Below are 57,671 nucleotides of genomic sequence, written 5' to 3' on the forward strand. Positions count from 1 at the left end.
ATGATGGCAGAGAGGTCACACCCGTTCCCATACCGAACACGGAAGTTAAGCTCTCTAGCGCCGATGGTAGTTGGGACCTTGTCCCTGTGAGAGTAGGACGTCGCCAAGCAAAAACCTAAGTCGTTTCGACTTAGGTTTTTTTGTGTTTATTTTTATATATCAAATGTCGTAATTCGTAAATTTAGTAATCTTAATGAGAGAAAAGAATGAAAATGAGGCTATTGAGGGTAATAGTAATGATTTTTTGCTTTTCAGGCTTTCTAAGTGCTCCAAAACAACCCTTATGATAGGAACTGTTATTTCTTTTACTACAAGTATATATTTTACATAATGAGAGTAAGAAAAGCGGGATGATATAAGAATGAAAATAAGTATTCAATCCTTACAGTAATGAATGCGATACAAAGGAATAGAAACGATATGCTTTATTCCGCATTAACGGGCAGTAAGACCCCCACCTCAAATTTCAGCGGAAGCAAAGAAGCTAGGTGGGGATCAACTGCCCGTAAAAGCCCGATTGGTGAGGGTTGATTAAAGTTTCACTTTATATAAAAGCATATGGAATTAATATACAAACCATTTTGTGTATGGTAGATCTCTAGAAATATATATTCTAATTGCTTATCCTTCTTGCATATAGTTACAATTATTCTTTTGAATATAACTAAAACACGAACGTTATTGATGAGTAATAAAAAAACATTCGATTATTTGTTGACATTGTTTATGAAATATTGTTAATATAGCCATAGAAAGAATAATATATAAGACCTCATATAATCGCGGGGATATGGCCTGCAAGTCTCTACCTAACGACCGTTATTCGTTAGACTATGAGGGAAAGTCACTCGGTATTTTTCTATTCACAAGGGATACGTATGCCTGAGTAGAGCGCTTTCTCTCATAGTAAAAGAGAAACTGTTCTATTTCAGGCTTTTTTTATTTGAATCGGGGGGATTCTAATATGAAATCACTAGTTGGAGTCATAATGGGAAGCACGTCAGACTGGGAAACAATGAAATATGCTTGTGACATTTTAGATGAATTAAATATACCGTATGAGAAAAAAGTTGTATCCGCTCATCGGACTCCGGATTATATGTTTGAATATGCAGAGACGGCTCGTGAACGTGGATTGAAAGTTATTATTGCTGGAGCTGGTGGAGCAGCACATTTACCAGGAATGGTTGCAGCGAAGACGAATCTTCCTGTAATCGGAGTTCCAGTTCAATCAAAAGCGTTAAACGGCTTAGATTCATTATTATCCATCGTCCAAATGCCAGGAGGGGTTCCAGTTGCAACTGTTGCAATTGGTAAGGCTGGTTCAACAAATGCTGGTTTACTTGCTGCACAAATACTTGGATCATTCCATGATGACATATATGATGCATTAGAATTGAGAAGAGAAGCAATTGAAAAAGATGTGCGCGAAGGTAGTGAGCTAGTATGACGAGAATCATTTTACCTGGAAAAACAATCGGTATTATTGGAGGCGGCCAGCTAGGAAGAATGATGGCATTGGCGGCTAAGGAGATGGGATATAAAATTGCTGTTTTAGATCCTACAAAAAACTCACCATGTGCACAAGTTGCTGATATTGAAATTGTTGCATCATATGACGATTTAAAAGCGATTCAGCATTTAGCAGAGATTAGTGATGTTGTCACATATGAATTTGAGAATATTGATTATAGATGTTTACAATGGCTTGAAAAGCATGCTTACTTACCGCAAGGCAGTCAGTTGTTAAGTAAAACGCAAAATCGTTTTACTGAAAAGAATGCGATTGAGAAAGCAGGATTACCAGTAGCAACGTATAGATTAGTCCAAAATCAAGGTCAGTTTACTGAAGCAATCGCTGAGTTATCATATCCTTCTGTCTTAAAAACGACGACAGGTGGATATGATGGGAAAGGGCAAGTTGTTTTAAGAAGCGAAGCTGACGTTGTTACAGCGCGAGAGCTTGCGAATGCAGCAGAGTGTATTTTAGAGAAATGGGTGCCTTTTGAAAAAGAAGTATCAGTTATTGTCATTCGTAGTGTAAGTGGTGAAACGAAAGTATTTCCGGTAGCGGAAAATATTCATGTAAATAACATTTTGCATGAATCCATCGTTCCAGCTCGCATTACAGAAGAACTTTCTCAAAAAGCAATTGCTTATGCAAAAGTGCTTGCGGATGAACTAGAACTTGTGGGAACACTAGCGGTAGAGATGTTTGTTACAGCTGATGGTGAGATTTACATTAATGAATTAGCACCAAGACCTCACAATTCAGGACACTATACACAGGATGCATGTGAAACGAGTCAATTCGGCCAACATATTCGAGCAATCTGTAATTTACCTCTTGGAGAAACAAATTTGTTAAAACCAGTTGTCATGGTAAACATTTTAGGCGAACATATAGAAGGGGTCCTAAGACAAGTGAATAGATTAACCGGGTGCTATTTACACTTGTATGGAAAAGAAGAAGCAAAAGCGCAGCGAAAAATGGGGCATGTTAATATTTTAAATGATAATATTGAAGTCGCTCTAGAAAAAGCGAAGAGTTTGCATATTTGGGACCATCAAGAACAACTGTTGGAGGGAAAAAGATGATTAGTCGTTATACACGCCCAGAAATGGGTGCAATTTGGACGGAAGAGAACAAATTTAAAGCGTGGTTAGAAGTTGAGATTTTAGCTTGTGAAGCATGGGCTGAGCTTGGCGATATTCCGAAAGAAGATGTTAAAAAAATTCGTGAGCATGCATCATTTGATATTGATCGTATTTATGAAATTGAAAAAGAGACACGTCATGACGTAGTTGCATTCACTCGTGCTGTATCAGAAACACCAGCATTAGGCGAGGAACGTAAATGGGTTCATTACGGTTTAACATCTACAGACGTAGTAGATACAGCGTTATCTTACATCTTAAAACAAGCGAATGAAATCATATTAAAAGACTTAGAAAACTTTGTAAGTATTTTAGCTAACAAAGCGAAAGAGCATAAATACACGATCATGATGGGAAGAACACATGGTGTTCATGCAGAACCAACAACATTCGGTTTAAAACTTGGTCTTTGGTATGAAGAAATGAAACGTAACGTAGAGCGTTTCAAACAAGCTGCTAATACAGTTCGTGTTGGTAAATTATCTGGTGCGGTTGGTACATATGCAAATATTGATCCATTCGTAGAAAAGTATGTTTGTGAAAACTTAGGATTAGAAGCAGCACCAATTTCAACACAAACATTGCAACGTGATCGTCATGCTCATTACATGTCAACACTTGCATTAATCGCAACGTCTATCGAAAAGATGGCAGTTGAGATTCGTGGTTTACAAAAGAGTGAAACACGTGAAGTTGAAGAAGCTTTCGCAAAAGGTCAAAAAGGTTCTTCTGCAATGCCGCATAAGCGTAATCCAATTGGATCTGAAAATATGACTGGTTTAGCTCGTGTTATCCGCGGTTATATGATGACAGCTTATGAGAATGTTCCATTATGGCATGAGCGTGACATTTCTCACTCTTCAGCAGAACGCGTAATTTTACCAGATGCTACAATCGCGTTAAATTACATGCTAAACCGCTTTGGTAATATTGTTAAAAACTTAACTGTATACCCAGAGAATATGAAACGTAATATGACAAGAACATACGGCTTAATTTATTCTCAGCGCGTAATGCTTACATTAATCGATAAAGGTATGGTACGTGAGGAAGCTTACGATATCGTACAACCTAAAGCGATGGAAGCTTGGGAAACACAAGTACAATTTAAAGAGCTTGTAGAAGCTGATGAGCGTATTACGAGCAAGTTAACACAAGAAGAAATTAATGAATGCTTCAACTATGAGCATCATATGCAACACGTTGATACAATCTTTGAACGCCTTGGATTAAACGAAGCGTAAAATTTCATATGGCACAGAATAGAGTCATTCTGTGCCATTCTTTATAAAAACATTATTCACATTTTTCAAACTACAGGGGGCTTGCGAAATGCAAAAGCTAGAATTGCTGTATGAAGGTAAGGCAAAAAGAATTTATCGTACAGAATCAGCAGATATGGTTTGGGTAGAGTACAAAGATAGTGCGACTGCTTTCAATGGGGAGAAAAAAGAGACGATTACAGGAAAAGGTCGTTTGAACAATGAGATTACAACTTTATTGTTCAGAAAGTTACAAGAAGTAGGAATTAAAACACACTTTGTTGAGAAGCTATCTGAAACAGAACAACTTGTTAAAAAAGTGAGTATTATTCCTTTAGAAGTTGTCACAAGAAATGTAATTGCAGGAAGTCTTTCAAAACGATTAGGAATGGAAGAGGGAACTGTACTTGCAGAACCAATCGTAGAATTTTACTTCAAAGATGATGATTTAGGAGATCCGCTTGTAACGGAAGATCATATTCGTGTATTAAACGTTGCATCGCCAGAGCAAGTAAGCGTATTACGAGATATGGCTCTACAAATCAATCAAGTGTTGATTGATCATTTCGCAAGCTGTCGTGTAAGATTAGTAGATTTCAAATTAGAGTTTGGTGTAACGGATGAAGGAGAAATTATTTTAGCAGATGAAATTTCACCAGATACTTGCCGTTTATGGGATGAAACGAGCAATGAGAAGTTTGATAAAGACGTATTCCGTCGTGATCTTGGAAATTTAACAGATGCTTATGAAGAGATTTTAAAACGTTTAGGGGGAATTTCACATGTATAAAGTTAAGGTATATGTAACATTAAGAGAAAGCGTATTAGATCCACAAGGAACAGCAGTAAAAGGAGCACTTCATAGCCTTTCATTCACAGAAGTACAGGATGTTCGAATTGGAAAGTACATGGAACTAACAATTGATAAATCGGTAACTGACTTAGATAGCAAGGTAAAGGAAATGTGTGAAAAACTATTAGCAAACGTTGTAATGGAAGACTTCCGTTATGAAGTTGAGGAGGTTGTCGCACAGTGAAATTTGCCGTAATAGTATTTCCAGGTTCGAACTGTGATGTCGATATGTTCCATGCAATTAAAGATGAGCTTGGCGAAGAAGTAGATTACGTTTGGCACGATACAGAGAATTTAGATGAATATGATGCAATTCTACTACCAGGTGGTTTCTCTTACGGTGACTACTTACGCTGCGGTGCTATTTCTCGCTTTGCGAATGCAATGAAAGCAGTACAGAAAGCTGCTGAGCAAGGAAAGCCAATTTTAGGTGTATGTAATGGATTCCAGATTCTTGTTGAATCAGGATTATTACCAGGAGCATTAATGAGAAATGAAAACTTAAAATTTATGTGTCGAACAGTTCAGTTACGTGTTGAAAATAATGAAACAATGTTTACATCACAATATGAAAAAGATGAAGTAATCAATATTCCAATTGCACATGGTGAGGGGAATTACTATTGTGATGAAGAGACTCTTAAACAATTAGAAGAGAATAATCAAATCGCATTCCGTTACGTAGAAAACCCGAACGGAAGCGTTTCAGATATTGCGGGTATTGTAAACGAAAAAGGAAATGTACTTGGTATGATGCCACACCCAGAGCGTGCTGTAGATGAATTACTTGGCGGTGCTGAAGGATTAAAAGTCTTTCAATCTATCTTAAAACAGTGGAGGGAAACATATGTCGTTAATGCTTGAACCAAATCCAACACAAATTAAAGAAGAGCGCATATATGCGGAAATGGGGCTAACAGACGAAGAGTTCGCCATGGTTGAAAAGATTTTAGGCCGTCTGCCAAATTATACAGAAACAGGATTATTCTCTGTTATGTGGTCTGAACATTGTAGTTATAAAAATTCAAAACCAGTACTTCGAAAATTCCCAACAACAGGTGAGCGCGTCTTGCAGGGGCCTGGGGAAGGTGCTGGAATTGTAGACATCGGTGATAATCAAGCGGTTGTATTTAAAATGGAAAGTCATAACCACCCTTCTGCTATTGAACCATATCAAGGAGCGGCAACAGGTGTTGGTGGTATTATTCGTGACGTATTCTCTATGGGAGCACGTCCAGTAGCTCTATTAAACTCACTTCGATTTGGAGAATTACAATCACCACGTGTGAAATACTTATTCGAAGAAGTAGTAGCAGGAATTGCAGGATACGGTAACTGTATCGGTATTCCGACTGTTGGCGGCGAAGTACAGTTTGATCCATGTTATGAAGGAAATCCACTTGTAAATGCAATGTGCGTAGGCTTAATTAACCACGAAGACATTAAAAAAGGGCAAGCGCACGGTGCTGGAAATACAGTAATGTACGTAGGAGCATCAACTGGTCGTGATGGTATCCACGGTGCTACATTTGCATCTGAAGAGTTATCTGAAAGCTCAGAAGCGAAGCGTCCAGCAGTTCAAGTAGGAGATCCATTTATGGAGAAACTTCTTATTGAAGCTTGTTTAGAACTTATTCAATCGGATGCACTTGTTGGAATTCAAGATATGGGTGCAGCTGGTTTAACATCATCTTCTGCAGAAATGGCAAGTAAAGCAGGAATGGGTATTGAAATGTACTTAGATGATGTACCACAACGAGAAACAGGAATGACACCATATGAAATGATGCTCTCTGAATCACAAGAGCGTATGTTAATTGTTGTGAAAAAAGGTAGAGAGCAAGAAATAGTAGACTTATTTGAGAAGTATGGTCTTGCAGCCGTTACGATGGGGAAAGTAACGGAAGACAAAATGCTTCGTTTATTCCATAAAGGTGAAATGGTAGCTGAAGTACCAGCGGATGCTCTTGCAGAAGAAGCGCCAATTTATCATAAACCATCACAAGAAGCAGCATACTTTGCTGAATTCCAACAGATGAAAATGGAAACACCAAAAGTAGAAAATTATAAAGAAACGTTATTCGCTCTATTACAACAACCGACGATTGCAAGTAAAGAGTGGGTTTATGATCAATATGATTATCAAGTTCGCACAAGCACAGTTGTTACACCGGGTTCAGATGCAGCAGTTGTACGTGTACGCGGTACAGAAAAAGGATTAGCAATGACGACAGATTGTAACTCTCGCTACATTTATTTAGATCCAGAAGTGGGCGGTAAAATTGCAGTAGCAGAGGCAGCACGTAATATCGTATGTTCTGGAGGAGAGCCACTTGCAATTACAGATTGCTTAAACTTCGGTAATCCAGAGAAACCAGAAATCTTCTGGCAAATTGAGAAATCAGTAGATGGTATGAGTGAAGCTTGTCGCACATTACAAACACCAGTTATCGGCGGAAACGTATCAATGTATAACGAACGTAGTGGTGAAGCGGTATATCCAACACCGACAGTTGGGATGGTCGGACTAGTACATGACTTAAAACATGTAACAACACAAGAGTTTAAGCAAGCTGGCGATTTAGTTTATGTTATCGGAGAGACGAAAGCTGAGTTTGGTGGAAGTGAATTACAGAAAATGCTTCACGGCAAAATTTTCGGCCAATCACCAAGTATCGATCTAGACGTAGAATTAAAACGTCAAAAACAAGTATTAGCAGCAATTCAAGCTGGCCTTGTTCAATCTGCACATGACGTTGCTGAAGGTGGTTTAGCAGTTGCAATTTCAGAAAGTGCAATTGGTGCTAACGGCTTAGGTGCTACTGTGAAATTAGACGGGGAAGCAACAGCGGCATTATTTGCGGAATCACAATCTCGCTTCGTGATAACTGTAAAACGTGAAAATAAAGAAGTGTTCGAGAAAGCGGTAGAAGCAATTCAAGTTGGAGAAGTAACAAATACAAATGAAGTGACAATTCATAATGAAGAAAATGAAGTGTTACTTACAGCAAATGTAGATGAAATGAGAAAGGCTTGGAAAGGGGCAATCCCATGCTTGCTGAAATAAAGGGGTTAAACGAAGAATGTGGCGTTTTCGGAATTTGGGGGCATGAAAATGCGGCACAAGTTTCATACTACGGATTGCACAGTTTACAGCACCGTGGGCAAGAAGGCGCAGGCATTGTCGTAAATAATGGAGAAAAAATCGTCGGTCACAAGGGGTTAGGTTTAATATCGGAAGTGTTTTCAAGAGGAGAGCTAGAAGGATTGAACGGGAAATCAGCAATCGGACACGTACGATACGCGACGGCTGGTGGAAGTGAAGTGGCTAACGTTCAACCACTACTGTTCCGTTTTTCCGATCATAGTATGGCATTAGCTCATAACGGGAATTTAATTAATGCAAAAATGCTTCGCCGTGAATTAGAGGCAGAGGGAAGTATTTTTCAAACAAGTTCAGATACAGAAGTACTTTTACATCTTATTAAACGTAGTACGAAAGATTCGTTAATTGAAAGTGTAAAAGAAGCTCTAAATAAGGTGAAAGGTGCGTTTGCATATCTTTTACTAACTGGAAATGAAATGATTGTTGCGCTAGATCCAAATGGATTCCGTCCCCTTTCAATTGGAAAGATGGGAAATGCTTACGTTGTAGCATCTGAAACATGTGCTTTTGATGTAGTAGGTGCAACATACATTCGTGATGTAGAACCGGGTGAATTACTTATCATTAATGATGAAGGAATTCACGTAGATCGTTTCACAAATGATGTAGAACATGCAATTTGCAGTATGGAATACATTTACTTCGCACGCCCAGATTCAAATATCGCTGGTGTTAATGTCCATGCAGCACGTAAAAACATGGGGAAACGTTTGGCGGCAGAAGCTCCTATTGAAGCTGATGTTGTTACTGGTGTACCAGACTCTAGCATTTCAGCAGCAATTGGTTATGCGGAGGCGACAGGCATTCCATATGAGTTGGGATTAATTAAAAATCGTTACGTTGGACGTACGTTTATTCAACCTTCTCAGGAACTGCGAGAGCAAGGGGTTAAGATGAAGCTTTCAGCAGTAAGAGGTGTAGTTGAAGGAAAACGAGTTGTTATGATTGATGATTCTATCGTACGAGGAACAACGAGTAAACGAATTGTTCGTATGCTTCGCGAGGCTGGAGCGACAGAAGTTCACGTAAGAATAGCTTCACCACCTTTGAAATATCCATGTTTCTATGGCATTGATATTCAAACGAGAAAAGAATTAATTGCAGCAAATCATACGGTAGAAGAAATTCGTGAAATGATCGGTGCAGACTCATTAACATTTTTAAGTGAAGATGGATTAGTAGATGCAATTGGACGTCCATATGAGGGGAAATACGGTGGCCTATGTATGGCGTACTTCAATGGAGATTATCCAACAGCTCTTTATGATTATGAGCAAGAGCTGTTAGAAAGTATAAAATAAGAAGAAAAAAGCTTCTACTTCTTTTTGATGTAGAAGCTAGCTTCTTTCTTAAAACGGCCCGCACAGGATAGGGAGAAATTAAAAGACGAGGTGTAGATAACGATGGCGAATGCATATAAGCAAGCAGGAGTAGATATTGAAGCTGGATATGAAGCGGTATCTCGCATGAAAAAACACGTACAAACAACAATGAGAAAAGAAGTACTAGGCAGTTTAGGCGGTTTTGGAGGTATGTTTGACCTATCAAAATTTGCATTAGAAGAACCTGTATTAGTATCTGGAACAGATGGCGTGGGAACGAAATTGATGCTCGCTTTTATGGCAGATAAACATGACACAATTGGTATTGATGCGGTTGCAATGTGTGTAAATGATATTGTTGTCCAAGGAGCAGAGCCGCTTTTCTTTCTTGATTATATTGCTTGTGGTAAAGCTGAACCTAGTAAAATTGAAAACATCGTCAAAGGTATATCAGAGGGCTGTCGCCAAGCAGGCTGTGCTTTAATTGGTGGAGAAACAGCTGAAATGCCAGGAATGTATTCTACAGAAGAATACGATTTAGCTGGTTTTACAGTTGGGATCGTTGATAAAAAGAAAATTGTAACAGGTGAAAAAATTGAAGCTGGTCACGTATTAATTGGCTTAGCATCTAGCGGTATTCATAGTAACGGTTATTCTTTAGTACGAAAAGTATTACTAGAAGATGGAGAACTATCTTTAGCTCGCATTTACGGACGCTTAGAGCTACCTCTTGGTGAAGAATTATTAAAACCAACGAAAATTTATGTCAAACCTATTTTAGAACTATTGAAGAAATATGAAGTATACGGTATGGCACATATTACAGGTGGCGGATTCATTGAAAATATTCCACGTATGTTACCAGAAGGAATCGGTGCAGAAATTGAATTAGGATCTTGGGAAATTCAGCCGATCTTTAGTTTACTTCAAGAAGTTGGCAAGTTGGAAGAGAAAGAAATGTTCAATATTTTTAACATGGGTATTGGTATGGTAGTAGCGGTGAAGGAAGAAGATGCAAAAGGTGTTGTTCGTCTTCTTGAAGAGCAAGGAGAAACTGCTCGTATTATTGGACGCACTGTACAAGGAGCTGGCGTTACTTTTAATGGAGGCACAGCGCTATGAGTAGATTAGCAGTTTTTGCTTCTGGAAGCGGATCTAACTTTCAATCTCTCGTTAATGCAGTAGAAGAAAAAAGATTGGATGCAGAAATTAGTTTATTAGTATGTGATAAACCAGAAGCACGCGCTGTTGGGCGAGCACATTATCATCATATCCCGTGTTTCGCTTTTTCAGCGAAAGCATATGAGTCAAAAGAAGCGTTTGAAAAAGAGATATTAAAGAAGCTAGAAGAGTATGAAATTGATTATGTTATTTTAGCTGGATATATGCGTTTAATTGGACCAACTTTACTAGAAGCTTACGGCGGAAGGATTATTAATATTCATCCATCACTATTACCGAGTTTTCCAGGGAAAGATGCTGTTGGTCAAGCGTTAGAAGCAGGTGTGAAAGTAACTGGAGTAACGATTCATTATGTAGACGCAGGTATGGATACAGGGCCAATTATTGCACAAGAAGCAGTAGTTGTTTCTGAAGGGGATACGAGAGAAAGCTTACAAACGAAAATTCAACAAGTTGAACATAAGTTATACGTAAATACAGTGAATCAAATTGTTCAATCTACGAAAGAACCAACTGTTAACTAACATACAACCAGGGGTGAAGGGTAAATGAAAAAGCGTGCATTAGTAAGTGTTTCAGATAAAACAGGAGTAGTAGAATTTGTTAAAGGTTTACTAGAACAAGGGATCGAAGTTATATCAACAGGCGGTACAAAAAAATTACTAGAAGAAAACGGCTTACAAGTAATCGGTATTTCTGAAGTAACTGGTTTCCCAGAAATTATGGATGGTCGTGTGAAAACATTACATCCAAATATTCATGGTGGTCTATTAGCAGTTCGCGATAATGAAACGCATGTAGCACAAATGAATGAGTTAGGTATAGAGCCAATTGATTTTGTTGTCGTTAACTTATACCCATTCAAAGAAACAATCGCTAAGCCTGATGTAACATTTGCTGATGCAATTGAAAATATTGATATTGGTGGCCCAACAATGATTCGCTCTGCTGCGAAAAATCACAAATTTGTATCGGTAATTGTAGATCCAGTAGATTACGATGTTGTATTAGCAGAACTGAAAGAGAACGGTGAAGTAAAAGAAGAAACGAAACGTAAATTAGCAGCGAAAGTATTCCGTCATACAGCAGCATATGATGCGTTAATCTCTAACTACTTAACAGAGCAAATGGGTGAAGAAAGCCCAGAAACATTAACTGTGACATTTGAGAAAAAGCAAGACTTACGTTATGGCGAGAATCCACATCAAAAGGCAACTTTCTATAAAGCGCTATTCGCAGCAACTTCTTCTGTTGCATACGCAGAACAATTACACGGTAAAGAATTATCATATAACAATATTAATGATGCAGACGCAGCACTTAGCATCGTAAAAGAATTTACAGAACCAGCAGTAGTAGCAGTAAAACATATGAATCCATGTGGTGTTGGAGTAGGAACTGATATTCATGAAGCATACACACGTGCTTATGAAGCGGATCCAGTATCAATCTTTGGAGGGATTATTGCAGCAAATCGTGAGATCGACAAATCTACAGCTGAAAAGTTACATGAAATTTTCTTAGAAATTATTATTGCACCTTCTTTCTCAAAAGAAGCTTTAGAAGTGTTGCAAAGTAAGAAAAACTTACGTTTACTAACTGTAAATATTGAAAAATCGACAAGTGCGAGCAAAAAACTAACTTCTGTACAAGGCGGACTTCTTGTTCAAGAGGAAGATACGTTATCATTAGATGAAAGTACAATTTCAATTCCAACAAAACGTGAACCTTCAGAGCAAGAATGGAAAGATTTAAAACTAGCTTGGAAAGTTGTAAAACATGTGAAGTCAAATGCAATTGTTTTAGCGAAAGATGATATGACAATTGGTGTCGGTGCGGGACAGATGAACCGTGTAGGTTCTGCAAAAATCGCAATTACACAAGCTGGTGAAAAAGCACAAGGTAGCGCGCTTGCATCTGATGCTTTCTTCCCAATGCCAGATACATTAGAAGAAGCAGCAAAAGCAGGAATTACAGCAATCATTCAACCAGGCGGATCAATCCGTGATGAAGATTCTATTAAAGTGGCGGATACGTATGGGATTGCGATGGTGTTCACTGGCGTACGTCATTTCAAACACTAATAGAGGGTGTTTAAAAAGTCCGGTTAAGATAACCTTCGCCTGTCGTCGTTGCGTTGCCAGTGCGGTACTCATGTAGGAAAACTACACTCCGTGTCCTCCTGGCAAATGCGCCTCGACCTGCTCGGTTCTCTTGATCCGCCTTTTTAAACTTACAGTGATATGAAAACAAACTAGGAGCATAGCTTCTAGTTTGTACTTATTTAAGTATTGGGGGATGAAATATGAACGTTTTAGTAATTGGCCGCGGTGGGCGTGAGCATGCTTTAGCTTGGAAGTTTGCACAATCGACAAAAGTGAAAAAGGTGTATGTAGCACCGGGCAATGAAGGCATGCGCGATATTGCAATACCAGTTGATATTGATGAAAATGATTTTGATGCATTAGTTTTATTTGCTAAAGAGAATAGGGTTGAATTAACTTTCGTTGGACCAGAAATTCCGCTTATGAATGGAATTGTTGATCGTTTTACAGAAGAGGGGCTTCGTGTATTTGGCCCAAATAAAGCAGCTGCTGTTATTGAAGGTAGTAAGGCTTTTACGAAAGAATTGATGAAAAAATATGATATTCCAACTGCGGCATATGAAACTTTTACAGACTATGAAGAAGCAGTACAGTACATTCAAAAAGTTGGTGCACCAATTGTTATTAAGGCAGATGGATTAGCTGCTGGTAAAGGTGTAACAGTAGCGATGACGCTTGAAGAAGCATTACAGGCTGTGAAAGAAATGCTACAAGATGTAAAGTTCGGTGAAGCGAGTAAGAAGGTTGTTATTGAAGAGTTTTTAGATGGACAAGAATTTTCATTAATGGCATTTGTGAATGGAACAAATGTGCATCCGATGGTAATCGCGCAAGATCATAAACGAGCTTTTGATGGAGATAAAGGTCCAAATACAGGTGGAATGGGTGCATATTCTCCAGTACCACAAATTCCGGAATCAGCAGTTCAAGAGGCGATAAAAAACGTATTGCATCCAACTGCTAAAGCGATGATTGCAGAAAATCGATCGTTTACAGGGATTTTATATGCGGGACTTATTTTAACAAATGATGGTCCAAAGGTAATTGAGTTTAATGCTCGCTTTGGTGATCCTGAAACGGAAGTTGTATTACCACGCCTAGAAAATGATTTAGTTGATGTATGTAACGCTGTATTAGATGAGAGTGAACTAACGTTACAATGGTCAGAAGAAGCAGTTATTGGCGTTGTACTTGCTTCGAAAGGATATCCAGAAGTATATAAAAAAGGTGATATTATTAACGGGTTAGATGCATTGCAAGATGTAATTGTGTTTCATTCAGGTACAGCGATGAAACATGGTGATTTTGTAACAAACGGTGGTCGTGTACTATTTGTTGCTTGTAAGGCGAATAGTTTACAAGAAGCGAAAGATAAGGTGTATAAAGAAATTGGTAAAATTGAGAGTGATGCTCTATTTTACCGAAGTGATATAGGATATCGTGCAATTGGGCATGAGATGATGAGAAGCTAATATGTAAAAAATCTCGCTGAGAAATCAGCGAGATTTTTTATGCATCTTTATCTTTTTTCAATTTCCCTTTTTGCTTTGCCATTTCTCGAAGTAAATACTCGATGTGTGCATTGACGCTACGAAACTCATCATTCGCCCATTTTTCGATGACTGCGTGTAATTCAGGATCAATACGTAATGGAAAGCTTTTCTTTTTAGCCATAGTGATTTACAGCCTTTTAGTATAGGCTTCCTGTATTAATAACTGGTTGCGCACCTTTATCTGAAACGATGGCAACTAATAAGTTGTTCACCATATTCGCTTTACGCTCGTCATCTAATTCAAGTACGCCTTCTTCATCTAACATATGGATTGAATCTTTTGCCATCTTCACAGCACCTTCAACAATCTCTTTTCTAGCAGCTAATACTGCTTTTGCTTGTTGGCGTTGTAGCATTGCATGGGCAATTTCTGTTGCATAAGCTAAATGTGTTAAACGAGTTTCTAACACTTCTACGCCAGCAATTTCAAGGCGTGCTTCTAGCTCACGTTTTAATTCTTCAGAGATTTCTTCAGTATTTCCACGTAACGTAATGCAAGTTTCATCTTGGAAATTATCATAAGGATATTTCGTTGCAACGTGGCGGATTGCCGTTTCACTTTGAATTTCTACAAATCGATCATAATGTTCAACGCCAAACATCGCTTTTGCAGAATCAACAACTTTATAGACGATAACAGCTGCAATTTCAATTGGATTTCCGTCAACATCATTTACTTTTAATTTCTTACTATTAAAGTTCTCAACACGTAACGATACAGTTTGACGGAACGCGAACGGAATCGTTAAAAATAAACCGTTTTGACGAATTGTTCCTAAATAATTACCGAAAAACGTAATGACTTTTGCTTGATTTGGTTGAACAATCCCGATACCTGTAGCAAGAACTGCAGCTAAAATAATAGTTAATGCAGCTCCTATGAAAATTTCTTGCACGAGGAAAAATACACCGATAGCGGCTAAAATCAAAATTCCAATAATCCCAAGAAAACCATTAACATAAAATACTTGTTTTTCTTTCATATGATCGCCTCCTGATATAAAAATGATATCACTTTTATATCATTTTAAGCAAGAGGTGTACACCTAATTTTCTGAATTTTATTTATTATGTATATTTTAATGTTCGAAAAAAGAATGTATGTTCTGTTTTGTGATAAAATAAAGAAGACTTAACCGCCCACTGCAGCAGCTAAGTCCCTTTGAGAGCATCTTGCATCGTGACAAATGATTCAAAGCGGTTTTGCCAGGATTATATCTTCAATCGCTGACTCAATCTCTTTGTCAGAAGCGTCATAACTTCCGTTTGACTGTGGTTTGTCGTGCTTGGAAGTTTGATTCGCTTCTTCTTTAGTATGTCCCTTCTCAGCAAAATTCATGCTAGGCATTTTAAATGCCCCCATGTTCATGTATTTTCCGAATTTCCACATTTCAACAATAGGGCAGAAACGAACAATTCCCTCTGCAACTTTCATTGCACCAATCCATAGCAAAATGTTAGACCAAGTGCACCAAGGTTTGCGCACGAGTTTCGTTGCACTACAACCGAAGAGGACAAGTCCGAGTGTAATTCGAATTAGGGCATTTATTGTACCGATATTTTGCTTCATTAGAAAAACACTCCTTTTATGAAAGTTGAAATAGATAATACTATTTCCTTTATTAGTATCCCTTTTGATTTTTCGGATATGTAATCCAACATTTGACGTGGAAAAAGATGTTGGATTGTGCGTGTGTGTAAGTAGCTTTTTTTGTTATAATGAAAGAATGCATAAAAGGAAGTTCAAAATTAAATCCTCTCGTTTGAAAAATGTGGAAGAGGGGATTCCAAACTTAATTCTCCGCTTTAAACAAATATTTAAGGTGAACTTAAAAAATCCTAATGAAAATAAACTGTTATTTTAAACAGAAATATATACAACTTGAGAAAAGAAAGGGTGTTTTCATGTACGATATTTCCGGATGGAAACATGTATTTAAGCTTGATCCGAATAAGGAGTTAAGTGACGAACATTTAGAAATGATTTGTGAGTCTGGAACAGATGCTGTTATTGTAGGCGGAAGTGATGGGGTGACAATTGATAATGTACTACACATGCTAGTTAGCATTCGTAGATATGCAGTTCCTTGTGTGTTAGAGGTTTCTGATGTGGAAGCAATTACACCAGGATTCGATTTTTATTATATCCCAAGCGTTTTAAATAGCCGAAAGGTGGAATGGGTAACAGGCGTTCATCATGAGGCTTTGAAAGAATTTGGGGATATTATGGATTGGGACGAAATTTTTATGGAAGGATATTGTGTTTTAAATCCTGAAGCGAAAGTAGCCCAGCTTACAGATGCAAAGTGTGATGTAACAGAAGATGATGTGATTGCATACGCGCGTTTAGCAGACAAGCTATTACGTTTACCGATATTTTATTTAGAATATAGCGGTACGTATGGAGATGTTGAACTTGTTAAAAATGTAAAAGCACAATTGAAACAAGCTAAGTTATATTATGGCGGTGGTATTTCTAATGCTGAACAGGCGAAGGAAATGGCGCAGCATGCTGATACAGTAGTTGTTGGAAATATTATTTATGATGATATAAAAGCAGCGTTAAAAACGGTTAAAGCAGTAAAAGGAGAGTAGGTGCAGGCGTATATGAGTATGACAGATAGATTATTAAATGGTTTAAATCCGCAGCAACAGAAAGCAGTACAAACAACGAACGGACCACTTCTATTAATGGCAGGCGCAGGTAGTGGTAAAACACGTGTGTTAACACATCGTATTGCGTATTTACTTGGTGAAAAAGGAGTAGCACCATGGAACGTACTAGCTATTACCTTTACAAATAAAGCGGCTCGTGAAATGCGCGAGCGTATTGATACACTTGTCGGACCAGAAGCTGAAGATATTTGGATTTCTACGTTCCACTCTATGTGTGTACGTATTTTACGACGTGATATCGATCGCATTGGTATTAATCGTAACTTTACAATTTTAGATTCAGGTGATCAGTTAACTGTAGTTAAAAAAATTATGAAAGAGCGCAATATTGATCCGAAGAAATTTGAGCCGCGCTCTATTTTAGCTGGTATTAGTAATGCGAAAAATGAATTGTTATCTGCGGATAAATATGCGAAGAAAATTACAATTGCTGATCCATATGAAAAATTAACGAGCGATGTATATACAGAATATCAAAAACGTCTTTTGAAAAATAACTCACTAGACTTTGATGATTTAATTATGACGACGATTCAACTATTTGAGCGTGTTCCAGAAGTACTAGAGTTTTATCAGCGTAAATTTCAGTATATTCACGTGGATGAGTATCAAGATACGAATAAAGCGCAGTACCTTCTTGTTAAACATTTGGCAGCACGTTTTAAAAATTTATGTGTTGTAGGTGACTCAGATCAGTCAATTTATCGCTGGCGTGGTGCGGACATTTCTAACATTTTGTCATTCGAAAAAGACTATGAGAATGCGCAAGTTATTCTGTTAGAACAAAATTATCGTTCGTCACAAAATATTTTAAATGCAGCGAATGCTGTCATTGAAAGAAATACGAATCGTAAACCGAAGAAATTATGGACAGATAATGAAGTTGGAAGCAAAATCTCTTACTATCGTGCTGCAACGGAAAAGGACGAAGCATACTTTGTTGCGAAAAAAATTCGCGACGATATTCAAATGGGAAAACGAAAATATACTGATTTTGCGGTGTTATATCGTACAAATGCGCAGTCTCGTATGGTCGAGGAGATTTTCCTGAAATCTAATATTCCTTACAAAATTGTCGGCGGTACGAAGTTCTACGACCGTAAAGAGATTAAAGACATTTTGGCGTATTTACGCTTAATTGGGAATCCAGATGATGAGATTAGTTTCGCACGTATTATTAACGTGCCAAAGCGCGGAATTGGTGCGACTTCTATCGATAAAATTATTAATTACGGTGTACAAAATGGAATTTCATTAACAGCTGTATTCGATGAGATTGAGCATGTTGGAGTAAGTGCAAAGGTTACAAAGGCAGTAAAAGAATTCGCAGGTTTATTACACAACTGGGTAAATATGCAAGAGTATTTATCTGTTACAGAATTGGTAGAAGAAGTTATTGAAAAAACCGGCTATCGCGACATGTTGAAAAACGAGCGTACGTTAGAAGCGGAAGGTCGTCTAGAGAACTTAGATGAGTTTTTATCTGTTACGCAAACATTTGAATCTCAAAGCGAAGATAAGAGCCTTGTTGCATTCTTAACAGACTTAGCACTTGTTGCAGATATTGATCGTGTAGATGAAGACCCAACTGCTGGTGAGGAAGTTATTTTAATGACGATGCACTCAGCGAAAGGATTAGAATTCCCAGTTGTCTTTATTGTTGGTTTAGAGGAAGGAATATTCCCGCATACTCGTTCTCTAATGGAAGAAGATGAAATGCAAGAAGAGCGTCGTCTTGCTTATGTAGGTATTACTCGTGCAGAAGAAGAATTGTATTTATCCAATGCACAAATGCGTACATTATTTGGTAGAACAAGTATGAATGCCGCATCTCGATTCATTACAGAAATCCCGACAGAACTAGTAGAATCATTAAATGAAACAGCGCCGAAGCGTGAAACTTCGTTTGGTGCAAAAGGAAGAACGGCAAGTAGCAGTAAAACGACAACTACAACACGTTCTCGCTCAGCTTTCGCGCGTCCTGCAGCTAAGACGACAGGCGGCGAACAAATCGGCTGGGCAGTAGGCGATAAAGCTTCCCACCAAAAATGGGGAATCGGTACAGTTGTAAGTGTAAAAGGTGAAGGTGATGCAAAAGAATTAGATATTGCGTTCCCAAGCCCAATTGGTGTTAAACGTTTGTTAGCAAAATTTGCACCTGTGACGAAACAATAGGAAAGGAATGAGGATATGTCAAAAGAGATAGCAAAAAAACGTATAGAAGAACTACGTGATTTGTTAAATACATTTAACTATCAATATCACGTGTTAGACAATCCTTCTGTTTCTGATGCGGAGTATGACCGTAATATGCAGGAGCTTATAAAATTAGAAGCAGAGAACCCAGAGTTTATGAGTGAAGATTCTCCCTCCGTTCGCGTTGGGGGAACGGTTCTTGATATATTTGAAAAAGTAACACACAAGTCACCGATGTTAAGTTTAGGAAATGCATTTAACGAAGGAGATTTACGTGATTTTGACCGACGAGTACGTCAAGGAATTGATGATGCGAATGTAAGATATATATGCGAATTAAAAATTGACGGACTTGCTGTTTCACTTCATTATGAAAAAGGACGCTTCATTCAAGGGGCAACACGTGGTGATGGTGTAACAGGTGAAGATATTACTCAAAATTTAAAAACGATTAAAGCAATCCCGCTTCGTTTAAATGAAGAAGTAACGTTAGAAGCACGAGGCGAAGCTTATATGCCGAAGCGTTCATTCGTTAAGTTAAATGAAGAAAAAGAGCAAAATGGTGAAGATGTATTTGCAAATCCGCGTAATGCGGCAGCAGGTTCAATCCGCCAACTTGATCCGAAAATTGCAGCGAAGCGTAACTTATCTATGTTTGTATACGGTCTTGCGAATGTAGAAGAAAAAACAATCCTATCACATAGTGAATCGCTTGATTTCTTAGGTGAACTTGGATTCAAAACAAATCCAAATCGACGTACATGTGAAACAATTGAAGAAGTTATAGCTTATGTAGAAGAATGGCAAGAAAAACGTCCGCATCTTGATTATGAGATTGATGGGATCGTTATAAAAGTAGATGATGTTGCTCTTCAAGAAAGTCTAGGCACTACAGCAAAGAGTCCAAGATGGGCAATTGCTTATAAATTCCCAGCTGAAGAAGTTGTAACAAGATTAACAGGCATTGAATTAAGTGTTGGTCGTACAGGGGTTGTAACACCGACTGCAGAGCTAGAGCCAGTACGAGTGGCTGGTACGATCGTTCGTCGTGCTTCTTTACATAACGAAGATTTAATTCGTGAAAAAGATATTCGAATTGGTGACTACGTTGTTGTGAAGAAGGCTGGAGATATTATTCCTGAAGTTGTGAATGTTATTTTTGATAAGCGTACTGGTGAGGAAGAAGAATATCATATGCCAACGCATTGCCCAGCATGTGAGAGTGAACTAGTTCGTTTAGAAGGAGAGGTAGCACTTCGTTGTATAAACCCAACTTGTCCTGCTCAAATTCGAGAAGGGTTAATCCATTTCGTTTCAAGAAATGCAATGAATATTGATGGACTTGGAGAACGTGTCATTACACAACTCTTTGAGGCAGATTATATTCGTACATTTGCTGATTTATATTCGTTGACGAAAGAGCAATTATTACAGCTAGAACGATTTGGAGAAAAATCAGCAACGAATTTAGTACAAGCAATTGAGAATTCTAAAGAAAACTCATTAGAGCGATTATTATTCGGTCTTGGTATTCGCCATGTCGGAGCGAAAGCAGCGCGTACATTTGCTGAGCATTTCGAAACAATGGATGCGCTTGTGAAGGCAACGGAAGAAGAACTAAAAGCAATTAATGAAATTGGTGAAAAAATGGCTCAATCCGTAGTAACGTATTTCGATAATGAAGACGTATTAGAGTTATTACAACAATTTAAAGAATACGGCGTGAACATGACATATAAAGGCATGAAAATTGCTGATTTACAAAACGTTGAGTCGTACTTCGCAGGAAAAACTGTCGTTTTAACAGGGAAATTAGAAGTTATGGGACGTAGTGAAGCGAAGAAGAAGATTGAGGCATTAGGTGGAAAAGTAACAGGAAGTGTTAGTAAAAGTACGGATTTAGTTGTTGCAGGTGAAGCGGCAGGTTCGAAATTAGCACAAGCGGAGAAACATAATGTCGAGGTTTGGAATGAAGAGAGGTTCTTACAAGAGCTAAATAAGTAAGAGGTGCAAACTTACCATGAAAAAAATAGCATTAGCGGTATTAAGCCTTGGCCTACTTGTAAGTGGGTGTAGTGCAGGTGCCGACAAAGATGAAAAAGTGGTTGAGAAATCGGGGAAAGCAAAAGAGCAAGCAATCGTCCCGAATTACTCTATTTCGGATGAATATTATAAGACGACTATTCCATTTGTGGGAGGAAACGCACGTGGCTTAGTTGTGCAAGGAGTAAGTAATCGCCTTGATATAGATGAATTTGAAACAGGATTAATGCGTATTGCGAAAGAATCATTTAGTACGAAAGATAATGTTTTAAAAGGCGGAAAATCCCTAAAAACTCAGGATATACAGATGCTTGTTAAAAGAAAACGTACAGATGCAGAACAAAAGGAACTAGAAAATACACTAAAAAAAGATGCGGTTAAATTCCCGAACATAGGGTTAAATCCTACATTAGGTTCAGGATCCGAATCACTAGAAGTGAAAAATAAAAAAAATCCAATATATATTTCAAATATTTTAGAGCATGATTATTATGTGAACAAAGGCGAAAAAAATGAGCGTAGCGGCATTGTAGTTGGATTAGCGATGAATTCGGTTCATTATTATGAGGAAGAGCATGGTTATCCGCGTGAGGCTGCAATTTCGAATGAAAAGATGTTAGCTGAAGGGAAAAAAATGGTGCCAGAAATCTTGAAAGTTATGCATCAACAAGATCCTGAGACAAAAAACCTTCCGATAACATTTGCAATTTATCGTCAGGCTCCAAAGTCTTCGCTCGTGCCAGGTAACTTTGTTTCTTATGCGAATGTTGAAAAAGGCAGTGAAACAGTTGAGGATTGGAAACAAATTAATGAGAAATATTATTTGTTCCCATCTGAACAAGCGAAAACAGATAATAAACGTGAAGATCTGGCGAGAGTATCAAACTTCAAGGCAAAATTAAGCGATTATTTCCAAGGCGACTATACAGCTGTTATCGGTACTGGTATGTATAGAGACGATGAATTAAGAGAAATAAAGCTCGATATTCCTGTCCAGTTTAATGGGAAAGCAGAAATAATTGGCTTTACACAATATGTAGCCGGGCTTGTTATGGAATACTTCCCGAATTATATGAAAGTACAAGTAACGATTAAATCTGTAGAGCGTCCAGAAGCGATTATTATACGTGAAGCGAAGCAAGATGAGCCGTATGTGAAAATTTTAGATTAAATAGAAGGGCCGTTCCTTTATGGAACGGCTTTTTTTCTTTGGTAATTTTGTTATAATTTAAAATGTTATAAATAATGGGGTAAGGGGTAAAGCGCATGGGCGAATTAAGTTTTCAAGTCATTATTTTATTAATTGCATTCGGTTTTTTAGCAGCTTTTATTGATTCAGTTGTTGGTGGTGGAGGATTAATTTCGCTTCCGGCACTTATGTTTGTTGGTTTACCACCAGCTTCGGCAATTGCAACGAATAAATTAGCTGCAACGATGGGGACGTTTACGAGTGCGATTTACTTTATTCGATCGGGAAAGGTTGATTTTAAAATTGTAGGAAAGTTAATCCCGTTAACTATTATAGGGGCAGTCGCAGGTGCTTTAGTAGTAAAGTTTATTCCGCCGGATATTTTACGTCCGTTAGTGCTTGTGATGTTGGTGTTTATTGCCATTTATATTATTGCGAAAAAGGATTGGGGAAGTGTATCTACCTATAAGAAGATGACGAAAAGAAAAACATTAATATTTTTCTTGGTTATTTTAATGATAGGGTTTTACGATGGATTTTTTGGACCAGGAACAGGATCCTTTTTAATTTTTGCATTTTTATTAATTGGTTTGGATTTTATTCAAGCGGCAGCATCTGGAAAACTTTTGAATTTTGTTAGTAATATCGTATCGTTAATCACTTTTTTATTTTTAGACGTAATTCATTTTGAATACGGTATTATTATGGGATTATCGATGATTTTGGGCGCTTATTTTGGATCGAAATTTGCAGTTCAAAAAGGTGTTGGATATGTAAGAACTTTATTCTTGTTAGTAACTATTTTATTGATTAGCAAAAACGTTTTGGAATATACTCATATTTTGTAGAGTTATACATTTGTATAACTCTGTTTTTTTATTATATTTTAAAAATTAATTAATTTTTAAAATATAAGTCTAGGAATATTTGAATAAATCTAAATTATCGTGTAGAATAATGTTGTAAAATGTAAACGTTTTTCTAAGGGGAGGCTAAAAGGATGGTAGTAGCATACAAACATGAGCCATTTACAGATTTTTCAGTAGAGGCTAACAAATTAGCGTTTGAAGAAGGTTTAAAGAAAGTAGAATCTTATCTTGGACAAGACTATCCATTAATTATTGGGGGAGAAAAAATCACTACAGAAGACAAAATTGTTTCTGTAAACCCTGCAAATAAAGATGAACTTGTTGGTCGCGTTTCAAAAGCAAGCCGTGAGTTAGCTGAAAAAGCAATGCAAGTAGCGGATGAAACATTCCAAACTTGGAGAAAGTCAAAACCAGAAATGCGTGCAGACATTTTATTCCGTGCTGCAGCAATTGTTCGTCGTAGAAAACATGAATTCTCTGCTATTCTTGTAAAAGAAGCAGGTAAACCATGGAATGAGGCAGATGCTGATACAGCAGAAGCAATCGACTTTATGGAATATTATGGTCGTCAAATGTTGAAATTAAAAGACGGAATTCCAGTAGAAAGCCGTCCAATTGAATATAATCGTTTCTCTTACATTCCATTAGGAGTAGGTGTTATCATTTCTCCTTGGAACTTCCCATTCGCAATTATGGCAGGTATGACAACAGCTGCTTTAGTTTCTGGTAATACAGTATTACTAAAACCAGCTAGTACAACTCCTGTAGTAGCAGCGAAATTCATGGAAGTATTAGAAGAAGCTGGCTTACCAGCTGGCGTAGTAAACTTCGTACCAGGTAGCGGTTCTGAAGTTGGTGATTACTTAGTAGATCACCCTCGTACACGTTTCATTAGCTTCACTGGATCTCGTGATGTAGGTATCCGTATTTATGAGCGTGCAGCGAAAGTAAACCCAGGTCAAATTTGGTTAAAACGCGTTATCGCTGAAATGGGTGGTAAAGATACAATCGTTGTTGATAAAGAAGCAGATCTTGAATTAGCAGCTAAATCTATCGTTGCATCAGCATTCGGATTCTCAGGACAAAAATGTTCTGCATGTTCTCGTGCAGTAATCCATGAAGATGTATACGATCACGTATTAAATCGTGCTGTTGAATTAACGAAAGAATTAACAGTTGCTAACCCAGCTGTATTAGGTACAAACATGGGTCCTGTTAATGACCAAGCTGCATTCGATAAAGTAATGAGCTATGTTGCAATTGGTAAAGAAGAAGGTAGAATTTTAGCAGGTGGCGAAGGAGATGATTCTAAAGGCTGGTTCATCCAACCGACAATCGTTGCTGACGTTGCAGAAGATGCTCGCCTAATGAAAGAAGAAATCTTCGGACCAGTAGTAGCATTCTGTAAAGCAAAAGACTTTGACCATGCACTTGCAATTGCAAACAATACAGAATACGGTTTAACAGGAGCAGTTATCTCTAACAACCGTGACCATATTGAAAAAGCACGTGAAGACTTCCACGTAGGTAACTTATACTTCAACCGTGGATGTACTGGTGCAATCGTAGGATACCAACCATTCGGTGGCTTTAACATGTCTGGTACAGACTCTAAAGCTGGTGGCCCTGACTACTTAGCACTTCACATGCAAGCAAAAACTACTTCTGAAACTTTATAAGAAATAGTAGAAGAGATCTTCGCAGTCTGCGAAGATTTCTTTTTTTTTGAAAAACTTTCTATCATGCCTTTCGAGAGGACTCCCACCTCTAAACGTAAGTGAAGGTGGTGAGGTGAATCGAAAGAAATATTTTATTTTCAAGAAAAAGGAACGTATGTTTTATTTTTGCTATAATATCCTTAACAAGGAGGTGAATAAAATGACAAAGGAAAATCCATCAAACTATAAAACTCTTCAAATCTGGATTAAAAAAGGGCATCGTATGTATTCTTATTTTCAAGAATGTTGTCATAACGCTAAGAATATGTACAACACTACAAACTTTTATATACGCCAGGTGTACACTGGATTAACACAAGAAAAAGAGTTGCAGCCTTTGCAAAAAGAAGTTCTGGATCATATTCATAAAAATATTGGTAAGATGAATGACACACAACTTCTTGCCTATCAGAAGAAATTGGAAAAAAAGAAATTAAAGCCTACAGAAGAACAGAAAGAGATTACATGTAATTTGTTTTCAGAACCTAATTTTGAAAAACCTTATGTAGATTACAACTTTCTAGATGCACTATTTAAGGTTATGATTCAAAATGATTATCGAGCTTTGCCTACGCAATGTAGCCAGTCAATCATGAAAGGTTTGTTCCAAAATTGGAAATCTTTTTTTGCTAGTTTAAAAGATTATAAAAAGAACCCAAACAAATATGCTGGAATGCCTAGGATTCCAAAGTATATTCGTTCTTCTGAAAAAGAGATTCTGTATACAAACCAAGATTGCATCATTAAAAACGGTAGATTTTTAAAGTTTCCAAAGACGAAATTGCAATTAAATATTGGGAAACTAGGTTTCACTGAAGGTAAACTGAAACAAGTTCGTGTGATTCCAAAATACAATGAATATGTAGTGGAATTGGTAATGGATGTTCCTTCTGAACAACAAATTATTGAAGAGAATGCTCGTTATATGAGTATTGATTTAGGGATTGATAACCTTGCAACCATTGTAACAAACACAGGTATGAAACCTGTCCTTGTTAAGGGCAAACATGTCAAAAGCATAAATCAATATTACAACAAAATGAAGCGTCATTTTACAAGCGTTCTTAGAAATGGAAAACAAACGAATGAAGGGCCTTTTACTTCTAAAAGGATAGAAAAACTTCATCAAAAACGTTACTTGAAAATAAAAGACGTCTTCCATAAAGTGAGTCACCATATCGTAAAACTAGCTCAAGAAGAAGAAGTTTGTAAAATCGTTATTGGTCAAAACAAAAGTTGGAAACAAGAAACGAATATGGGAAAAAGAAATAACCAATTGTTTTGTCATATCCCACATAGTGTACTGATTCAAATGATTACATACAAAGCAAATGCTGTAGGCATTCAAGTTGTTGTAACTGAAGAATCATATACATCGAAAGCAAGTTTTCTGGATAACGACTTCATTCCAACGTATGGAGAAAATGACCAAAATACAACTTTTTCAGGAAAACGAATAAAGCGCGGCATATATCGTTCAGCAAATAAAACTTTAATTCATGCAGATGTAAATGCTGCGGCTAACATTTTACGAAAAGTAATCCCAAATGCATGGACAAATGGGATAGTGGGGTTAAGCGTGAAACAGCTCGCTAATGTGTTAACTCCCCTGACGTTAATCGTCCGTTAGGTCGAAACGTTAGAAACCCCCACTTCAAGCTTCGCTAAGTGGGGGAGTGTTCATATGTGGATTAAGATAGATATACCTAGAAAAACTAATAAGGTTTACTTCAGTAAATAAGATATATTATATTTGTTGGATAGATTCTCTTTAAAGATAAGAAAAGAAAAGTAGGTGAACAAAGTGGGGAAATATCAATTAGATTACAAAGGACAAGTAGCTGTCGCAAAGTTTCATGAAAAACAGACGCCTGTCAAATTTGATAAAAAGCAGCAAATTGAAAAATTACGTGCGGAGTATTTGAAAAAGAAACAAAAACAAACAGATAAATAGTAGGAAAAACTAGTTAATTTGAATAAAAAACACTTACCATATATTACTATTTGGTAAGTGGAACTAGCTAAACCCTATTCATATCGGGATAAACATGTAAATAGAAACAAAACAATGAGAAAAGTTGACTTATTAGTCACATTTTTTTGTATTCATTTTAAGGATTTCCTGTATAATACAATTTGAAAGAAAATCTATGGTTTGACAAGAAACACTCTTTTCGGTTTTGCTCACTGAAGAGAGTGTTTTTTTGTAGCTAAAAACTCCTCTGTACTCATTACATTTGCATAGACGCCATTTAAACTAGCTAAAATTGTGTTATGGATATAAACGGCTGGTATAGTAGCATTCTTAAAAGAAAGGTCTTTTGTAGCACAAGCATCATGTATCACAGTACATTGCAAGCCGAAATCAAAAGCAGCTCTTACAGTAGCATCAATACACATATGAGTCATCATCCCGCATATGACGACGTGTTCAATAGCTAAACGTTGTAATTGCTTTAGAAGATCAGTTTCGCGAAAACTATTTGGATAATGCTTGAGTATAACGGTTTCTTCTCTAAGTGGACGTACGCTTTCATGAATATGTACACCTTCTGTATTGGGTAGGAAAAAAGTAGCGTCCTCTTTTATTGCTACATGTTGGATATGAAAAATAGGTTCGTTTTTCTTTCTAAAGAGCTGTAGTAGCCGACGGGCATATGCGCTTGCTTCGACTGGATTACGTAATTCCATTTTGCCGTGTGGAAAATAATCATTTTGAATATCAATGAGTAAAAGAGCTGTTTTCATATATTTATCTTCCTCCGATTTCATATTCAAATAATGGTATTCAATTAGTAGAGAAGATTATCCTTTTAAAAAATATGCAAGAGGAGAATTTTACATAACTTTAAAGATTACTATTTTTTATTGAATTTTTCATCTGAAAATTTTAATAAAGAAATAATTAATATTTTTCTAAAAAATGTATTGACTCTTACTATTCTGAGTTCTATAATGAGAATTAATTAAACGACAATTAAATCGATACATTCTTATCCAGAGAGGTGGAGGGACTGGCCCTACGATACCTCAGCAACGGGTTTTTTTAATACCGTGCTAACTCCAGCAAGCCTATGAAAGGCTTGGAAGATGAGAAGATGTGAACGAGTATATATAAGTGCTCTCCTTCTTATCTTTATGGTTGATAAGAAGGAGAGCACTTTTTATTTTACCTCGAAAGCTCTACTTCAAGTTTTCGCAGCATATAGGAGGGGGAAAAATGATTTCTTTTAACAATGTAAGTAAAGTATATGAAACAGGTGGGCAATCTGTTCATGCGGTGGAGGATGTAACATTATCAGTTGAGAAAGGCGAAATTTTTGGCATTATCGGTTTTAGTGGCGCTGGAAAGAGTACGTTATTACGCCTAGTAAACATGTTAGAGAGACCAACGGCAGGAACGATTTCAATAGATGATAAAGAGATTACATCATTATCGACGAAAGAATTACGGAAGCTAAGACAAAGAATCGGGATGATTTTTCAAAGTTTTAATTTATTTAATTCAAGAACAGTATTTGGGAATATTGCTTATCCATTAAAGTTGGCGAAAGTACCAAAGAATGAGATAAAAGAAAGAGTAAATGAATTGCTGAAGTTTGTAGGGTTAGAAGATAAAGCAAACAATTACCCAGAGCAGTTATCAGGTGGACAAAAGCAGCGTGTTGGTATCGCTAGAGCGCTCGCAACATCACCAGATATTCTTATATGTGACGAGGCAACATCAGCTTTAGATCCAGAAACAACGGCAGAAATTTTGAACTTATTAAAGAAAGTAAATCGAGAATACAACTTAACAATTCTTCTTATTACACATGAAATGCATGTTGTGAAAGAAATTTGTCACCGTGTAGCTGTAATGGAGAAAGGAAAAGTTATTGAGGAAGGAAAACTGTTTGATGTTTTCACACAACCAAAAACAAAGACGACTCAAAACTTTGTACGTTCTGTTATTAATGATCATTTACCGGAAAGTGTTTTAGCAAAAATTCAAAATGGTGGTCAGATTTATCGTCTAACATTTACTGGTGAGGAGACAGGACAGCCAGTACTATCATATATCGCAAAAAACTATAATGTCGATGTAAATGTACTGTACGGAAATATTATTGAACTTCAAAATGTGCTATTTGGAAATCTTCTTGTAGAATTGCAAGGCGAACAGAGGGAAATTCAAAAAGCATTACAACATCTAAGACTGCAAGTGCAGCTGAAGGAGGTAGAAGCTCATGCGAGTTGATTGGAGTATATTTTGGCCGCGTATAGTAGATGCGACGGGGGATACTCTCTTAATGGTAATTGTAACCCTTATATTTGCTACAATTCTCGGTATACCTCTAGGTTTACTTCTATATGTAACGAGAAAAGGAAACTTTTTAGAAAATAAATGGGTCTTTTCTATTCTTAATATCATCATTAATACAATTCGTCCGATTCCATTCATCATCTTCTTAGTAGCTTTAAGCCCGCTAACAAGAAGTGTTATCGGAACGACAATTGGAACGGCGGCAGCAATTTTCCCAATGACGTTAGTTGCATCAATCGGTATTGCTAGAATGGTTGAAACAAATCTTGTTTCTGTTCCGAAAGGGGTAATCGAAGCAGCTCAAGCGATGGGTGCTTCACCAATTAGAATTGTTTTTGAAATCCTTGTACCAGAAGCGTTAGCGCCATTAATTTTAGGTGTTACATTTATGACAGTTGGTTTAATTGAATTTTCTGCAGTTGCTGGGCTTGTCGGTGGTGGCGGTCTTGGTGACTTAGCAATGACATATGGTTATCAACGTTTTGATACATCAGTTATGTTTGTAACGGTCGTTTTACTTATTATTCTCGTACAGTTAGCTCAAAATTTAGGAAACTACTTTGCGAAAGTCTTTTTACGCAGATCATAAAAAGAAAGAGGGGAAAGAAAATGAAGAAAATTTTAGCATTTGCATTATCAGCGATTGTAGGGGTTTCGGCGTTAAGCGGCTGCTCAGATGCAGGAACAAAAGAGAAAACAGTTCGCATTGGTGTAACTGGAACGGATGGAAACGCTTGGGAAATTGTAAAGGAAAAAGCTGAAAAAGAAGGGATTAAAGTTAAACTGGTTGAGTTCTCTGATTACACGACGCCAAATAAAGCGTTAGCTGATGGAGATATTGAGCTAAACTCATTCCAGCATATTGCTTTCTTAGAGCAATTTAAAAAGGAGCATAAATTAGATATTACAGCTGTTGGTACAACGCAAATTGCACCAATGGGTTTATACTCTGAAAAACATAAGAAAGCAAATGAAATTCCAGATGGTTCTGAAATTGCGATTCCAAATGATCCAACAAACCAAGCACGTGCATTAAAACTTCTTGATGCAGCTGGGTTATTAAAGCTTAAGAAAGACTTTGGCTTATTTGGAGATCCAAGCGGCATTGCTGAAAATCCGAAGAAATTAAAAATTACACCGGTTATCGCACAGCAAACACCTCGTGTATTAAAAGATGTTGCAGCTTCAGTTATTAATAACGGTGTTGCTGGTCAAGCTGGATTAGATCCAGCTAAGGATCCAATTTTCTTAGAAGATCCAAAGAATGAAAATGCGAAGCCGTATATTAATATTTTCGCAGCTCGTACGAAAGATAAAGATGATCCAACACTGAAAAAAGTAATTGAACTATATCATTCAAAAGAAGTAACAGAGGCAATTAAGAAAGAAACAAATGATGGTTCTATTTCAGTAGATCTTTCACTTGATGAGCTTGAAAAGATCGTAAAATAATGATTGGGTTTAATGGACTAACAGAAGGAACCCCTCCGCTGTTAGTTCGTTCAACATATAATCTACTTAACAAACAAAACAAACCCTAATTCTGTACCTTCCAATTCTGTATAACATAGAATCCAATGTTTGTTAAGTAGAGTAATGGACCAGGAGTTTTCCTGGTCTTTTTTATTACTGAAAGCAGCTAGCAAGTAGTAAGGTAATCCAAATTATAATGGGATAAGAAAATAAGCTGAACACGAGTGTAATTACGAATTGCTTTTTTTGAATTAAGTGTTTTTGGGATGAAAAAAAGAAAATAGAAAAGATAACAATGAAAACAGCTGATATTACGCCCGGATTATAGGAGCGGTAAATAAAAAACAAAATAATATGTTGAACAGAGTTGAAGAAGATAGCTCCTTGTATAAAAATAATCCAGTATATAGAAGACAAGAAGTTTAGTTGATATAGAAAGACGATAAGTAAGACAAAGAGAGTTAATACAGAAATCGCAATGAAAAATTGTTGGCTAGTTATAAAAGTAATTGAAAATTGATTAGCAAGATATTGTGGCATTTGAAAAGATTCTTCAAGGTTATGAATGAGAAATAACAAGGGAATCATCCAAAGCATAATAGTGGAATGCTTTTTAAACAACTTACATCGCTCCAATATAGAGATAGAAAGCCTAAAAAGGCCCTCTATCCAGAGATATTCATTCGATTATAATATTTTTTAAATTATTTTTATGATGCCCTTGTTCTTTCGGATAAGCAGCTAGCTCCTCTTGTAAAATATTTAGTATTTGCTTAGCTGATTGCTGGATGGGTGCAGGTAACTCTTCTAATATATGCATACCCATTTTTATTTTTGTACGAATTACCTTCCTTATTAATTCCTCATGCATGCACGACACCTCCAAAACGAATGTTTAGTACATCATCTTCAAATTTTGCTCCTTGAATAGAAAGGTGTGTTAACGTTTTGGGTAATGTGATGTTTCGTTTAACAGAACCAGCACGAATGATAAGCTCGTCACCTTTTTGATTTAATGCAAGTTCACTTTTGTTAGAGAAGGGAATGGACAGAACGAAAATATACTCATCGCCATCTTTTTTTACATATTGAGTGCGACCGTTAAATTTTACTTCAGTAGGACAATAATCTTTTTTAAATAAAGCATCTCCAACGCGTTCTAACATAGGTAAGCCAACAACTTCTTGTTCAAACATTGGAGCTTCGTAAATAGGAAGCGGATCAAAACTATTTTGAATTAATGTTTTATATTTCTTTTGAGTATCTTTCCAAGCTTGAAAATAAGGATCGATGACAGTGTTAGGGATGACGCGGTTAATCATAATCGCATCTACGTTATAATCGTATAAATTTAAATACGTAAAGCTACGCTGAGCCTCTTTAATGACCATTTTTTCGGGATTTACAACGATGCGGATACTTGTTACGTCTCGGTTTGATAAAATATCTCTCATTTCTCCAAGTTGTTCAAGTGTATTTGTTAATTCGTCCATAATATCATCGGTTGGAAGGGGGACACCAAGAAGTGGTTGAGCTACAGGGCGAACAACTTTTAAAACTTTTCTTTTAATAGGGAAGAGTTTTTCCATCCACCAGCCGAGCATGTCTGGAAAACTGAGCATTGCTAATGTTTCTCCTGTTGGAGCACAATCAATGATAATAACGTCATATGTGTTTTGTTTATAATAATCGAGTACGCGAAGTAAACTAATTAAATCTTCCATACCGGGAAACATCGTTAACTCTTCGGTTGTAATATCATCAGCTGCTTTGGAAGTGAAAAGTAGTGTAATATATTTCTGTAACTTTCCCCAGCCCTTTTCCATTTCATAAATTGTATTAATTTCTTGTGCCCACAAATTTTTACGAATTTCTAATGGCTCAGAAGATAACTTTATACCAAATGAATCTCCTAAACTATGAGCTGGGTCTGTGCTCATTACTAAAGTTTTTAATCCTTGTTTTGCGATTTGAAGTGCAGTTGCCGCTGAAATGCTAGTTTTTCCTACGCCGCCTTTACCTGTATACAAAATAATTCTCATCATTCATATCCCCTTTGTTTCGATTGTCGAATATTACGAGTAACGAAATATTTTTTTGAATAAAAACCCTATTAGGGTTTTTATTCAATCGGAATGTTTTTCATTTTAGGTGTAGAAACCTTTTCTTCTGTTTTTTGTTGTGACGTAGCAATGTGATTCATAATCTTTTGGAAGATGTGTAGTAAAAATGCTTTTTCTTCTTCCGATAATGCTTCGGTCACTAGGTTAAAATAATGGGCTGCATTTTGTTTTACTTCTTGAACGAGCATTACGCCGTTTTCTGTTAAACGAATTAATACAATGCGTCGGTCGTTTTCATCACGGTATCTTTCAATATATCCTTTTTTTACAAGGCGATTTACAACACCTGTCGTTGTACTCATTGGTATATCAAGAAGATCAGCGATTTTTGTCATTGTAATATCCGTATTTCGCTCCATCCAAAGTAAACAAAATACTTCAGTTTTAGAAAGTGTTAAATCTAAGCTTACCCATTCTTCAGGATAGAAAAGTTTCTTGGCGTTATCTAGCAGTAAGTCTAAAAAATGTTCGTATTGCAACAATTAATTCCACCCCCGTATATTTCGAGGTTCGTAATATTTATTTTTATTTTATGTAGAATTGAAATAAATGTCAATGTTTTTAACTGTTTTTTCAGATTAGAAAGAAAACTCTCTTTAAAATAATATTTTTTGTGATAGATTTATAAATAGCAAACTAGAATTTACATAAAAATCCATCATGGTAAATATACTTATCTATAATGGATGTACAGCTAACGAGGGGGAGAACGATGAGAAGACGTAATACGCAAGCGTTCACGTTTTTAGCATGGACTTCATTTGTTTGCGCGCTTTCAGGTATGCTAATTGGAATTTATACGCTAGATGAAACGCTTAGTGTAAAAGGATATTATTTACTTGGAACATTATTTTTAACGATGTCTTGTTTTGTATTACAAAAAACAATTCGTGATAATGAAGAAGATAACGAGAGATTTCCGAAAAATAAACCGTTAGATAAAGAGTAAATCGTAAAGAAAGGCGTTTGCCTTTCTTTTTTTATGTAAAAATGCTGTAAGTGCCGTGTGTTGACTTGCTTGAAGTACTGAAAATTTGGTATCATCAATAGTATTGTAGATTGAACGATATATTATGGAGGTGGCCTAGCCGTGTCAAGAATTTCCGTTGAGAATGTAAAGCACGTAGCACATTTAGCACGTCTTGCAATTACTGATCAAGAAGCAGAAAAATTTCAAAAACAACTAGATGCAATTGTTACATTTGCAGAACAGTTAAATGAATTAGATACAACAGATGTAAAACCAACAACTCATGTATTAACTATGAAAAATGTTATGCGTGAAGATGTACCAGAAAAAGGTTTACCAGTTGAAGAAGTATTAAAAAATGCACCGGATCACAAAGATAATCAAATCCGTGTTCCAGCAGTATTAGAATAGAGGAGGGGAATTTCGATGTCATTATTTGATCATTCAGTATCAGAGTTACATAAGAAATTAAACAACAAAGAAATTTCCGTTACGGATTTAGTAGAAGAATCTTACAAACGTATTGCGGATGTTGAAGATAACGTAAAAGCTTTTCTTACATTAGATGAAGAAAACGCACGCGCGAAAGCGAAAGAGTTAGATGCGAAAATTGGTGCTGAAGATAATGGTTTATTATTCGGTATGCCAATCGGTGTTAAAGATAACATTGTAACTAACGGTCTTCGTACGACTTGTGCAAGCAAAATGTTAGCAAACTTCGATCCAATTTATGATGCGACAGTTGTGCAAAAGCTAAAAGCTGCTGACACAATTACAATCGGTAAATTAAATATGGACGAGTTCGCAATGGGTTCTTCAAATGAAAACTCAGGTTTCTACGCTACGAAAAATCCATGGAACTTAGATTACGTTCCAGGTGGATCTAGTGGTGGTTCTGCAGCAGCTGTAGCAGCAGGAGAAGTATTATTCTCTCTAGGTTCTGATACGGGTGGTTCTATCCGTCAACCAGCTGCATATTGCGGCGTTGTAGGTTTAAAACCAACTTACGGACGTGTATCTCGTTACGGATTAGTAGCATTTGCATCTTCACTTGACCAAATCGGACCGATTACACGTACAGTAGAAGACAATGCATACTTATTACAAGCTATTTCAGGTCTTGACCGTATGGATGCAACTTCTGCTAACGTTGAAGTAGGAAACTACTTAGCTGGTTTAACAGGCGACGTTAAAGGTTTACGCATTGCTGTACCGAAAGAATACTTAGGAGAAGGTGTTGGCGAAGAAGCTCGTGAGTCAGTACTAGCTGCTTTAAAAGTATTAGAAGGTATGGGCGCAACTTGGGAGGAAGTATCTCTTCCACACTCTAAATACGCTCTAGCAACGTATTACTTATTATCTTCTTCTGAAGCATCAGCTAACCTTTCACGCTTTGATGGCGTACGTTATGGTGTTCGTTCTGATAACGTGAATAACTTAATGGATCTTTACAAAAACACACGTAGTGAAGGCTTCGGTGATGAAGTAAAACGTCGTATTATGCTTGGTACATTTGCACTTAGCTCTGGTTACTATGATGCATATTACAAAAAAGCACAACAAGTACGTACATTAATTAAAAACGACTTTGAAAATGTATTTGCTAACTACGATGTTATTATTGGACCAACAACGCCAACTCCGGCATTTAAAGTGGGCGAAAAAGTTGATGATCCAATGACAATGTATGCAAATGACATTTTAACAATCCCAGTAAACTTAGCAGGTGTTCCAGCGATTTCTGTTCCATGTGGATTCGGTGCTAACAACATGCCACTTGGTTTACAAATCATTGGTAAACACTTCGATGAAGCGACAATTTACCGCGTTGCACATGCGTTTGAGCAAGCAACAGACCATCATACAAAAAAAGCAAGTCTGTAAGGAGGCGAGCATAGATGAATTTAGAAACAATTATTGGTTTAGAGGTTCACGTTGAGTTAAAAACAAATTCGAAAATTTTCTCTGCGAGTCCAACAGAATTCGGAGCGGAACCAAATACACAAACAAGTGTAATTGACTTAGGATACCCAGGAGTACTTCCTACTTTAAATAAAGAAGCAGTTAACTTTGCAATGAAAGCTGCAATGGCATTAAACTGTGAAATCGCAACAGAAACGAAGTTTGACCGTAAAAACTATTTCTATCCAGATAATCCGAAAGCTTACCAAATCTCTCAGTTTGATAAGCCAATTGGTGAAAATGGTTGGATTGAAATTGAAGTAGACGGTAAAAAGAAACGTATCGGTATTACACGTCTTCATTTAGAAGAAGATGCTGGTAAATCAACGCATACAGCTGACGGCTCATTAGTAGACTACAACCGTCAAGGTATGCCTTTGATTGAGATCGTATCTGAGCCAGATATGCGTACGCCAGAAGAAGCATATGCATACTTAGAGAAGTTAAAATCAATCATTCAATACACTGGCGTATCTGATTGTAAGATGGAAGAAGGTTCCTTGCGTTGTGATGCGAACATTTCCCTTCGTCCAGTTGGACAAGAGAAGTTCGGTACAAAAGCGGAACTGAAAAACTTAAACTCTTTCACTTACGTACAAAAAGGTCTTGAGTTTGAGCAAGCTCGCCAAGAAAAAGAATTATTATCTGGTGGTATCATCCAACAAGAAACACGTCGTTATGATGAAGCAACGAAGAAAACAATCTTAATGCGTGTGAAAGAAGGATCTGATGATTACCGTTACTTCCCAGAGCCGGACTTAGTTGAACTTTACATCGACGATGAGTGGAAAGAAGCAGTTCGTGCTTCTATTCCAGAACTTCCAGATGCACGTAAAGCTCGCTACGTTGCAGAATTAGGCTTACCGGCTTATGATGCACACGTATTAACATTAACGAAAGAAATGTCTGATTTCTTTGAAGCAACTGTTGCAGATGGTGCTGATGCGAAATTAACATCGAACTGGTTAATGGGTGAAGTGCTTGCGTACTTAAACAAACAACAAAAAGAATTAAAAGACGTTGCATTAACGCCTGCTGGTTTATCTAAAATGGTTCAATTAATTGAAAAAGGTACAATTTCTTCTAAAATTGCGAAGAAAGTATTTAACGAATTAATTGAAAAAGGTGGAGACCCAGAAGAAATCGTTAAAGCGAAAGGCCTTGTTCAAATTTCTGACGAGGGTACACTTCGTAAAGTTGTAACAGAAATTCTTGATAATAATGAGCAATCTATCGAAGACTTTAAAAACGGTAAAGACCGTGCAATTGGCTTCTTAGTTGGTCAAATTATGAAAGCTACAAAAGGACAAGCAAATCCACCGCTTGTTAACAAAATCTTACTTGAAGAGATTAATAAGCGATAATAGTAGTAACTTTTAAAGATTAAGCAGAAAAACACCCGTACATGGGTGTTTTTCTAGGTTAATCAAACGTTTGTTTAAATGAGAGAAAATTATTTAAACAAACGTTTGATTAACTGTCAAAAGTGGAAAAATGTTTGTATAGCAACTATGGTATGATAGTTGCAAAAAGGTGGGAATAATGATAAATCTAGACATAGAGGTTTTTTCATCTCATGAAATAATAGATAATTATTATTCGTTATATGTAAATTGTTGTGAGGAAATAGATAGACATAAATTTTTTTTGTCAAATAAAACAAAACCATTGAAATGAATATTTACTTTTGATGGGCTACACGAATCGGGTTCTTACTGCCTGTTTGAGCGAGATAAAAGAAGGATAGGAAGATGAGAGGAGGTAGGCACGGGAATACTGAATAGAAGTTCGGTATGTTCTTTGTCGATACATAAAGAAATTTCCTGTGCTAATAAATGATGAAGCGAGCAAGAATTATTTATAATCCTACTTCTGGGCGTGAGCTATTTAAGAAGAGCTTACCGGAAGTATTACAAAAATTAGAACAAGCTGGATATGAAGCATCTTGTCATGCGACAACGGGTCCTGGAGACGCAACTGTGGCGGCGAGGCAAGCTGTAGAGCGTAAATTTGATGTTGTTATTGCGGCTGGTGGTGACGGCACGTTAAATGAAGTCGTAAACGGTCTAGTTGGTCATGAATTCCGTCCGAAATTTGGAATTATTCCAGTTGGAACGACAAATGACTTTGCACGTGCAATCGGTGTACCTCGTTCTATTGAAGAGGCAGCGGATATTATTTGTGAAGGAAAAACTGTGCCATTAGACCTTGGTAGAGCAAACGATACATATTTTATTAACATCGCTGGTGGCGGTCGTATTACAGAATTAACATATGAAGTACCAAGTAAGCTAAAGACGGTATTAGGACAACTTGCTTATTATTTAAAAGGTATCGAAATGCTACCATCACTACATCCAACATATGTTGAAATTGAGTATGATGGAAAATTACTACAAGAAGAAATTACGATGTTTTTAATTACGAATACTCGTTCAGTGGGCGGCTTTGAAAAGGTAGCACCATATGCATCGATTAACGATGGCTTATTTGATTTATTAGTGCTGAAAAAAGGTTCGATTGCCGACTTAATTAAAGCTGCAACACAAGCGCAGCGTGGTGAACATATTAACAATCCAAAAGTACTATACACACAAGCGAACCGAATTAAAGTGCATTCACCAGATAAACTAATGATTAATTTAGATGGTGAATATGGTGGAGATGCACCGATGGAATTCGAAAATATGTATCATTGTCTGGAGCTATTTGTTCCTGAACATCAAGAGGATGCCCTGTAAAGGCATCCTTTTTTATTATATAGAAGAATTGTAAATTTGAAGTTAGTTTGATTTTTATGGTATTTTTACAATTCGTTTATTTTATATCCATACTTTATTGATACACTGGAGGAGATAAGAGATGAGAGGTGGGGTGTTATGGAGAAAGTAAAAGCAATACTATTTGATAAAGATGGGACATTAATGGATTTTCATTCAATTTGGATAAAAGTGGCTGAAGAACTTGTGGCTGAATGTATAAAATTATACCAACTGCCACAGTCAATGCAGCCGACTTTATTAAAAGAGATCGGTGTGGATGGGGTATTTGTTCACCCACGTAGCGCAATAGCGGCAGGAACAAGCCTTGACGTGGCAAAGGGGCTTTGTAAGTATATTACGTCATCTAAGGAAGAGGAAATGCATGAATGGGTAAGTGAAAAACTGTTTGCCCTTATGTACGAGCATCGTTCTTACATGAAAATGACGGCAGATTTACCGAGAATTTTACAAAGCTTAAAGGATAGAGGATTTATTTTAGGCGTTGTTACAGCTGATGATTTCGCACCGACAGAATTATTTTTAAAACAGTATCAATTAGAGACCTTTTTTGATTATGTTGTAGCTTCAGATACATTTGCGGCACAAAAACCCGATAAAAGAATTATAGAATCCTTCTGTGAGAGGTTTCATTTAAAGGCATGTGAAGTAGCGGTCGTTGGGGATACACCGACTGATTTATATTTAGCGAAAAATGGTGATTGCTATGCAATTGGAGTACTATCTGGTACAGGGAATCGTCAAACATTAGAACCACTTGCTGATTTAGTAGTACAATCTGTTGGGGACTTTATTTCTCATTCAGGTGAGTTTGTTTGGGAAAAAGGAAAGTCTAATGTGTAAGAAAAATAAGTCTATAAAGACTCTGAATGAGTCTTTATAGACTTATTTTTTATGGCGAAATAGAAGGTGTGTAGGATGAATACTCAAAAAGAATATTGGCATACATTTTGCAATGAAAAGAGAAAACAATGTAAAGAAAAGGATGGGGTACGTAATGAATACAAAAAAATTTGCTAAAGTAAATGAACAAATTCCTGGACCGAAAGCAGCGTCTTTACTAGAACGCCGCCAAAATATAGTACCAAAAGGAGTAAGTAACGGCATCCCAACGTTTGTACAATCTGCAAATGGTGCTCTTGTTACTGATGTTGATGGTAATCAGTACATTGATTTCGCTGGAGCGATAGGAACAATTAACGTAGGACATTGTCACCCAGCTGTTAAAGAAGCGCTCCATAAACAAGTAGATCAATACATTCATACTGGCTTTAATGTCATGATGTATGAGCCATATATTGAATTAGCAGAAAAACTTGCGGCATTAGCGCCGGGAAGTTTTGATAAGCAAGTACTATTTTTAAATAGTGGTGCAGAAGCAGTCGAGAACGCTGTAAAAATCGCTCGTAAATATACAAAAAGACCTGGTATTATCGCATTTTCTAAAGGATTCCATGGGCGTACATTAATGACAATGACGATGACAAGTAAAGTAAAACCATATAAATTTGGATTTGGTCCATTTGCGCCTGAAGTCTATAAAGCGCCATTTCCGTATGAATACCGTCGCCCAGAAGGATTAACGGAAGAGCAGTACGATAACTTTATGATTGAAGAGTTTAAGAATTTCTTCATATCAGAAGTAGCACCAGAAACGATTGCAGCTGTTGTAATGGAACCTGTTCAAGGGGAAGGTGGATTTATCGTCCCGAGTAAGAAGTTTGTGCAAGAAGTACGCAATATTTGTTCAGAACACGGCATCTTATTTGTAGCGGATGAAATTCAAACTGGATTTAGCCGTACAGGAAAATATTTCGCCATTGATCATTATGATGTCGTTCCGGATTTAATTACGGTATCTAAATCATTAGGTGCTGGTGTACCGATTAGTGGTGTTATTGGGCGCAAAGAAATTATGAATGAGTCTGCACCAGGAGAACTTGGTGGAACGTATGCAGGAAGCCCGCTAGGATGTGCGGCAGCATTAGCAGTACTTGATGTAATAGAAAAAGAGAATTTAAATGATAGAGCGATAGAATTAGGAAAGGTCGTAATGAACCGATTCGAAGAGATGAAAAATAAATATAATTGCATCGGTGATGTGCGCGGTTTAGGAGCAATGTGTGCATTTGAGCTCGTTCAAGATCGTAAGACGAAAGCACCTGATAAAACGTTGACAGCTAATTTATGCGCAGAAGCAAATAAACGCGGCTTACTTCTACTATCAGCAGGAACGTACGGTAATGTTATTCGTGTGCTAATGCCATTAGTGATTACAGATGAGCAACTTGAAGAAGGATTAACAATCATTGAAGAATCATTGCAAGTCTGTTATGAGAAAGCAAATATTGCTCGTGTTTAAAAGTTAAATAATAAAACAGCAAACATTCTAGCTGACCCTATATAAAATGCAGAAAATTCACTTTATAATAAAGGTAGTGAAGTGAATCGACGGATTGGAAGTTAGGGGTGGCTAGGATGGTTGCAGAAAAGGAACGAGTGTTAATGGATTTACAAGATGTATTTGAATATGCGTTTGACGAAATTTTTGTGACTGACGAAAAGGGAATCGTTGTACGTGTAAATAGTACATGTGAAAGGCACTATCAATTGGCTGCTAAAGAGTTAGTAGGTAAACATGTAAAAGAATTGCAGAAAGATGGTATCTTTTATCCATCAGCAACGTTAGAAGTAATTGAAAAAAAGAGGCCAATCGAACTAGTTCAGACGACAAAATCAGGAGAGTATTTACACGTTCGTACAAGGCCTGTTTTTGATGAAGAGGGCAATTTAAGAAGAGTAATTAGTTACTCTCGTGATCTTACAGAACTCTATCAATTACGTCAAAAGGTAGAAGAAATGGATAATCAGTTAAAAACATATAAAAAAGAATTAAGAGAAACATATGAACATGAAGGACTTATTTTTAAAAGTATCGCTATGCAAAAAATAGTCGAGACAATCAAGAAAGTATCCGTGGTAGATAGTACGGTTCTCGTTTTAGGTGAGACAGGAGTAGGAAAGAGTCGATTGGTGCGTCATTTACATGAAGTGAGTAACCGGAAGAATGAAAGTTTCTATGAAATTAACTGTGCGGCATTGCCGACAAATTTAATTGAATCAGAGCTTTTTGGATACTCAGGCGGATCCTTTACAGGTGCGAATCGTGAAGGGAAAAAGGGACTATTAGAATCAGCGCATAAAGGAACGCTATTCTTAGATGAAATTGGCGAAATGCCGCTGGAAATTCAAGCAAAGCTTTTGCAAGTGTTGCAAGAAAAAACGTTTCGCCCTATAGGCGGAAGAGAATTAAAGAAGGTGGACGTTAGAATTGTAGCGGCAACAAATAGAGATTTAAGTATGATGGTGAAACAAGGAACATTTCGGAAAGATTTATATTATCGTCTGAATGTCATTCCCATTGTAATCCCGCCACTACGGGAAAGAACAGAAGACATTTTGCCACTTATTTATCATTATTTACAACACTTTAACGAGAAATATGGTCGGAATGTAAAATTAGCGCCTAGCACATTGCAAATGTTTGTTGGTTACCCGTGGGAAGGAAATAATAGAGAAATTGAAAATGTGATTGAGCGAATTGTTATAACTGCTGATGATATCGTTACGATAGAGGATTTGCCAATAGCGATGCAAGAATCAACGGTTGAACAGTCCGGTCAAAGTCTCTATAAAATGTTAGAAGAAGTAGAACGTAATATTATTTTGAAAGCATATAAAACATATGGATCGAGTTATAAAGTAGCGGAGTTTTTAAAAATAAGTCAATCTGCTGCCACTAGGAAAATAAAGAAACTTATAGAGGAGGAAGAAAATATTGGATAAAAAAGCGACGTTTGTAAATGTAGAGAAAAAGGCGATGTATATAAATGGTGAGTGGATTACATTGCAAGAGCAAATAGAAGTAAATAATCCAGCAACGAAGGAAATATTTGCGACTGTACCAAAGGGCGGGGTAACAGAGGCAAAGCAAGCTGTTGATGCTGCGCATGAAGCCTTTAAATCATGGTCTAAGTTAACAGCGGCAGATCGTGCAGCGAAATTAAAAAAATGGTTCACACTTATTGATGAAAATAAAGAAGAGATTGCAGCGATCATGACGAAAGAACAAGGAAAGCCGTTTGCAGAAGCGCTTGGTGAAGTGAATTATGCAAATAGTTTTGTCGAATGGTATGCAGAAGAAGGAAAACGCGTATATGGTGAAATGATTCCTGCTTCTCATCCGAATAAACGTATTTTAGTTATGAAGCAACCAGTTGGTGTTATGGCAGCTATTACGCCTTGGAACTTCCCGGCCGCTATGATTACGAGAAAGGTAGCTCCGGCGCTTGCAGCGGGATGTACAGCGGTTGTAAAACCTGCAAGTCAAACGCCGTTAACTGCGTTAAAATTAGCTGAATTAGCTCATGAAGCAGACATTCCAAAAGGCGTAATAAATATTGTGACAGGTAGTGCGAAAGCAATTGCTGATACGTGGATGGAAGATGGGCGTGTTCGAAAAGTGTCCTTTACAGGATCAACGGAAATTGGGAAAGAGTTAATGGCTAGTGCGGCACAAACGATGAAAAAGGTTTCACTTGAGTTAGGCGGTCACGCACCGTTTATTGTTATGAATGATGCAGACTTAGATAAAGCAGTAGAGGCAGTAATCGGTTCGAAATTCCGTAACGCAGGACAAACGTGTATATGTACAAACCGAGTATTTGTTCAGGAAGAAGTTTACGAAGTATTCGCAGAGAAGTTTCAAAAGGCAGTAGGGCAGTTGAAAGTAGGAGACGGTTTCGGTGACGGAACGACTGTAGGACCACTGATTGACGAGAATGCAGTTTCGAAAGTACAGGAACATATTGAAGATGCTATTCAAAAGGGGGGAACAGTTTTATATGGTGGTCAAAAGGTTGCCGAGCTAGATGGACACTTTATGCAACCAACTGTAATCGGATTGGCGAACGATACGATGCTTTGCATGAATGAAGAAACATTCGGACCAGTGGCACCAGTTGCGAAATTTAAAACGGTTGAAGAAGTAATTGAACGTGCAAATCATACACCATATGGCTTGGCTGCTTATATTTTCACAAAAGATATTAGTCAAGCATTCCAAATTAGCGAAGCGTTAGAGTACGGTATTATCGGATTAAATGATGGACTTCCATCAGTTGCACAAGCACCGTTCGGTGGCTTTAAAGAAAGTGGTATTGGGCGCGAAGGAGGTCATTTCGGTATCGAGGAATATTTAGAAATTAAATATATTTCATTAGGACTATAAGTAGTATACTAGAATCTCTATAAGGTAACAGAGAAGGAGATTCTAGTATGGTATATTGGCTATTATTACTTGTAACAATTATTTTTGAAGTAGCTGGAACAATTGCGATGAAATTATCAAACGGTTTAACAAAGCTCGTTCCAAGTGTACTTATTTTTGTATTTTATGGAATTTGTTTCAGCGTGTTCGCCATCGTTGTAAAAAAGATTCATTTAAGTATTGCTTATGCAATTTGGTCTGGTGTTGGGACGTTACTTATTACAATCATTAGTGTGTACTTTTTTAAAGAGCACATTAGCCTATTCCAAGCATTTTGTATTCTTTTCATCGTGTTAGGAGTAATTGGGCTTAAGGTTTCATCTGCATCATAAAAGGCTATCTTCCAGTGCGGGAGATAGCCTTTTGCTTTTATTAAAATGCCCAATTACCTTTACGGAAGATTGGTTCATGTCTGCCATCAGCTGTAATGCCGTCGATATCAAGCTCAGCTGATCCAATCATGAAATCTTCGTGTGTAATACTAGCGTTTGCGCCATTTTCAGCAAGCTCTTCTTTAGACATTGTTTTTCCGCCAACTAAGTTAAATGCATAAGCATTTCCGATTGCAAGGTGGCAAGATGCGTTTTCATCAAATAGCGTATTGTAGAATAAAATATTTGTGTTTGAAATTGGTGAATCATGAGGTACTAAAGCTACTTCTCCTAAGAAGTGAGAACCTTCATCTGTTTCTACTAAATGTTTTAAAGCTTCTTCTCCAACTTCAGCTTTATAATCTACGATACGTCCGTTTTCAAATGTTAACGTGAAGTTATCGATAATGTTACCTGCAAATGCTAACGGTTTTGTACTAGATACTTGGCCGTTTACACCTGTTTTAAGTGGCATTGTAAACACTTCTTCAGTTGGAATGTTCGCCATAAATGGTACGTTCTTTTCATTTAAGCTACCAGCACCAGCCCATACATGTTTTTCTGGAAGTTCGATCGTTAAATCTGTTCCAGGACCTGTATAGTGAAGAGCTTTATAATGCTTTTCGTTTAAGTAATCAACTTTTGTATGTAATGTTTCATCGTGTTCTTTCCATGCTTCCACAGGATTTTCTAAATCAGCACGAGTAGCTTTGAAAATAGCATCCCATAGTTTTGCTTCTTGTTCTTCTGGTGCAACGTCAGGGAATACTTTCGCAGCCCATTCTTTCGTAGGAACAGAAATGACACACCAGCTTACTTTATCAGCTTGTACGTAATCACGATATACTTTCATTGCTTCACCAGCTACTTTATGAGCTGTTGCGATACGCGTTGGATCTACACCTTTTAATAAATCAGGGTTTTCTGCATAAATAGACATAAATGCAGCGCCTTCTTTTGCTAATTCTTCACGAGCGTGTGCTTTCCAAGATGGGAACTCAGCGAATGCTTCTTCAGGAGCTAGATCGAACTTTAAGCGTGTTAACGTCTCATCATTCCAATCCACATATACGTGTTTTGCACCAGATTTATATGCTTTTTCTGTAACGAGGCGTACAAATTGTACAGCTTCAAGAGGTGCACTGATGGATAATGTTTGTCCCGGTTGAATATTAACACCAACATTGACTGCAAGGGCAGCATATTTCTCTAACGTTTGTTCAAATGACATATGTATAATCTCCTTTAATTTGAAAGATTTCTTACTATATATAATACAAGAAAATTCAAAAAATATATATAAATATAGCGTAAAAAGAGAGCTCAAAATATATTGAGCTCTCATCGTTATTGAATCGAAGAAGCAAATTGTTCTACGGTCGTCGTATGGTGTATGCGAACACGCTTCATTTTTAACAACTCATCGGGTTCACCTTTTGTAATGAATTTTCCGGGTTTTGTTGTCGTTGCAAATTGATAATATTTTTTCGTCTCTGCAACGACTTTATCATCTACATGACCGAATGGATAAGCAACTGCCATAACGGGTTTACCTGTTATTTTTTCTAGTTTTTCTTTTGATTCTTTTAATTCCTCTTCATAGTTTGTAATTTTCGGTAAGTCTGCATGTGTCGCTGTATGAGATTGCACTGAGAAAATGCCGGAATCGACCATTTTTTTTATTTCAGAAGTAGACAGTGATCCTTCTACATCAACGTTATCAACAATCATATATTCTGTTGCTGTTGGTTTAAATGTATCGTCTTTTAGCTTTTGTAAAACATGAAATGCATTCATATTATTTTTCATACCATCATCAAATGTAACAAAGATAGGTTTATTTACTTTATTTATATCGCCCCAGCGTTCAAACGTTAACAGTGTATAACCATTGTCCTTTAAATATTTCATTTGGGCTTCAAAGTTAGCAGGTGATACGAATAAGTCTTTAATACCTTGACCGTGATAATCATCGATTGCATGGTACATAAGAACGGGAACCTTTTGCTCGAAAGTAATAGCAGATTTTGTGAGTGGAATGGTTTTCCCATCCTCTTTTATGCCTATTGCTTCAATTTGAAACTCACCACGTTTTCCTTCAAATTCTTTTATATCAAAAGGAAGTGTAAACTGTTTTTCCTTTTCTTTAGAAGAAAAAGATTTAGTGTGTTCCCTTCCATCAGCAGTACGCCAAATTTTATATTGTACTTCAGTTAAAGCATCTTTTATATCTGTTATATGAATAGTAGTGTTTGTAGATTCATGTGTGATTTGGTTATAAGAAATTTTCCCTTGTTCTTTCAAGGTCTCTTCTTGTTTCTTAGTTTCTTGAACCTTTTTCTCTTTTTTAGGTTCTTGACTTACATTGTTAGTATTACAACCTGCTAAAATGGCAGATGTACATAAAGCGATTGCAGCATATTTTCTCATAAAATCACCTTCTATTGTGTATTATGTTACATACTTCTATTTAAAATCCCCACCGCTGTAAGAGAGGTGGGGATATACCCTTGTTCATCATATCATTTGAATAAAATGGATGGAATGAGAAAAGTAACAATAGATAAAAGAATCACCTTACTTCAACGAGTAAGGTGATTTTTATTAAATGAATAATCCAGCGATTGTCGCAGATAAAATAGAAGCAAGTGTTGATGCAAATAACATTTTCCAACCAAATTTAGAAACGATACTTCCTTGTTTTTCAGAAAGGGCACGGATTGTACCAACAATCGCACCAATTTGGCTAATACTCGCGAAGCTAATTAAGAATACTGTAACGATTCCAACTGTACGTGGAGATAATGTTGCTGCAACACCTTTTAAATCAAGGATTGCTACAAACTCGTTTAATACAATCTTCGTACCCATAATGCCACCAGCTGGGATAATATCTTGAGTTGGAATCCCCATTAAGAATGCGAATGGAGCAAGTATATAACCGAAGATTTGTTGTAACGTAACAGCATGTCCCATTGCCCCTGAAGCTGCACTAATTACGTAGTTTACAACTTCCATCACACCGATGAAGGCGATCATTAATGCTGCAACGATACCAGCTACTTTTAAACCATCAAGCGCGCCGTTAATCATCGCACCGATAAAGCTGTCTCCGAATAGCGTTCTATCAAATTTTTGAATCACTTCGTCTTCTTTTTTCGTATCAACTGGTGTTAATAACGAACAAACGATTAAGCTTGAGAATAAGTTTAGCGGAAGAGCTGCTAGTACGTATTTTGCATCTAACATCATTACGTATGATGCTGTAACAGAAGCAGAAACTGAGCTCATTGCAGAACAACAAATGATAAACATACGGTTTTTATTGAAATGTTGTAAATCATTTTTAATAACGATTAACGCTTCACTTGAACCGAAGAATACAGAGTTTACCGCATGGAACGATTCAACGCGTGGTAAACCAGTAATTTTTGAAATCGCACCGCCGACAACGCGAACGATGAATGGTAAAACACCTAAATAACTAAAGATAGATAGTAGTGCTGAGAAAAATACGATAATTAATAGTACGTTTAAGAAAAAGACAAAGTCTCTTTGAATTCCATTAAAGAGAAAATCAACACCTGTCGTACCAAGTTTAATTAGTTTGTTGAAAACTTTACCAATGAAAATAATGATTTGTTGACCAATCTTTGTGCCAAACATAAACCAACCGATTAAAATTTGAAAACCAATCATAATAGCAATTGCACGGAAGTTGATTTTACTTTTGTTGTTTGACAAAGCAAAACATAAACCTAAAACGACAAGAATACCGATAATGCTCATTACATATTGCATGTAGTTGCCCCTTTCAGAAGTTCGTATAAAGTTTGTACATAAAACGCTCGTTGTATTACTAAAAATAAAACAAAGAGGTTTTATGTCATACGTAAGATGTCTGACCTTTTAGAAAAATGAAAATAAAAAAAGACCCATATGGATTCACTTTCATCTATGAGAGAAAGCTAATCAATATGAGTCCTTTTTTGCACATAGGCTAATATTCATTAGTTTTCCCCATAGTCCAGCAATTTAAGGTTGCCGGGTAGAAACTCTCGATCCATATTATCGAGTATATATGAGGTAACATCGTCCGTATTAAATTAGTAGTAGCGTAACATTAACAGAGAACTATCGTCAATAGCTTTTTTTCTTCCAATAGAAATAGACCATATAAGTATGATAAAATGTAACGCAGTGTTATGAAAAAGAGAGGTCGGAAAATGAGTACAAAAATGACGCCACCAGTTGAAAAAAACGAGTTTATAGATGTAGTATTTGAAGATTTAACACATGATGGTGCCGGTGTTGCGAAAGTAAAAGGCTATCCTATTTTCGTTAAAAACGGATTACCAGGTGAAGAAGCGCAAATTAAAATTATTAAAGTGAAGAAAAACTTCGCATTCGGTCGTCTAATGAAGCTTCATACAGAGAGCCCATATCGTAAAGATGCAGAATGCCCAGTGTACAATCAGTGCGGCGGTTGTCAGCTTCAGCATTTAACATATGAAGGACAATTACAAGCGAAAGAAAAACAAGTACGTGACGTTATGCAGCGCATCGGAGGACTAAGCGATGTTCCTGTTCATCCTGTACTTGGCATGAAGAATCCGTGGGTATACCGTAACAAAGCACAAGTACCAATTGGAGAACGTGAAGGCGGACTTGTAGCTGGTTTCTATCGTCAAGGAACGCATGACATTATTAATATGGAATCATGTTTAATTCAAGCAGAAGAAAACGATACATTGATTCAAGAAGTAAAACGTATTTGTGAAAAACACGGTATTTCGGCGTACAACGAAGAGCGTAACAAAGGAACACTTCGTCACGTAATGGCTCGTTACGGACAAGTAACAGGTGAGATTATGCTTGTCTTCATTACTCGTACAGCAGAACTGCCAAACAAAAAAGCAATCATTGAAGAAATTGCTGCGAAATTCCCAGAAGTAAAATCAATTGTTCAAAACGTAAACCCGAAACGTACAAACGTAATCTTCGGAGACAAAACGACAGTACTGTACGGATCAGAATATATTTATGACTTTATCGGCGATATTAAATTTGCGATTTCAGCACGTTCATTCTATCAAGTAAACCCAGAACAAACGAAAGTGTTATACGATAAAACGTTAGAATATGCAAAATTAGATGGCAATGAAACAGTAATTGATGCCTATTGCGGAATTGGATCAATCTCCTTATTCCTAGCACAAAAAGCGAAAAAAGTGTACGGCGTTGAAATCGTCCCAGAAGCGATCGAAGACGCAAAGCGTAACGCAGCATTAAACAACATGACAAACGCTGAATTTGGCGTAGGAGAAGCAGAAGTAGTTATTCCAAAATGGTACAAAGAAGGCGTAATCGCTGACACAATGGTCGTAGATCCACCGCGTAAAGGCTGTGATGAAGCATTACTAAACACAATCATCGAAATGAAACCAAAACGCGTCGTATACGTATCATGTAACCCAGCAACATTAGCACGTGACTTAAAAGTACTAGAAGAAGGCGGATATAAAACACAGGAAGTACAACCTGTTGATATGTTCCCCCATACGACACATGTGGAGTGTGTAGCTTGGCTGAAGTTGGTATAATAGGAAAGCAGTTGATATAGAAAAAATCTATACCACCTGCTTTTTGGTTTACAAAAATACCATTCATAAGCGATTTTAGTTAAAATAAATATTGCTGATTTTCACAAATTATAAATTGAGATTTTGAAATTGTATTCATAGTGAGAGGATTTGAATTTGAAATGATAGATAATTTTTGGCGTGAATTACCACGACCATTTTTCGTACTTGCACCAATGGAAGATGTGACAGATGTTGTTTTCCGTCATGTAGTAAGTGAAGCTGGTCGTCCGGACGTATTCTTCACAGAGTTCACAAACTCAGATAGCTATTGTCATCCAGAAGGTATGAAAAGCGTACGTGGTCGTTTAATTTTTACAGAAGATGAACAGCCAATGGTGGCACATATTTGGGGAGATAATCCTGAATATTTCCGTCAAATGAGTATTGGTATGGCAGAGTTAGGATTTAAAGGTATTGATATTAATATGGGCTGTCCTGTACCAAACGTAGCATCAAGAGGAAAAGGTAGTGGTCTTATTCTACGTCCAGACGTTGCGGCAGAACTTATTCAAGCTGCAAAAGCAGGCGGACTACCTGTCAGCGTAAAAACAAGACTTGGCTTTAAAGAGTTAAGTGAGTGGGAAGATTGGTTAACGCATATTTTCAAACAAGATATTGCAAACCTTTCTATTCACTTACGTACAAGAGAAGAGATGAGCCAAGTAGATGCACACTGGGAGCTAATTCCGGAGATTAAAAAATTACGTGATCGTATTGCACCAAATACGCTCCTAACGATAAACGGAGACATTCCTGACCGTAAAACTGGGCTGGAACTTGCTGAAAAATACGGTATTGATGGTGTTATGATCGGACGAGGCATCTTTAAAAATCCATTTGCCTTTGAAAAAGAACCAAGAGAGCATAGTAGTAAAGAGCATCTAGATCTTTTAAGACTACAGCTTGATCTTCAAGATCAATATGCAGAAGTATTACCACGCTCCATCACGGGACTACATCGCTTCTTCAAAATTTATGTAAAAGGCTTCCCTGGAGCTGCTGAATTGAGAAATCAGTTGATGAGTACGAAGTCGACGGATGAAGTGCGTACATTGCTTGATCAGTTTGAGGCGAGTGTGAATGTGGTAGAAGGTAGTGAAACAGTGTAACTCCCTGAAGTAGAGGGAAATGGATTTTATTTAGTTTTGCGTTCTTTTGTAGAGTGTAATAGAAAGAGGATAATTTTATCCCGCTTTAATTGGCAGCCCGAGTGGTGAGGGCTGATTAAAGGTTCACTTTATAAATGTATTGAACTAAACAACACCAATATGTTCTCGGATATATGCTGTATATATGGAGTTTGTATCTGATATGTAGAGATAGTTTAAATAAACAGATGGGAATCTTAACTCAGATGAGTAGGGATTCCTATCTGTTTTTTTATTCTAAATTAGCTGAGTTGTATCGTAAGTAAATAAGTTTTTGGGACTGAAAAAATTTTGTATGACCTTTAGCGATGACAAAGTATTTATCTTGCAATTTAGTAATAAAAATATTAAATGATTATGCAAACAATTCCTATATTAAATGTATAAAAAACATTATAATAGTGAGAAATATGAAATATTTTGTCGAATTAGTAATAAATGCATAGTAAAATGATAGTATTGATAGGTTTTGGATAAAAGTTTTTGGATATAAATAGATATTTTCAATGAAATGGAGTTCGTTTTTATGTTGAAGGAACAAACGAGGTATTCTCGACTTGCGAATATAACTAAAATGATTAATACAAAGCTGGATTTACGTGAAGTTTTAGAGCAAGTCACAATAGCAATTTCTGAAGAAATCGTTCAATGCGATTCTGTTGGTATTTATTTGCCGCAGGAAGACGGGACTTTTAGAGGGTATGTAGGAAAACCGGAAGTTATTAACGGATGGACGTTGGATATGCATGTCATTGATACAGACATTGACCTGCTGGCGAAAGAAGTAATTGAAACAAAAAAAGCCATCTATATACCTGATACATCAAAGGATAGTCGGCCAGATCCGAGAGCAGTGGAAGGGTTTCGAATTAAATCTTTATTCGTTCTTCCTATCTCTTTTGAAGAAGAATTATTTGGTCTAGTTTTTTTATTTGATTACGGAATTCCTATGAACTTAACAGAGTCAGAGATTCAAACGGTTGAGGCATATGTGAATATGGCGGCTGTTGCTATTCAAAATGCGAACAATTTAACTCATAAGGTAAACCTTATTGCTGAAAAACAGCTCTTGCTGGATGTGACACGGGACTTATCTATGTGTTCCTCCATGCAGGAAAGTCTTGATACCTGTTTTTCCTATTTAGGAAAAGTTTTAGACAATTATAATATCGGGGTTCATTTACTAGAGCCTTTAGCTAAGAAGAAAATTAGACCGGTGAAGTTAAGTAAGGGTTCAGAATGGACAGAAGAAGATTGGATCAAGACACATGATAAGATAAAATTTGATAAAAGTAATGATAGAGTCACGCAAGAGGTCATTGAAACAAAAAAGCCAATCTGGATTCCAGATGTTTATGCAGATCCGCGCCCAAACCATGATGTTTGCCGTAATTTTGGTATGAAGGGACTCTTTATGTTGCCGTTGGTTTCAATGGGAGAGGTATTAGGACAAATATCTGTGGTCAATCTAGGAGATAGTAATTTTAGTTATTCTGAAGGACAAATACAGCTGTCGCAATCGATTGTCGATGCAACTGCTTCCACGCTATCAAACCTTTTATATATGGAAAAACAGGAAGTTATTATCGAAGAGAGGACCTCAGAAATTACGGTTAAAAATAAGGAACTGGAACGAGTAATAACGGAATTGCAGCAGCTTAGTCGTGAGAAGGAATTGATTCTAAATTCTGCTGGAGAAGGAATTTTCGGTTTAGACCTTGATGGAAATATTACCTTTTGTAACCCAGCTGGTGCCTCCATGTTAGGCTATGATATAAAAAATGAATTAATAGGAAAACCATCCAGTATGGTTTTCAACGGAATTGAAACAGGAAAGAAAAAGCAGGTGGCATCAGGTTGCGATGAGAATTGGAATCTGTACGATAAAACCGAGCAATTTTTTAGAAAAGATCAATCCAGTTTTCCAGTGGAGTATGTAATTTCCTCTATAAAAGAAGGGACCGAGATTGTCGGAGAAGTTATTACTTTTAAAGATGTAACCCAAAGGAAACAAATGGAGGAAGAAATAAAATATCATGCTTATTTTGATAGTTTAACAGATTTACCTAATAGAGTTCTACTAAAGGACAGGCTAACTCAAGGGCTGACATATGCTCAATTACATGCTGAAAAATTAGCAGTTCTGTATTTAGATTTAGACAGGTTTAAGTTTGTGAATGATACGCTCGGTCATAGCTTCGGTGATCTGCTGTTGCGAGAAGTTGCAAATCGATTAAGTGATTGTGTTCCTAAAAGTGCTACGGTCTCGAGACAGGGCGGGGATGAATTTACTATCTATTTACCAAATATTAAAAGTGAAAAAGAAGTGTTAAAGGTAGTAAATCGTGTCATTGATTCTTTTTCAAGGCCATTTAATTTAGTAGACAATGAAATCTATATGAAAACGAGTATTGGTATTAGTATATTTCCTGATAATGGTGATACGACTGAAATCTTAGTTAAAAATGCAGACACAGCCATGTACAAATCGAAAGAAATATCAGGAAGTAGCTATCATTTTTTCAGTGAAGGAATGGATACGAGAACTTTTGAAAGTATCAAGCTAGAAAATGATTTGTATAAGGCATTGGAACAAGAAGAACTTGTGATTTATTATCAACCGCAAATAAATGGTAAAACGAATAGGATTGAGGGTGTAGAGGCTTTAATTAGATGGAAACATCGAGAACATGGGATGATACCGCCTGATAAATTTATCCCAATAGCTGAAGAAACTGGATTAATAGTCCCGATAGGTGAATGGGTTCTAAAAGAGGCCTGTAGGCAATTAAAGAAATGGCATGATCAAGGTTCCCCATTAATTAGTATGTCTGTGAATTTATCTGCACGTCAATTTGAACAAAGTGATTTATTTGCTATGGTCAAAAATGTTTTAGAGGAAGTAGAGCTATCTCCGAAGTATATACAACTAGAACTCACTGAAAATTTAATTGTTAGAAATACGGAATCAACTTTAAAAACAATGAAGAAATTAAAAGGTTTAGGAATCAACCTCGCTATTGATGATTTCGGGACTGGTTATTCATCTTTAGGTTATTTAAAGAAATTGCCTATTTCAACGTTAAAAATTGATAAATCCTTTGTACAGGATATGACAAAAGATGATGCAGCTATTACGAATACTATTATTACGCTCGCTAAGAATTTGAACCTTGATGTTATTGCTGAAGGTGTTGAGACAAAGGAACAGGTCGAATTTTTATCAGCACGAAATTGTTATTTGATGCAAGGGTATTTTTTCAGCCGTCCTATGGCAGCTGAAGACATCGAAAAACTTTTTTAAATAGAGAAATAAATTAAAAATGAATGGAGCATACACATGAAAGCAGCCCGAAATGTATTAGAATATTTAATAGCTAATGAAGTTAAGCATATATTTGGTATCCCAGCTGGTTCTGTAAATGCGTTTTTTGACGAACTTTATGATATGCCTGAATTAACACCAGTCGTAGCGAAGCATGAAGGGGCGGCATCCTACATGGCTGCCGCTTATGCTAAATACACAAATCAGCTAAGTGTGTGTATTGGTTGTAGCGGACCAGGTGCCACAAATCTTGTAACAGGTGCTGCTAATGCTATGCGAGAGCATTTACCTGTTTTATTCATTACAGGTGCCGTACCTCTTAGTACGGTAGGTTTGAATGCATCACAAGAATTAGATGTAGAACCAGTCTTCAGGCCTGTTACAAAATATAGCGTTACGGTTAATGATGTAAAGGATGTACTTAAAGAAGTCGCACTAGCAATTGAAATTGCTATATCAGGAGTACCAGGACCTGTACATATTGCGATACCGATTGATATTCAACATGAAAATATAGAAAATGTTGAAATGCCACCACTTCCAAAAAGACTTCCTATTGTTCCTGGTCTAGAAAAAATAAAAGAAACAGCTAGAGAATTGGTAAAAAGGGAGAAGGGTTATATTTTTGCAGGACAGGGAATAAGAAACTCTGTTGAGTCATTAATAGAGGTGGCAGAATTGCTGAATTGGCCAATTATAACAACTCCACAAGCTAAGGGATATATCCCTGAGGAACATCCGCTTTTAGTCGGAGTGTTTGGATTTGCAGGTCATGAGGCTGCCTCTGCATTGATTAATGAAGGGGATGGAAAAGCATTATTAATTGTGGGCTCCAGTTTAGGGGAAACTGCGACAAATAATTATAATGGAAACTTAATAAAAAATCGCTTCTCTGTTCAAATGGATTTTGACCAATCTGTCTTCAATCGGAAGTACAAAGTGGATATTCCAGTACTAGGCGATATCAATTTAAGTTTATTAATGTTAATAGAAGAATTAAAGGCTTTAGGGTTGCAAAAGGATAGCGCTGAACTTACCGTTGAAAAGAAGAAAGAGGAAGAGAATATAGAGGAATATAATACGAAAAATGTTCTCCTAAACCTTCAAAAATGTTTACCGTCAACTACTAGATATACCATTGATATTGGTGAATTTATGTCGTATGTTATTCATCACATGAATGTCATAGATTTTGACTCCTATAATATTAATGTACATTTTGGCGCAATGGGAAGCGGAATTGGTTCTGCGATTGGTTCAAAACTGGCTGAACCGGAGCGTCCGGTTGTATGTATTACTGGTGATGGCTGCTTTTTCATGCACGGGTTGGAAATATTGACTGCGAAGGAATATAATTTACCACTTTTATTTGTTGTGATGAATAATGCCCGTTTAGGGATGGTATATCACGGTCATTCGTTACAGTTCCGTAGGACTCATCCATCCTTTGAACAGGAATCAATTAATATCAGTGCTATGGCCGCAGCTATGAATATTCCAAGTTACAGAATCACTGAATTAGAAGATATCAATCAAGATGTTATAAACAACTTAATGAATGTAAATGGGCCAGCAATTCTAGAGGTTGCCTTAGTCGATAATAATACTCCTCCTATGGGAGATAGAGTTAAATTTTTATCGTCTTTTGGAAAATAAGGTTGTTTGATTCACTAATAAAAAAATCATATAGGAAATCCCTATATGATTTTTTTATAAAGATTGATATGAATCGTGAATTACCTTAAGAATTGTTCCGATGACCTGCCCTTTAAATTCGTCTGGAATTGCTTCTCCAGATGGATTTGAGTAATAGTAACATCCTGCCCTTTCATCGCAAGAGAATCCAAAGTTTGTTAATGATCGCTTTAGGTCCTTCGGCAATTCTTCTAATCCAGTGTGCTCAGTGAAATAGTCAGTAGGAAAAACCTTTACATCGACATCCCCTAATCCAGTATGAACAACAAATAAATCTTGTTCATCACGAACAACCCATTGATTTTTAGAAAATAAAGAAATTCTTGCCCCTTCTAAAGAGGATATTGCATCTAAGTTAATACCAAAAATTTGATTGATAAGTTGGCGGATTTCTATTCCTGTGGCCTTTCTTCCATAATGGGTGAGGGTAGAATCTATGGCCTTTATAGCAATGTTCTCAGTTGAGGAACCTGATCTTGCCATTATCCATTCTTTTGATAGGACAGGTTTAGTTGTTAAATCAAATTTGAAAATGGACATTACAATGTTACAAATCTCGGTACTGGTTATTTTTCCTTGGTGAGAATCAAGATGTTTGTCCATTAATTCTACTTTGTTCACTCGGTCTGCACCTTTTTCTAACATTTACAACAAACTCCATTCATAAAAGTAAAGTATGTTTTTTTATCAATAACATAGAAAGAGTTTAAAAAATTCTTGCCCTTTCGCTAAAAATATAGACTGGATATTCTCCACTTAACTGAAAGCCCTTAAAATGCTGTTATTCTATTATACTAATTAATACCTGTGTGTTGTTATAAAAAAATTAAGATATATTTTATAGAAAAAAAGAATTAAAAAGCATTCCAATCTCTTCCTAGATTTAATCCTAACTAGCATGAATCCACCTAAGACTACAAAACCTTCCTCTAAAATGTTAAAGTAGTAACTTAACGACATTCATTTACACATGCTAAAAGCATTACTATAATCAACATTTCAGGAGGAAACCCAATGGCAATGAGCAACAACGATATATTAAAAAGAGTAAGATATGCTTTAGATATAAAAGATATAGATATGGTAGAAATTTTTAAACTTGGCGGAATGGAAGTAACGAAAGAAGACGTAGTTGATATGCTTACAAAAATAAAGAGAGCGCCTCAGTACGAACCCGAAAACCCTGATGTAGAAGAAGATGAGTACGTAAAAACATGCGATATGATGATGTTAGAGGCATTTTTAAATGGATTTATTACTTTAAAAAGAGGTAAGCAAGATCCGAAACCTGGACAACCGGCACCTGTACAAAGCAAAGAGAGTGCGAATAACCTTCTTTTAAAGAAAATGAAAATCGCCCTTTCATTAACGAGTGAAGATGTACTTGATATACTAGATAGCGTAGGCGTTAAGGTGACAAAAGGAGAACTAGGCGCTCTATTAAGAAAAAAAGGTCATAAAAATTACAAAGAGTGCGGCGATAGATACGCAAGGAATTTCATTAAAGGATTAGCTGTAAAGTATAGAGGATAATGATTCCGTTAAAGCGGTAAATGATATAATAGGTAGAGTAGGACGTTTGTATCCTACTCTTTTTTATTTGTAAAAATAATATGCTAGGTGATGAAATGGTACATACATATTTAGGCGAAACAATTAATTTTCATATAACTTATAAAAAGAAAAAATCGGTGCGTTTTTTGGTGGATTCTTACGGGAATGTTGAGGTGCAAGCTCCGAAAGGGACACCTG

51 protein-coding genes, 1 rRNA gene and 3 riboswitches (1 of these 55 running past the window's edge) are annotated in these 57,671 nt (G+C 36.8%); of the genes, 40 read left to right on the forward strand and 12 right to left on the reverse strand.

What is annotated here, in order from left to right; all coding sequences use genetic code 11:
• The 13 genes from rrf to purD form a co-directional block, all read left to right on the forward strand.
• A 5S ribosomal RNA gene (rrf, locus tag ACTFRS_RS22705) occupies positions 1-109 on the forward strand; the annotation flags it as partial.
• Positions 110-752: 643 nt separating this feature from the next.
• Positions 753-854: riboswitch (purine riboswitch) on the forward strand.
• Positions 855-964: 110 nt separating this feature from the next.
• A complete protein-coding gene (gene purE / locus ACTFRS_RS22710; protein ID WP_000839371.1) occupies positions 965-1,450 on the forward strand; it encodes a 5-(carboxyamino)imidazole ribonucleotide mutase in 486 nt (161 codons plus the stop codon).
• Positions 1,447-2,598 (forward strand): 5-(carboxyamino)imidazole ribonucleotide synthase, encoded by a 1,152-nt coding sequence (gene purK / locus ACTFRS_RS22715; RefSeq protein ID WP_440025203.1) that lies wholly within the window; start codon positions 1,447-1,449, stop codon positions 2,596-2,598. Before purE ends, purK begins: the two co-directional genes overlap by 4 nt.
• Positions 2,595-3,902, forward strand: a complete 1,308-nt coding sequence (gene purB / locus ACTFRS_RS22720) for an adenylosuccinate lyase (RefSeq protein ID WP_000625683.1) — start codon at positions 2,595-2,597, stop codon at positions 3,900-3,902. The genes purK and purB overlap by 4 nt, the downstream gene beginning before the upstream one ends.
• An 88-nt stretch (positions 3,903-3,990) precedes the next feature.
• Positions 3,991-4,710: a phosphoribosylaminoimidazolesuccinocarboxamide synthase gene (purC, locus tag ACTFRS_RS22725; protein ID WP_001170542.1), complete on the forward strand. Its 720-nt coding sequence runs from the start codon at positions 3,991-3,993 to the stop codon at positions 4,708-4,710.
• On the forward strand, positions 4,703-4,957 hold the full coding sequence (purS, locus tag ACTFRS_RS22730) for a phosphoribosylformylglycinamidine synthase subunit PurS (RefSeq protein ID WP_000278826.1): 255 nt from the start codon (positions 4,703-4,705) through the stop codon (positions 4,955-4,957). The genes purC and purS overlap by 8 nt, the downstream gene beginning before the upstream one ends.
• Positions 4,954-5,637, forward strand: coding sequence for a phosphoribosylformylglycinamidine synthase subunit PurQ (purQ, locus tag ACTFRS_RS22735; RefSeq protein WP_000666779.1), 684 nt, complete (start codon positions 4,954-4,956; stop codon positions 5,635-5,637). Before purS ends, purQ begins: the two co-directional genes overlap by 4 nt.
• Entirely contained in the window at positions 5,621-7,840 is a 2,220-nt protein-coding gene (gene purL, locus ACTFRS_RS22740) for a phosphoribosylformylglycinamidine synthase II (RefSeq protein ID WP_139869840.1), read from the forward strand. Before purQ ends, purL begins: the two co-directional genes overlap by 17 nt.
• On the forward strand, positions 7,825-9,240 hold the full coding sequence (gene purF / locus ACTFRS_RS22745) for an amidophosphoribosyltransferase (protein WP_139869841.1): 1,416 nt from the start codon (positions 7,825-7,827) through the stop codon (positions 9,238-9,240). The genes purL and purF overlap by 16 nt, the downstream gene beginning before the upstream one ends.
• A gap of 102 nt (positions 9,241-9,342) precedes the next feature.
• Complete coding sequence (gene purM, locus ACTFRS_RS22750; RefSeq protein ID WP_431085117.1) at positions 9,343-10,383, forward strand: phosphoribosylformylglycinamidine cyclo-ligase; 1,041 nt, start codon at positions 9,343-9,345, stop codon at positions 10,381-10,383.
• Positions 10,380-10,967, forward strand: coding sequence for a phosphoribosylglycinamide formyltransferase (gene purN / locus ACTFRS_RS22755; RefSeq protein ID WP_000088582.1), 588 nt, complete (start codon positions 10,380-10,382; stop codon positions 10,965-10,967). Before purM ends, purN begins: the two co-directional genes overlap by 4 nt.
• A gap of 24 nt (positions 10,968-10,991) precedes the next feature.
• Entirely contained in the window at positions 10,992-12,527 is a 1,536-nt protein-coding gene (gene purH / locus ACTFRS_RS22760) for a bifunctional phosphoribosylaminoimidazolecarboxamide formyltransferase/IMP cyclohydrolase (protein ID WP_440025200.1), read from the forward strand.
• A 221-nt stretch (positions 12,528-12,748) separates the two neighbouring features.
• A complete protein-coding gene (gene purD / locus ACTFRS_RS22765; RefSeq protein ID WP_242294587.1) occupies positions 12,749-14,020 on the forward strand; it encodes a phosphoribosylamine--glycine ligase in 1,272 nt (423 codons plus the stop codon).
• A gap of 37 nt (positions 14,021-14,057) precedes the next feature.
• Here purD and ACTFRS_RS22770 read toward each other — a convergent pair whose 3' ends face one another.
• From ACTFRS_RS22770 to ACTFRS_RS22780, 3 genes are all read right to left on the reverse strand, one after another.
• The gene (locus ACTFRS_RS22770; RefSeq protein WP_001085171.1) at positions 14,058-14,222 is read right to left on the reverse strand and encodes a toxin-antitoxin system HicB family antitoxin; all 165 of its coding nucleotides are present in this window, start codon (positions 14,220-14,222) and stop codon (positions 14,058-14,060) included.
• A 16-nt stretch (positions 14,223-14,238) separates the two neighbouring features.
• Positions 14,239-15,084: an SPFH domain-containing protein gene (locus ACTFRS_RS22775; protein ID WP_000660683.1), complete on the reverse strand. Its 846-nt coding sequence runs from the start codon at positions 15,082-15,084 to the stop codon at positions 14,239-14,241.
• Between the two features lie 209 nt (positions 15,085-15,293).
• Positions 15,294-15,671: a YgaP family membrane protein gene (locus tag ACTFRS_RS22780; RefSeq protein ID WP_002026867.1), complete on the reverse strand. Its 378-nt coding sequence runs from the start codon at positions 15,669-15,671 to the stop codon at positions 15,294-15,296.
• Between the two features lie 335 nt (positions 15,672-16,006).
• Between ACTFRS_RS22780 and ACTFRS_RS22785 the strand changes: the two genes are divergently transcribed.
• From ACTFRS_RS22785 to ACTFRS_RS22820, 8 genes are all read left to right on the forward strand, one after another.
• A complete protein-coding gene (locus ACTFRS_RS22785; protein ID WP_000272093.1) occupies positions 16,007-16,696 on the forward strand; it encodes a heptaprenylglyceryl phosphate synthase in 690 nt (229 codons plus the stop codon).
• 12 nt (positions 16,697-16,708) lie between these two features.
• Positions 16,709-18,952, forward strand: a complete 2,244-nt coding sequence (gene pcrA, locus ACTFRS_RS22790; protein ID WP_033669338.1) for a DNA helicase PcrA — start codon at positions 16,709-16,711, stop codon at positions 18,950-18,952.
• A gap of 15 nt (positions 18,953-18,967) precedes the next feature.
• Positions 18,968-20,977 (forward strand): NAD-dependent DNA ligase LigA, encoded by a 2,010-nt coding sequence (gene ligA / locus ACTFRS_RS22795; protein ID WP_242294586.1) that lies wholly within the window; start codon positions 18,968-18,970, stop codon positions 20,975-20,977.
• Between the two features lie 16 nt (positions 20,978-20,993).
• A complete protein-coding gene (locus ACTFRS_RS22800; protein WP_242294585.1) occupies positions 20,994-22,187 on the forward strand; it encodes a CamS family sex pheromone protein in 1,194 nt (397 codons plus the stop codon).
• 95 nt (positions 22,188-22,282) lie between these two features.
• On the forward strand, positions 22,283-23,053 hold the full coding sequence (locus tag ACTFRS_RS22805) for a TSUP family transporter (RefSeq protein ID WP_242294584.1): 771 nt from the start codon (positions 22,283-22,285) through the stop codon (positions 23,051-23,053).
• A 152-nt stretch (positions 23,054-23,205) separates the two neighbouring features.
• Positions 23,206-24,753 carry an L-glutamate gamma-semialdehyde dehydrogenase gene (pruA, locus tag ACTFRS_RS22810; RefSeq protein WP_440025197.1) on the forward strand — a complete coding sequence of 516 codons (1,548 nt, stop codon included), beginning with the start codon at positions 23,206-23,208 and terminating at the stop codon, positions 24,751-24,753.
• A gap of 199 nt (positions 24,754-24,952) precedes the next feature.
• A complete protein-coding gene (locus tag ACTFRS_RS22815; RefSeq protein WP_242294583.1) occupies positions 24,953-26,422 on the forward strand; it encodes an RNA-guided endonuclease InsQ/TnpB family protein in 1,470 nt (489 codons plus the stop codon).
• 174 nt (positions 26,423-26,596) lie between these two features.
• Entirely contained in the window at positions 26,597-26,746 is a 150-nt protein-coding gene (locus ACTFRS_RS22820; protein ID WP_000521648.1) for a hypothetical protein, read from the forward strand.
• Between the two features lie 230 nt (positions 26,747-26,976).
• On the opposite strand, the gene ACTFRS_RS22825 is transcribed toward ACTFRS_RS22820, so the two are convergent.
• Positions 26,977-27,540: a cysteine hydrolase family protein gene (locus ACTFRS_RS22825; protein WP_000844890.1), complete on the reverse strand. Its 564-nt coding sequence runs from the start codon at positions 27,538-27,540 to the stop codon at positions 26,977-26,979.
• A gap of 242 nt (positions 27,541-27,782) precedes the next feature.
• Positions 27,783-27,889, forward strand: a riboswitch (SAM riboswitch).
• Between the two features lie 123 nt (positions 27,890-28,012).
• Here ACTFRS_RS22825 and ACTFRS_RS22830 point away from each other — a divergent pair.
• Genes ACTFRS_RS22830 through ACTFRS_RS22840 form a run of 3 tightly spaced genes read left to right on the forward strand, consistent with a single transcriptional unit; the run spans position 28,013 to position 30,550 of the window.
• Positions 28,013-29,032 (forward strand): methionine ABC transporter ATP-binding protein, encoded by a 1,020-nt coding sequence (locus ACTFRS_RS22830; RefSeq protein WP_139869433.1) that lies wholly within the window; start codon positions 28,013-28,015, stop codon positions 29,030-29,032.
• A complete protein-coding gene (locus ACTFRS_RS22835; RefSeq protein ID WP_001261879.1) occupies positions 29,022-29,687 on the forward strand; it encodes a methionine ABC transporter permease in 666 nt (221 codons plus the stop codon). Before ACTFRS_RS22830 ends, ACTFRS_RS22835 begins: the two co-directional genes overlap by 11 nt.
• 20 nt (positions 29,688-29,707) lie before the next feature.
• The gene (locus ACTFRS_RS22840; RefSeq protein ID WP_000721591.1) at positions 29,708-30,550 is read left to right on the forward strand and encodes a MetQ/NlpA family ABC transporter substrate-binding protein; all 843 of its coding nucleotides are present in this window, start codon (positions 29,708-29,710) and stop codon (positions 30,548-30,550) included.
• Between the two features lie 174 nt (positions 30,551-30,724).
• On the opposite strand, the gene ACTFRS_RS22845 is transcribed toward ACTFRS_RS22840, so the two are convergent.
• From ACTFRS_RS22845 to ACTFRS_RS22860, 4 genes are all read right to left on the reverse strand, one after another.
• The gene (locus ACTFRS_RS22845; protein WP_011039940.1) at positions 30,725-31,192 is read right to left on the reverse strand and encodes an HXXEE domain-containing protein; all 468 of its coding nucleotides are present in this window, start codon (positions 31,190-31,192) and stop codon (positions 30,725-30,727) included.
• A gap of 58 nt (positions 31,193-31,250) precedes the next feature.
• Positions 31,251-31,442, reverse strand: coding sequence for a DUF3926 domain-containing protein (locus tag ACTFRS_RS22850; protein WP_000544085.1), 192 nt, complete (start codon positions 31,440-31,442; stop codon positions 31,251-31,253).
• Positions 31,435-32,616, reverse strand: a complete 1,182-nt coding sequence (locus ACTFRS_RS22855; protein WP_440025193.1) for an ArsA family ATPase — start codon at positions 32,614-32,616, stop codon at positions 31,435-31,437. The genes ACTFRS_RS22850 and ACTFRS_RS22855 overlap by 8 nt, the downstream gene beginning before the upstream one ends.
• A gap of 77 nt (positions 32,617-32,693) precedes the next feature.
• Positions 32,694-33,176: a MarR family winged helix-turn-helix transcriptional regulator gene (locus tag ACTFRS_RS22860; RefSeq protein WP_139869436.1), complete on the reverse strand. Its 483-nt coding sequence runs from the start codon at positions 33,174-33,176 to the stop codon at positions 32,694-32,696.
• A gap of 230 nt (positions 33,177-33,406) precedes the next feature.
• Here ACTFRS_RS22860 and ACTFRS_RS22865 point away from each other — a divergent pair, with 230 nt between their 5' ends.
• The 10 genes from ACTFRS_RS22865 to ACTFRS_RS22910 all read left to right on the forward strand — a co-directional run bounded on the left by ACTFRS_RS22865 (position 33,407) and on the right by ACTFRS_RS22910 (position 44,067).
• Positions 33,407-33,643 (forward strand): YiaA/YiaB family inner membrane protein, encoded by a 237-nt coding sequence (locus ACTFRS_RS22865; RefSeq protein ID WP_001254396.1) that lies wholly within the window; start codon positions 33,407-33,409, stop codon positions 33,641-33,643.
• A gap of 141 nt (positions 33,644-33,784) precedes the next feature.
• Positions 33,785-34,075, forward strand: a complete 291-nt coding sequence (gene gatC, locus ACTFRS_RS22870; RefSeq protein WP_000086999.1) for an Asp-tRNA(Asn)/Glu-tRNA(Gln) amidotransferase subunit GatC — start codon at positions 33,785-33,787, stop codon at positions 34,073-34,075.
• Between the two features lie 15 nt (positions 34,076-34,090).
• Positions 34,091-35,548 carry an Asp-tRNA(Asn)/Glu-tRNA(Gln) amidotransferase subunit GatA gene (gatA, locus tag ACTFRS_RS22875; RefSeq protein ID WP_000051445.1) on the forward strand — a complete coding sequence of 486 codons (1,458 nt, stop codon included), beginning with the start codon at positions 34,091-34,093 and terminating at the stop codon, positions 35,546-35,548.
• A gap of 14 nt (positions 35,549-35,562) precedes the next feature.
• The gene (gene gatB, locus ACTFRS_RS22880; RefSeq protein ID WP_001047674.1) at positions 35,563-36,990 is read left to right on the forward strand and encodes an Asp-tRNA(Asn)/Glu-tRNA(Gln) amidotransferase subunit GatB; all 1,428 of its coding nucleotides are present in this window, start codon (positions 35,563-35,565) and stop codon (positions 36,988-36,990) included.
• Positions 36,991-37,461: 471 nt separating this feature from the next.
• Positions 37,462-38,367 (forward strand): diacylglycerol kinase, encoded by a 906-nt coding sequence (locus ACTFRS_RS22885; protein WP_000977677.1) that lies wholly within the window; start codon positions 37,462-37,464, stop codon positions 38,365-38,367.
• Between the two features lie 138 nt (positions 38,368-38,505).
• A complete protein-coding gene (locus tag ACTFRS_RS22890) occupies positions 38,506-39,249 on the forward strand; it encodes an HAD family hydrolase (RefSeq protein ID WP_000416638.1) in 744 nt (247 codons plus the stop codon).
• A gap of 154 nt (positions 39,250-39,403) precedes the next feature.
• A complete protein-coding gene (gene gabT / locus ACTFRS_RS22895) occupies positions 39,404-40,768 on the forward strand; it encodes a 4-aminobutyrate--2-oxoglutarate transaminase (protein ID WP_242296784.1) in 1,365 nt (454 codons plus the stop codon).
• A gap of 116 nt (positions 40,769-40,884) precedes the next feature.
• The gene (locus tag ACTFRS_RS22900) at positions 40,885-42,252 is read left to right on the forward strand and encodes a sigma-54 interaction domain-containing protein (RefSeq protein WP_000225163.1); all 1,368 of its coding nucleotides are present in this window, start codon (positions 40,885-40,887) and stop codon (positions 42,250-42,252) included.
• A complete protein-coding gene (gene gabD, locus ACTFRS_RS22905) occupies positions 42,245-43,696 on the forward strand; it encodes an NADP-dependent succinate-semialdehyde dehydrogenase (protein ID WP_431085123.1) in 1,452 nt (483 codons plus the stop codon). Before ACTFRS_RS22900 ends, gabD begins: the two co-directional genes overlap by 8 nt.
• Positions 43,697-43,743: 47 nt before the next feature.
• Positions 43,744-44,067 carry a DMT family transporter gene (locus tag ACTFRS_RS22910; RefSeq protein WP_000263262.1) on the forward strand — a complete coding sequence of 108 codons (324 nt, stop codon included), beginning with the start codon at positions 43,744-43,746 and terminating at the stop codon, positions 44,065-44,067.
• A gap of 40 nt (positions 44,068-44,107) precedes the next feature.
• Here ACTFRS_RS22910 and ACTFRS_RS22915 read toward each other — a convergent pair whose 3' ends face one another.
• The 3 genes from ACTFRS_RS22915 to ACTFRS_RS22925 form a co-directional block, all read right to left on the reverse strand.
• Complete coding sequence (locus ACTFRS_RS22915; protein ID WP_242294483.1) at positions 44,108-45,337, reverse strand: aminopeptidase; 1,230 nt, start codon at positions 45,335-45,337, stop codon at positions 44,108-44,110.
• A 116-nt stretch (positions 45,338-45,453) separates the two neighbouring features.
• Positions 45,454-46,536: a polysaccharide deacetylase family protein gene (locus ACTFRS_RS22920; RefSeq protein ID WP_440025189.1), complete on the reverse strand. Its 1,083-nt coding sequence runs from the start codon at positions 46,534-46,536 to the stop codon at positions 45,454-45,456.
• A 174-nt stretch (positions 46,537-46,710) separates the two neighbouring features.
• Complete coding sequence (locus tag ACTFRS_RS22925; protein ID WP_139869442.1) at positions 46,711-47,907, reverse strand: NupC/NupG family nucleoside CNT transporter; 1,197 nt, start codon at positions 47,905-47,907, stop codon at positions 46,711-46,713.
• Between the two features lie 202 nt (positions 47,908-48,109).
• Positions 48,110-48,211, reverse strand: a riboswitch (purine riboswitch).
• A 121-nt stretch (positions 48,212-48,332) separates the two neighbouring features.
• Between ACTFRS_RS22925 and rlmD the strand changes: the two genes are divergently transcribed.
• The 4 genes from rlmD to ACTFRS_RS22945 all read left to right on the forward strand — a co-directional run bounded on the left by rlmD (position 48,333) and on the right by ACTFRS_RS22945 (position 55,880).
• Positions 48,333-49,709, forward strand: a complete 1,377-nt coding sequence (rlmD, locus tag ACTFRS_RS22930; protein WP_139869443.1) for a 23S rRNA (uracil(1939)-C(5))-methyltransferase RlmD — start codon at positions 48,333-48,335, stop codon at positions 49,707-49,709.
• Positions 49,710-49,870: 161 nt separating this feature from the next.
• Positions 49,871-50,860, forward strand: coding sequence for a tRNA dihydrouridine synthase (locus ACTFRS_RS22935; RefSeq protein WP_139869444.1), 990 nt, complete (start codon positions 49,871-49,873; stop codon positions 50,858-50,860).
• Positions 50,861-51,425: 565 nt separating this feature from the next.
• Entirely contained in the window at positions 51,426-54,203 is a 2,778-nt protein-coding gene (locus ACTFRS_RS22940; RefSeq protein ID WP_242294480.1) for a bifunctional diguanylate cyclase/phosphodiesterase, read from the forward strand.
• Positions 54,204-54,239: 36 nt separating this feature from the next.
• Entirely contained in the window at positions 54,240-55,880 is a 1,641-nt protein-coding gene (locus ACTFRS_RS22945; RefSeq protein WP_242294479.1) for a thiamine pyrophosphate-binding protein, read from the forward strand.
• A 54-nt stretch (positions 55,881-55,934) separates the two neighbouring features.
• Here the strand turns inward: ACTFRS_RS22945 and ACTFRS_RS22950 are convergent, their stop codons facing one another.
• Complete coding sequence (locus tag ACTFRS_RS22950) at positions 55,935-56,564, reverse strand: hypothetical protein (protein WP_139869447.1); 630 nt, start codon at positions 56,562-56,564, stop codon at positions 55,935-55,937.
• A 369-nt stretch (positions 56,565-56,933) separates the two neighbouring features.
• Here ACTFRS_RS22950 and ACTFRS_RS22955 point away from each other — a divergent pair, with 369 nt between their 5' ends.
• Positions 56,934-57,452, forward strand: a complete 519-nt coding sequence (locus ACTFRS_RS22955; RefSeq protein ID WP_139869448.1) for a DUF1456 family protein — start codon at positions 56,934-56,936, stop codon at positions 57,450-57,452.
• Between the two features lie 95 nt (positions 57,453-57,547).
• On the forward strand, positions 57,548-57,671 hold the beginning of the coding sequence (locus tag ACTFRS_RS22960) for a M48 family metallopeptidase (protein WP_139869449.1). It continues 584 nt past the right edge of the window; 124 of the gene's 708 nt are visible here — the first part of the coding sequence; it begins with the start codon at positions 57,548-57,550; the stop codon falls past the right edge of the window.

The organism is Bacillus cereus group sp. MYBK139-1, from assembly GCF_051916915.1.
Taxonomy (GTDB): Bacteria; Bacillota; Bacilli; order Bacillales; family Bacillaceae_G; genus Bacillus_A; species Bacillus_A pacificus.

Bases quoted from the DNA above. Each gene is read 5' to 3' on its own strand.
- purE (WP_000839371.1), top strand. From the start codon at position 965: ATGAAATCACTAGTTGGAGTCATAATGGGAAGCACGTCAGACTGGGAA.
- purK (WP_440025203.1), top strand. From the start codon at position 1,447: ATGACGAGAATCATTTTACCTGGAAAAACAATCGGTATTATTGGAGGC.
- purB (WP_000625683.1), top strand. From the start codon at position 2,595: ATGATTAGTCGTTATACACGCCCAGAAATGGGTGCAATTTGGACGGAA.
- purC (WP_001170542.1), top strand. From the start codon at position 3,991: ATGCAAAAGCTAGAATTGCTGTATGAAGGTAAGGCAAAAAGAATTTAT.
- purS (WP_000278826.1), top strand. From the start codon at position 4,703: ATGTATAAAGTTAAGGTATATGTAACATTAAGAGAAAGCGTATTAGAT.
- purL (WP_139869840.1), top strand. From the start codon at position 5,621: ATGTCGTTAATGCTTGAACCAAATCCAACACAAATTAAAGAAGAGCGC.
- purF (WP_139869841.1), top strand. From the start codon at position 7,825: ATGCTTGCTGAAATAAAGGGGTTAAACGAAGAATGTGGCGTTTTCGGA.
- purM (WP_431085117.1), top strand. From the start codon at position 9,343: ATGGCGAATGCATATAAGCAAGCAGGAGTAGATATTGAAGCTGGATAT.
- purN (WP_000088582.1), top strand. From the start codon at position 10,380: ATGAGTAGATTAGCAGTTTTTGCTTCTGGAAGCGGATCTAACTTTCAA.
- purH (WP_440025200.1), top strand. From the start codon at position 10,992: ATGAAAAAGCGTGCATTAGTAAGTGTTTCAGATAAAACAGGAGTAGTA.
- purD (WP_242294587.1), top strand. From the start codon at position 12,749: ATGAACGTTTTAGTAATTGGCCGCGGTGGGCGTGAGCATGCTTTAGCT.
- ACTFRS_RS22770 (WP_001085171.1), bottom strand. From the start codon at position 14,222: ATGGCTAAAAAGAAAAGCTTTCCATTACGTATTGATCCTGAATTACAC.
- ACTFRS_RS22775 (WP_000660683.1), bottom strand. From the start codon at position 15,084: ATGAAAGAAAAACAAGTATTTTATGTTAATGGTTTTCTTGGGATTATT.
- ACTFRS_RS22780 (WP_002026867.1), bottom strand. From the start codon at position 15,671: ATGAAGCAAAATATCGGTACAATAAATGCCCTAATTCGAATTACACTC.
- ACTFRS_RS22785 (WP_000272093.1), top strand. From the start codon at position 16,007: ATGTACGATATTTCCGGATGGAAACATGTATTTAAGCTTGATCCGAAT.
- pcrA (WP_033669338.1), top strand. From the start codon at position 16,709: ATGAGTATGACAGATAGATTATTAAATGGTTTAAATCCGCAGCAACAG.
- ligA (WP_242294586.1), top strand. From the start codon at position 18,968: ATGTCAAAAGAGATAGCAAAAAAACGTATAGAAGAACTACGTGATTTG.
- ACTFRS_RS22800 (WP_242294585.1), top strand. From the start codon at position 20,994: ATGAAAAAAATAGCATTAGCGGTATTAAGCCTTGGCCTACTTGTAAGT.
- ACTFRS_RS22805 (WP_242294584.1), top strand. From the start codon at position 22,283: ATGGGCGAATTAAGTTTTCAAGTCATTATTTTATTAATTGCATTCGGT.
- pruA (WP_440025197.1), top strand. From the start codon at position 23,206: ATGGTAGTAGCATACAAACATGAGCCATTTACAGATTTTTCAGTAGAG.
- ACTFRS_RS22815 (WP_242294583.1), top strand. From the start codon at position 24,953: ATGACAAAGGAAAATCCATCAAACTATAAAACTCTTCAAATCTGGATT.
- ACTFRS_RS22825 (WP_000844890.1), bottom strand. From the start codon at position 27,540: ATGAAAACAGCTCTTTTACTCATTGATATTCAAAATGATTATTTTCCA.
- ACTFRS_RS22830 (WP_139869433.1), top strand. From the start codon at position 28,013: ATGATTTCTTTTAACAATGTAAGTAAAGTATATGAAACAGGTGGGCAA.
- ACTFRS_RS22835 (WP_001261879.1), top strand. From the start codon at position 29,022: ATGCGAGTTGATTGGAGTATATTTTGGCCGCGTATAGTAGATGCGACG.
- ACTFRS_RS22840 (WP_000721591.1), top strand. From the start codon at position 29,708: ATGAAGAAAATTTTAGCATTTGCATTATCAGCGATTGTAGGGGTTTCG.
- ACTFRS_RS22850 (WP_000544085.1), bottom strand. From the start codon at position 31,442: ATGCATGAGGAATTAATAAGGAAGGTAATTCGTACAAAAATAAAAATG.
- ACTFRS_RS22855 (WP_440025193.1), bottom strand. From the start codon at position 32,616: ATGATGAGAATTATTTTGTATACAGGTAAAGGCGGCGTAGGAAAAACT.
- ACTFRS_RS22865 (WP_001254396.1), top strand. From the start codon at position 33,407: ATGAGAAGACGTAATACGCAAGCGTTCACGTTTTTAGCATGGACTTCA.
- gatA (WP_000051445.1), top strand. From the start codon at position 34,091: ATGTCATTATTTGATCATTCAGTATCAGAGTTACATAAGAAATTAAAC.
- gatB (WP_001047674.1), top strand. From the start codon at position 35,563: ATGAATTTAGAAACAATTATTGGTTTAGAGGTTCACGTTGAGTTAAAA.
- ACTFRS_RS22885 (WP_000977677.1), top strand. From the start codon at position 37,462: ATGATGAAGCGAGCAAGAATTATTTATAATCCTACTTCTGGGCGTGAG.
- ACTFRS_RS22890 (WP_000416638.1), top strand. From the start codon at position 38,506: ATGGAGAAAGTAAAAGCAATACTATTTGATAAAGATGGGACATTAATG.
- gabT (WP_242296784.1), top strand. From the start codon at position 39,404: ATGAATACAAAAAAATTTGCTAAAGTAAATGAACAAATTCCTGGACCG.
- ACTFRS_RS22900 (WP_000225163.1), top strand. From the start codon at position 40,885: ATGGTTGCAGAAAAGGAACGAGTGTTAATGGATTTACAAGATGTATTT.
- ACTFRS_RS22910 (WP_000263262.1), top strand. From the start codon at position 43,744: ATGGTATATTGGCTATTATTACTTGTAACAATTATTTTTGAAGTAGCT.
- ACTFRS_RS22915 (WP_242294483.1), bottom strand. From the start codon at position 45,337: ATGTCATTTGAACAAACGTTAGAGAAATATGCTGCCCTTGCAGTCAAT.
- ACTFRS_RS22920 (WP_440025189.1), bottom strand. From the start codon at position 46,536: ATGAGAAAATATGCTGCAATCGCTTTATGTACATCTGCCATTTTAGCA.
- ACTFRS_RS22925 (WP_139869442.1), bottom strand. From the start codon at position 47,907: ATGCAATATGTAATGAGCATTATCGGTATTCTTGTCGTTTTAGGTTTA.
- rlmD (WP_139869443.1), top strand. From the start codon at position 48,333: ATGAGTACAAAAATGACGCCACCAGTTGAAAAAAACGAGTTTATAGAT.
- ACTFRS_RS22935 (WP_139869444.1), top strand. From the start codon at position 49,871: ATGATAGATAATTTTTGGCGTGAATTACCACGACCATTTTTCGTACTT.
- ACTFRS_RS22940 (WP_242294480.1), top strand. From the start codon at position 51,426: ATGTTGAAGGAACAAACGAGGTATTCTCGACTTGCGAATATAACTAAA.
- ACTFRS_RS22945 (WP_242294479.1), top strand. From the start codon at position 54,240: ATGAAAGCAGCCCGAAATGTATTAGAATATTTAATAGCTAATGAAGTT.
- ACTFRS_RS22950 (WP_139869447.1), bottom strand. From the start codon at position 56,564: ATGTTAGAAAAAGGTGCAGACCGAGTGAACAAAGTAGAATTAATGGAC.
- ACTFRS_RS22955 (WP_139869448.1), top strand. From the start codon at position 56,934: ATGGCAATGAGCAACAACGATATATTAAAAAGAGTAAGATATGCTTTA.